This window comes from Ferrovibrio sp. (assembly GCF_017994015.1).
Taxonomy (GTDB): Bacteria; Pseudomonadota; Alphaproteobacteria; order Ferrovibrionales; family Ferrovibrionaceae; genus Ferrovibrio.
The window spans coordinates 111,903-168,975 of sequence record NZ_JAGOLP010000005.1; the positions used below are offsets into that span (position 1 = coordinate 111,903).

52 protein-coding genes and 1 pseudogene (2 of these 53 only partly in view) are annotated in these 57,073 nt (G+C 63.2%); 26 read left to right on the top strand and 27 right to left on the bottom strand.

Features of this window, described 5'->3' with window-relative positions:
- Both KBB36_RS05220 and miaA read right to left on the bottom strand, forming a co-directional pair.
- A protein-coding gene (locus tag KBB36_RS05220) for an acetolactate synthase 3 large subunit (protein WP_290977714.1) crosses the window boundary here: on the bottom strand, positions 1–1,254 show its 5' portion. It extends 528 nt beyond the left edge of the window; only the first 1,254 of its 1,782 coding nucleotides appear in the window; it begins with the start codon at positions 1,252–1,254; its stop codon lies beyond the left edge, outside the window.
- 75 nt (positions 1,255–1,329) lie between these two features.
- The gene (gene miaA / locus KBB36_RS05225; protein WP_290977716.1) at positions 1,330–2,310 is read right to left on the bottom strand and encodes a tRNA (adenosine(37)-N6)-dimethylallyltransferase MiaA; all 981 of its coding nucleotides are present in this window, start codon (positions 2,308–2,310) and stop codon (positions 1,330–1,332) included.
- Between the two features lie 27 nt (positions 2,311–2,337).
- On the opposite strand from miaA, the gene serB reads away from it, so the two are divergent.
- The 4 genes from serB to KBB36_RS05245 all read left to right on the top strand — a co-directional run bounded on the left by serB (position 2,338) and on the right by KBB36_RS05245 (position 4,444).
- The gene (gene serB / locus KBB36_RS05230; protein ID WP_290977718.1) at positions 2,338–3,237 is read left to right on the top strand and encodes a phosphoserine phosphatase SerB; all 900 of its coding nucleotides are present in this window, start codon (positions 2,338–2,340) and stop codon (positions 3,235–3,237) included.
- A 211-nt stretch (positions 3,238–3,448) separates the two neighbouring features.
- Positions 3,449–3,721 carry a hypothetical protein gene (locus tag KBB36_RS05235; RefSeq protein ID WP_290977720.1) on the top strand — a complete coding sequence of 91 codons (273 nt, stop codon included), beginning with the start codon at positions 3,449–3,451 and terminating at the stop codon, positions 3,719–3,721.
- Between the two features lie 68 nt (positions 3,722–3,789).
- Positions 3,790–4,041, top strand: coding sequence for a type II toxin-antitoxin system Phd/YefM family antitoxin (locus KBB36_RS05240; protein ID WP_290977722.1), 252 nt, complete (start codon positions 3,790–3,792; stop codon positions 4,039–4,041).
- 1 nt (position 4,042) lies between these two features.
- Positions 4,043–4,444 (top strand): putative toxin-antitoxin system toxin component, PIN family, encoded by a 402-nt coding sequence (locus KBB36_RS05245; RefSeq protein WP_290977724.1) that lies wholly within the window; start codon positions 4,043–4,045, stop codon positions 4,442–4,444.
- Here the strand turns inward: KBB36_RS05245 and KBB36_RS05250 are convergent.
- The 3 genes from KBB36_RS05250 to KBB36_RS05260 form a co-directional block, all read right to left on the bottom strand.
- Positions 4,441–5,265 (bottom strand): NAD(P)-dependent oxidoreductase, encoded by an 825-nt coding sequence (locus KBB36_RS05250; RefSeq protein ID WP_290977726.1) that lies wholly within the window; start codon positions 5,263–5,265, stop codon positions 4,441–4,443. The genes KBB36_RS05245 and KBB36_RS05250 overlap by 4 nt on opposite strands.
- A 37-nt stretch (positions 5,266–5,302) precedes the next feature.
- Positions 5,303–6,385 carry an MBL fold metallo-hydrolase gene (locus KBB36_RS05255; RefSeq protein ID WP_290977728.1) on the bottom strand — a complete coding sequence of 361 codons (1,083 nt, stop codon included), beginning with the start codon at positions 6,383–6,385 and terminating at the stop codon, positions 5,303–5,305.
- A gap of 147 nt (positions 6,386–6,532) precedes the next feature.
- A complete protein-coding gene (locus KBB36_RS05260; RefSeq protein ID WP_290977730.1) occupies positions 6,533–8,326 on the bottom strand; it encodes an acyl-CoA dehydrogenase in 1,794 nt (597 codons plus the stop codon).
- Positions 8,327–8,422: 96 nt separating this feature from the next.
- On the opposite strand from KBB36_RS05260, the gene KBB36_RS05265 reads away from it, so the two are divergent.
- From KBB36_RS05265 to KBB36_RS05275, 3 genes are read left to right on the top strand one after another with little or no spacing between them, the layout of a single operon-like run.
- Complete coding sequence (locus KBB36_RS05265) at positions 8,423–9,349, top strand: L-threonylcarbamoyladenylate synthase (RefSeq protein WP_290977732.1); 927 nt, start codon at positions 8,423–8,425, stop codon at positions 9,347–9,349.
- Between the two features lie 10 nt (positions 9,350–9,359).
- Positions 9,360–10,784: an FAD-binding oxidoreductase gene (locus KBB36_RS05270; RefSeq protein WP_290977734.1), complete on the top strand. Its 1,425-nt coding sequence runs from the start codon at positions 9,360–9,362 to the stop codon at positions 10,782–10,784.
- 1 nt (position 10,785) lies between these two features.
- Positions 10,786–11,298 carry a dihydrofolate reductase family protein gene (locus tag KBB36_RS05275; protein WP_290977736.1) on the top strand — a complete coding sequence of 171 codons (513 nt, stop codon included), beginning with the start codon at positions 10,786–10,788 and terminating at the stop codon, positions 11,296–11,298.
- 24 nt (positions 11,299–11,322) lie between these two features.
- On the opposite strand, the gene KBB36_RS05280 is transcribed toward KBB36_RS05275, so the two are convergent.
- The 3 genes from KBB36_RS05280 to KBB36_RS05290 form a co-directional block, all read right to left on the bottom strand.
- Positions 11,323–13,173 carry a TRAP transporter fused permease subunit gene (locus tag KBB36_RS05280; protein ID WP_290977738.1) on the bottom strand — a complete coding sequence of 617 codons (1,851 nt, stop codon included), beginning with the start codon at positions 13,171–13,173 and terminating at the stop codon, positions 11,323–11,325.
- Between the two features lie 114 nt (positions 13,174–13,287).
- Entirely contained in the window at positions 13,288–14,253 is a 966-nt protein-coding gene (locus KBB36_RS05285) for a TAXI family TRAP transporter solute-binding subunit (RefSeq protein ID WP_290977740.1), read from the bottom strand.
- 104 nt (positions 14,254–14,357) lie between these two features.
- Positions 14,358–14,861 (bottom strand): DUF488 family protein, encoded by a 504-nt coding sequence (locus KBB36_RS05290; RefSeq protein ID WP_290977742.1) that lies wholly within the window; start codon positions 14,859–14,861, stop codon positions 14,358–14,360.
- A 128-nt stretch (positions 14,862–14,989) separates the two neighbouring features.
- Between KBB36_RS05290 and KBB36_RS05295 the strand changes: the two genes are divergently transcribed.
- Complete coding sequence (locus tag KBB36_RS05295; RefSeq protein ID WP_290977744.1) at positions 14,990–16,111, top strand: efflux RND transporter periplasmic adaptor subunit; 1,122 nt, start codon at positions 14,990–14,992, stop codon at positions 16,109–16,111.
- 4 nt (positions 16,112–16,115) lie between these two features.
- Positions 16,116–19,256: an efflux RND transporter permease subunit gene (locus KBB36_RS05300; RefSeq protein ID WP_290977746.1), complete on the top strand. Its 3,141-nt coding sequence runs from the start codon at positions 16,116–16,118 to the stop codon at positions 19,254–19,256.
- A 38-nt stretch (positions 19,257–19,294) separates the two neighbouring features.
- Here the strand turns inward: KBB36_RS05300 and KBB36_RS05305 are convergent, their stop codons facing one another.
- Positions 19,295–20,317 carry a hypothetical protein gene (locus KBB36_RS05305; protein WP_290977748.1) on the bottom strand — a complete coding sequence of 341 codons (1,023 nt, stop codon included), beginning with the start codon at positions 20,315–20,317 and terminating at the stop codon, positions 19,295–19,297.
- A 141-nt stretch (positions 20,318–20,458) separates the two neighbouring features.
- Positions 20,459–21,580 carry a GTP cyclohydrolase II gene (ribA, locus tag KBB36_RS05310; RefSeq protein WP_290977750.1) on the bottom strand — a complete coding sequence of 374 codons (1,122 nt, stop codon included), beginning with the start codon at positions 21,578–21,580 and terminating at the stop codon, positions 20,459–20,461.
- A gap of 101 nt (positions 21,581–21,681) precedes the next feature.
- Here ribA and KBB36_RS05315 point away from each other — a divergent pair, with 101 nt between their 5' ends.
- The 5 genes from KBB36_RS05315 (at position 21,682) to KBB36_RS05335 (ending at position 27,831) form a co-directional block, all read left to right on the top strand.
- A complete protein-coding gene (locus tag KBB36_RS05315) occupies positions 21,682–22,608 on the top strand; it encodes an alpha/beta hydrolase (RefSeq protein ID WP_290977752.1) in 927 nt (308 codons plus the stop codon).
- A gap of 46 nt (positions 22,609–22,654) precedes the next feature.
- Positions 22,655–25,144, top strand: a complete 2,490-nt coding sequence (locus tag KBB36_RS05320) for a patatin-like protein (protein ID WP_290977754.1) — start codon at positions 22,655–22,657, stop codon at positions 25,142–25,144.
- A gap of 93 nt (positions 25,145–25,237) precedes the next feature.
- Entirely contained in the window at positions 25,238–26,101 is an 864-nt protein-coding gene (locus KBB36_RS05325) for a peptidylprolyl isomerase (RefSeq protein ID WP_290977756.1), read from the top strand.
- Between the two features lie 28 nt (positions 26,102–26,129).
- Positions 26,130–27,362: a bifunctional glutamate N-acetyltransferase/amino-acid acetyltransferase ArgJ gene (argJ, locus tag KBB36_RS05330; protein ID WP_290977758.1), complete on the top strand. Its 1,233-nt coding sequence runs from the start codon at positions 26,130–26,132 to the stop codon at positions 27,360–27,362.
- A gap of 25 nt (positions 27,363–27,387) precedes the next feature.
- Positions 27,388–27,831 carry a (deoxy)nucleoside triphosphate pyrophosphohydrolase gene (locus KBB36_RS05335; protein WP_290977817.1) on the top strand — a complete coding sequence of 148 codons (444 nt, stop codon included), beginning with the start codon at positions 27,388–27,390 and terminating at the stop codon, positions 27,829–27,831.
- Positions 27,832–27,839: 8 nt separating this feature from the next.
- Here KBB36_RS05335 and KBB36_RS05340 read toward each other — a convergent pair whose 3' ends face one another.
- The 3 genes from KBB36_RS05340 to KBB36_RS05350 all read right to left on the bottom strand — a co-directional run bounded on the left by KBB36_RS05340 (position 27,840) and on the right by KBB36_RS05350 (position 29,755).
- Entirely contained in the window at positions 27,840–28,340 is a 501-nt protein-coding gene (locus KBB36_RS05340) for an Hpt domain-containing protein (protein ID WP_290977760.1), read from the bottom strand.
- On the bottom strand, positions 28,337–28,825 hold the full coding sequence (locus KBB36_RS05345; RefSeq protein WP_290977762.1) for a response regulator: 489 nt from the start codon (positions 28,823–28,825) through the stop codon (positions 28,337–28,339). The genes KBB36_RS05340 and KBB36_RS05345 overlap by 4 nt, the downstream gene beginning before the upstream one ends.
- 66 nt (positions 28,826–28,891) lie before the next feature.
- Entirely contained in the window at positions 28,892–29,755 is an 864-nt protein-coding gene (locus tag KBB36_RS05350) for a LysR substrate-binding domain-containing protein (RefSeq protein ID WP_290977764.1), read from the bottom strand.
- Positions 29,756–29,854: 99 nt separating this feature from the next.
- On the opposite strand from KBB36_RS05350, the pseudogene KBB36_RS05355 reads away from it, so the two are divergent.
- Positions 29,855–30,676 (top strand): annotated as a pseudogene (locus KBB36_RS05355) (DMT family transporter); the annotation flags it as partial.
- On the opposite strand, the gene KBB36_RS05360 reads toward KBB36_RS05355, so the two are convergent.
- Complete coding sequence (locus tag KBB36_RS05360) at positions 30,627–31,556, bottom strand: sulfite oxidase heme-binding subunit YedZ (protein ID WP_290977766.1); 930 nt, start codon at positions 31,554–31,556, stop codon at positions 30,627–30,629. The pseudogene KBB36_RS05355 and the gene KBB36_RS05360 sit on opposite strands and share 50 nt — an antisense overlap.
- 65 nt (positions 31,557–31,621) lie before the next feature.
- On the bottom strand, positions 31,622–32,023 hold the full coding sequence (locus tag KBB36_RS05365) for a hypothetical protein (protein WP_290977768.1): 402 nt from the start codon (positions 32,021–32,023) through the stop codon (positions 31,622–31,624).
- Positions 32,024–32,161: 138 nt separating this feature from the next.
- On the opposite strand from KBB36_RS05365, the gene KBB36_RS05370 reads away from it, so the two are divergent.
- Both KBB36_RS05370 and KBB36_RS05375 read left to right on the top strand, forming a co-directional pair.
- On the top strand, positions 32,162–33,247 hold the full coding sequence (locus KBB36_RS05370) for a malate/lactate/ureidoglycolate dehydrogenase (RefSeq protein WP_290977770.1): 1,086 nt from the start codon (positions 32,162–32,164) through the stop codon (positions 33,245–33,247).
- 18 nt (positions 33,248–33,265) lie between these two features.
- Positions 33,266–34,060: a fumarylacetoacetate hydrolase family protein gene (locus KBB36_RS05375; protein ID WP_290977772.1), complete on the top strand. Its 795-nt coding sequence runs from the start codon at positions 33,266–33,268 to the stop codon at positions 34,058–34,060.
- 141 nt (positions 34,061–34,201) lie between these two features.
- On the opposite strand, the gene KBB36_RS05380 is transcribed toward KBB36_RS05375, so the two are convergent.
- A complete protein-coding gene (locus KBB36_RS05380) occupies positions 34,202–34,657 on the bottom strand; it encodes a (2Fe-2S)-binding protein (RefSeq protein ID WP_290977774.1) in 456 nt (151 codons plus the stop codon).
- A 53-nt stretch (positions 34,658–34,710) separates the two neighbouring features.
- Complete coding sequence (amt, locus tag KBB36_RS05385) at positions 34,711–36,831, bottom strand: ammonium transporter (RefSeq protein ID WP_290977776.1); 2,121 nt, start codon at positions 36,829–36,831, stop codon at positions 34,711–34,713.
- 286 nt (positions 36,832–37,117) lie between these two features.
- Between amt and KBB36_RS05390 the strand changes: the two genes are divergently transcribed.
- The 4 genes from KBB36_RS05390 (at position 37,118) to KBB36_RS05405 (ending at position 39,422) form a co-directional block, all read left to right on the top strand.
- A complete protein-coding gene (locus KBB36_RS05390) occupies positions 37,118–38,089 on the top strand; it encodes a co-chaperone YbbN (protein WP_290977778.1) in 972 nt (323 codons plus the stop codon).
- Complete coding sequence (locus KBB36_RS05395) at positions 38,086–38,757, top strand: LON peptidase substrate-binding domain-containing protein (protein WP_290977780.1); 672 nt, start codon at positions 38,086–38,088, stop codon at positions 38,755–38,757. Before KBB36_RS05390 ends, KBB36_RS05395 begins: the two co-directional genes overlap by 4 nt.
- Before the next feature lie 89 nt (positions 38,758–38,846).
- Positions 38,847–39,026, top strand: a complete 180-nt coding sequence (locus KBB36_RS05400; RefSeq protein ID WP_290977818.1) for a Trm112 family protein — start codon at positions 38,847–38,849, stop codon at positions 39,024–39,026.
- 3 nt (positions 39,027–39,029) lie between these two features.
- Positions 39,030–39,422, top strand: a complete 393-nt coding sequence (locus KBB36_RS05405) for a DUF971 domain-containing protein (protein WP_290977782.1) — start codon at positions 39,030–39,032, stop codon at positions 39,420–39,422.
- Positions 39,423–39,428: 6 nt separating this feature from the next.
- On the opposite strand, the gene KBB36_RS05410 is transcribed toward KBB36_RS05405, so the two are convergent.
- On the bottom strand, positions 39,429–40,685 hold the full coding sequence (locus tag KBB36_RS05410; RefSeq protein ID WP_290977784.1) for a UbiH/UbiF/VisC/COQ6 family ubiquinone biosynthesis hydroxylase: 1,257 nt from the start codon (positions 40,683–40,685) through the stop codon (positions 39,429–39,431).
- An 81-nt stretch (positions 40,686–40,766) separates the two neighbouring features.
- Here KBB36_RS05410 and KBB36_RS05415 point away from each other — a divergent pair, with 81 nt between their 5' ends.
- From KBB36_RS05415 to KBB36_RS05435, 5 genes are all read left to right on the top strand, one after another.
- Positions 40,767–41,642, top strand: coding sequence for a DUF1194 domain-containing protein (locus KBB36_RS05415; RefSeq protein ID WP_290977786.1), 876 nt, complete (start codon positions 40,767–40,769; stop codon positions 41,640–41,642).
- A gap of 100 nt (positions 41,643–41,742) precedes the next feature.
- On the top strand, positions 41,743–42,696 hold the full coding sequence (gene glpX, locus KBB36_RS05420; protein WP_290977788.1) for a class II fructose-bisphosphatase: 954 nt from the start codon (positions 41,743–41,745) through the stop codon (positions 42,694–42,696).
- 5 nt (positions 42,697–42,701) lie between these two features.
- Positions 42,702–44,324 (top strand): alpha-D-glucose phosphate-specific phosphoglucomutase, encoded by a 1,623-nt coding sequence (locus KBB36_RS05425; protein ID WP_290977790.1) that lies wholly within the window; start codon positions 42,702–42,704, stop codon positions 44,322–44,324.
- Between the two features lie 4 nt (positions 44,325–44,328).
- Positions 44,329–45,987, top strand: a complete 1,659-nt coding sequence (pgi, locus tag KBB36_RS05430; RefSeq protein WP_290977792.1) for a glucose-6-phosphate isomerase — start codon at positions 44,329–44,331, stop codon at positions 45,985–45,987.
- 48 nt (positions 45,988–46,035) lie between these two features.
- A complete protein-coding gene (locus KBB36_RS05435; RefSeq protein WP_290977794.1) occupies positions 46,036–47,172 on the top strand; it encodes a hypothetical protein in 1,137 nt (378 codons plus the stop codon).
- 7 nt (positions 47,173–47,179) lie between these two features.
- Here KBB36_RS05435 and KBB36_RS05440 read toward each other — a convergent pair whose 3' ends face one another.
- From KBB36_RS05440 to KBB36_RS05480, 9 genes are all read right to left on the bottom strand, one after another.
- On the bottom strand, positions 47,180–48,598 hold the full coding sequence (locus KBB36_RS05440) for a hypothetical protein (protein ID WP_290977796.1): 1,419 nt from the start codon (positions 48,596–48,598) through the stop codon (positions 47,180–47,182).
- A complete protein-coding gene (locus KBB36_RS05445) occupies positions 48,595–49,704 on the bottom strand; it encodes a hypothetical protein (RefSeq protein ID WP_290977798.1) in 1,110 nt (369 codons plus the stop codon). The genes KBB36_RS05440 and KBB36_RS05445 overlap by 4 nt, the downstream gene beginning before the upstream one ends.
- Before the next feature lie 87 nt (positions 49,705–49,791).
- Positions 49,792–50,229 (bottom strand): NUDIX hydrolase, encoded by a 438-nt coding sequence (locus KBB36_RS05450; RefSeq protein WP_290977800.1) that lies wholly within the window; start codon positions 50,227–50,229, stop codon positions 49,792–49,794.
- 6 nt (positions 50,230–50,235) lie between these two features.
- Entirely contained in the window at positions 50,236–52,563 is a 2,328-nt protein-coding gene (locus KBB36_RS05455) for a xanthine dehydrogenase family protein molybdopterin-binding subunit (RefSeq protein WP_290977802.1), read from the bottom strand.
- A gap of 82 nt (positions 52,564–52,645) precedes the next feature.
- Complete coding sequence (locus tag KBB36_RS05460; RefSeq protein ID WP_290977804.1) at positions 52,646–53,902, bottom strand: MFS transporter; 1,257 nt, start codon at positions 53,900–53,902, stop codon at positions 52,646–52,648.
- Positions 53,903–53,904: 2 nt separating this feature from the next.
- Positions 53,905–55,068, bottom strand: coding sequence for an acyl-CoA dehydrogenase family protein (locus KBB36_RS05465; RefSeq protein ID WP_290977806.1), 1,164 nt, complete (start codon positions 55,066–55,068; stop codon positions 53,905–53,907).
- Positions 55,069–55,160: 92 nt separating this feature from the next.
- The gene (locus KBB36_RS05470) at positions 55,161–55,928 is read right to left on the bottom strand and encodes a TIGR02186 family protein (protein ID WP_290977808.1); all 768 of its coding nucleotides are present in this window, start codon (positions 55,926–55,928) and stop codon (positions 55,161–55,163) included.
- On the bottom strand, positions 55,925–56,851 hold the full coding sequence (locus KBB36_RS05475) for a sulfite exporter TauE/SafE family protein (protein ID WP_290977809.1): 927 nt from the start codon (positions 56,849–56,851) through the stop codon (positions 55,925–55,927). The genes KBB36_RS05470 and KBB36_RS05475 overlap by 4 nt, the downstream gene beginning before the upstream one ends.
- A 27-nt stretch (positions 56,852–56,878) precedes the next feature.
- Positions 56,879–57,073, bottom strand: the 3' portion of a protein-coding gene (locus tag KBB36_RS05480; protein ID WP_290977811.1) for a DUF962 domain-containing protein. Its footprint extends 168 nt past the window's final position; only the last 195 of its 363 coding nucleotides appear in the window; the start codon falls outside the window, past its right edge; its stop codon occupies positions 56,879–56,881.

Sequence of the window (57,073 nt, forward strand, 5' to 3'; positions counted from 1 at the left end):
CTGCTCAAACTTGTAGAACTGCGCCGCCCACATCTGGTGCTGGCCCACTTCGGTGGTGATGAATGTGTCGCGCTGCTTGGTCTTTTCATACAGCCGCTGGATGGCGTATTGCGGCTTGATGATCTTGTCGTCCTGCTGGAAGGCAAGGCAATCGCGGGCGCGCCACTGGTCGATCTGGGTCCACCATTTGTCGAGCGCCGGCTGGTTCGGCTTGTAGCCGCCCTGCTTCCACACCGCAATCATCTGCTCCAGCACGCGGCAGGCATCGCCAACGATGCAGATATCGGCGCGCACCGTCTTGTTATGCGACGACGGATCGATATCAACATGGATTTTCTTCGAGCCCGGCGAAAAGGCATTGAGCCGGCCGGTGATGCGATCATCAAAGCGCGCACCGATATTGATCATCACATCGCAATCATGCATGGCATGATTGGCTTCCCAGGTGCCGTGCATGCCCAGCATGCCGAGGAATTGCCGGTCGGTGCCGGAATATGAACCCAGCCCCATCAGGGTGTTGGTGATCGGGAAGCCGGTCAGCTTGACCAGTTCGCGCAGCAATTCAGAAGCGCGCGGGCCGGCATTGACGATGCCGCCGCCGGTATAAAATACCGGCCGCTGCGCCTTGGCCATCAATTCCACTGCCGCACGGATTTTGCCGTCGTCACCTTCAACACGCGGGCGATAGGTCTTGTGCCGCACATTGGCCGGGCCGGTATAAGGCCCCTTCGCCACCTGGATATCCTTGGGCAGATCAATCACCACCGGGCCGGGCCGGCCGCTGGTGGCAACATAGAACGCCTCATGCACCACACGGGCCAGATCGTCGCTGCTCTTCACCAGATAATTATGCTTGGTGCAGGGCCGGGTGATGCCGGTGGTGTCGCATTCCTGGAACGCATCGGTGCCGATCAGATGGGTGGCGACCTGGCCGGTCAGGCAGACAATCGGGATCGAATCCATCAGCGCATCGGTCAGGCCGGTGACGGCATTGGTGGCGCCGGGGCCGGACGTGACCAACACCACACCCGGCTTGCCGGTGGAACGGGCATAACCTTCGGCGGCATGCACGGCGCCCTGCTCATGGCGCACCAGCACATGGCGAATGGCATTCTGCTTGAACAACGCATCGTAAATCGGCAATACCGCGCCACCCGGATAGCCAAAAATGACCTCGACGCCCTGATCAACAAGCGCCTTGATCACCAGCTCCGCGCCGGACATGGTCTGCTGTTCACGCTGCTCGGTATCCATAACTCCGTATCCTTGCCTGTAGGGCCTGAAGCGGCAGGCGAAACACTCGCCCACCCTGTAAAAAAGCGCGCCACCCTAAACAGAGGGGTAGCGGGTGGTCAACAGGTATCTCATAAGAAATGGAAAGATTTTTGCCTCTGGGTTGAAATTTTCTTTCTCTCCGAGGTCGCTTTCCTCAACTAGGTCCGGGCTGATCTGGTGCCGGAACCAGGTGGTCTGGCGCTTGGCGTAATGCCTTGTATTCGCTTGGGCAAGGCTTATCGCCGTTTCCAGATCAATTTCTCCGGCCAGATGGCGCAGCAATTCCGGCAGGCCATGCGCCTTGCGGATCGGCGCATCCGGCGGCACATCGGTTCGGGCAGTAAAAATCCGCGCTTCCTCAAGCGCCCCGGCGGCGATCATGGCGGCAAAACGCTGGTCGATCCGGGCATAAAGCGGGGCGCGCGGCGGCCGCAGCAGCAGCCAGCAAGCCGGATTGGGCAAACCCGGCGCCCCGGCCTCGCGGCGCCAGGCTGCCAGGCCACGCCCGCTGCCGGCCAGCACTTCCCAGGCCCGCGCCAGGCGCTGGCTGTCGCCCGGCTTGAGCTGGGCGGCGGTTTCCGGATCGAGGCGGCTCAATTCAGCATGCAGCCCGGCAGGCCCAAGCCGTGCCAGCAAAGCCTGCGCTTCGGCCTTGGCTTCAGGCGGCAGGGCCGGCACCTGCACCAGGCCATCGATCAGGCCCCGCAGATACATCCCGGTGCCGCCCACCAGCACCGGCAGGCGCCCGGCCTCGGCGGCCCCGGCAATCGCGGCCAGGGCCAGATCGCGCCAGCGCGCCGCCGTGCCATGCTCGGCGCCATCCAGCACACCATAAAGCCGGTGCGGCACCCGCGCCGTCTCCTCGGCGCTCGGTCGGGCGCTCAGGATATGCAGGTCGCGATAGACCTGCATGCTGTCGGCATTGATCACCACGCCGCCAAAACGCTCGGCAATCGCCAAGCCCAGCGCCGACTTGCCGCTGGCGGTGGGGCCGGCAACGATGACAAGCGGCCAACTGGCAGGTATATGGGTCATCCTGTCTTCTTATCCCGGTTCGTGGCCATGCAAAACCTTCTCACCCTGATCTCCGATCCACGCGGCGCCGTACTCAGCGAGCGTGTGGCCGGGGCGGTGCGCGATGCGCTGGCCATGGCCGGGGCGAAAGTCGGCCCGGCGGATTGGCTTGATCCCGGCGTGGCCTGCGACATTGCCTTCGACCGGCTGGCCGGCGAAGCGGCGGTGAAAGCCGCCAAGGTGGCCCTGCGCGGCGCCCCGGTGGACCTGCTGCTGCCGCCACTGGAAAACCGCCGCAAGCAGGTGCTGGTGGCCGATATGGAATCCACCATCATCCGCAACGAGATGCTGGATGAACTGGCCGAACTGGCACGCCTCGGCCCCGGCATCGCCGAGATCACCCGCCGCGCCATGAATGGCGAACTGGATTTTGAAGCCGCCTTGCGTGAGCGTGTTGCCCTGCTCAAGGGCCTGCCCGAAACCCTGCTGGCCCAGGCCGCCGGCCTGATTCAGCCGATGCCGGGCGCCAAGGCGTTGCTCGGCACCCTCAAGGCGCATGGTGTCTATTGCGCCCTGGTCTCTGGCGGTTTTGATTATTTCACCGGCATGATCAAAGACCAGTTCGGCTTCGACGAACACCAGGCCAACCATCTGGTGATAACCTTCGACAAGCTGGCCGGCAGTGTGCGCGAACCAATCCTGGGCCGCGAAGCCAAACTTGCCGCCCTCAAGCGCATCGCGATTGCGCAGAATGTGGAACTGGCTGATTGTCTCACTGTGGGCGATGGCGCCAACGATCTGGCCATGCTGCAAGCCGCCGGCATGGGCATCGCCTTCCGCGCCAAGCCGGTGGTGCGCGAACAGGCGCGTTTCTCGATCCAGCATGGCGACCTGACAGGGCTACTCTATGCCCAGGGCTACAGGCGGGATGAAATCCTCGGCCGTTGACAGGCCGCCGCGGCCGCACTAGCTTTAACGCCATGCACACCCGCGCCGTCTTTACGAACTGGTATTTTACGCTGCTCCCATAGCGGCGACGGTTCGTATGTGACAAACGACCCAATGCCGCCGCAGCCACCGGCGGCATTCGTGTTTTCAGACAATCCGATGCTTCCGGCCTCCGGCGGAAAACCCACCGCTGACCCTGAGGAGAAGTATCATGCCCACACTCACCGCCGATAACACCGCCCCGCTCGACCTGCCGCGCGAAGCCTTGCTGCATGGCATGGACCTAGTGGACCTGCTGGTTACTGCCCGGCTGGCCGATAACCGCAGCGATGCCCGCCGCCTGATCCGCACCGCCAAGGCGCGGCTCAATGGCCGCGTGGTGGCGCATGAAGGCGTTACCGCCGGGCTCGACGATCTGGACAAGAACGGCCTGCTGCGCCTGGCCACCGGCCAAAACCGCGAAAGACTGGTGCGGGCGGCCTAAAATATCTTTTTGCTCATTTTATACATATCGTATAAAATAGACAAAATGATCATTTACTGGAAGCAGTCATGCGCACCATCTCAGCCACCCAGGCCAAACAGGAATTTGCGGCATTGCTTGATGTCGCCCAGCACGAGCCGGTACTGATCCGGCGCCAGAAGCGTGATGTGGCGGTATTGCTCTCGATGCGAGATTTTGAGGCATTGCGCGCCTATCGCTTGGAGGAATTGCGCCAACATTCAGAGCGGGTCGGCGCCCGTGCCGTAGCCGCCGGCTTGACCGAAGATAAGCTGGCGGCACTGCTGGCGGACGAGCGCTGATGTGCGCTTTGTCCTTGATACCAATGTTCTGATCAGCAAATTCCTGCTTCCAGGCTCGGTGGCGGATCAGGCTTTCTGGAAAGCCAGCGGCCTTGGTACGTTGCTTATGAGCGAAGGAACTTTTGCCGAATTGAGTCAGGTGCTATTACGGCCGAAATTCGACCGTTATGTTTCGCAGCAAGACCGCGCCACATTGCTTACGCTGATCGAAGACATCGCAGATTTCATTTCAGAACCACCTGAAATCCAGGCCTGCCGTGACCCACAGGACGACAAGTTTCTCAGCCTCGCTGTCGCAGGTTCAGCCGCTTGCATCGTCAGCGGCGATGCCTATCTGCTGGCACTGCACCCGTTTCGCGGCATCCCAATCCTAAAGCCGGCGACTTTCCTTGCAGATTTCTAAACGAAGAAATCCGGGATCAGGTCTTTTTCCTCGACGCCGTCATGGCGGTAGATCGAGAAATCGCTGACGCCGGCTTCGGCCAGCACGGCATCGTCGATGAAGAAATTGCCGGTGCAGTCGCGGCTCGGACGGGTGAGGATGACATGGGCGGCATCGGCCAGGATTGCCGGCTTGCGGCAACGGCGGCGGAAATCCGGCCCGGTGATCACGTTCATCGCATCGGTATCCACAGCGGTGCGCGGCCACAGCGCATTCACCGCCACGCCCTTGGAACGGAATTCGCCAGACATGCCGAGCACACACAGGCTCATGCCGTATTTCGCCATCGTGTAGGCAACATGCGGCTCAAACCAGCGCTGCTCCATGTTAAGCGGCGGTGACATGTTGAGGATATGCGGGTTCGGCGCCTTGAGCAGATAGGGCAACGCCTTCTGCGAACAGAGATAGGTGCCGCGCGTATTGATCTGGTGCATCAGATCATAGCGTTTCATCGGCGTTTCCAGCGTGCCGGTCAGGCTGATCGCTGAGGCATTGTTGATCAGGATGTCGATGCCGCCAAATTTTTCCGCCGTCTGCGCCATGGCGGCTTCCACGGCGGCTTCCTCGCGCACATCCACCACCAGCGGCAAGGCCTGGCCGCCGGCACGCTCCACCGCTTCGGCGGCCGAATAGATGGTGCCGGGCAGCTTGGGGTGCGGCTCGGTGGTTTTGGCGGCAATGGCGATATTGGCGCCATCGGCGGCGGCACGGCAGGCAATCGCCAGGCCGATGCCACGGCTGGCGCCGGTGATGAACAGGGTCTTGCCCTTGAGCGTGGTCATGTTTTTCCTCCCCCGCCAGGCCCGTTCGGGCCTGGGCTTATTGTGCCGCTTCCGCCATAACGCTGCGGCTATATTCATACACGCCCTGGGCATTCAGGCTGCGCTGCACCTGGCCTTCCAGCATCAGATGATGCAGATGCGCCATCGCCTCGCCGGCCGCCAGGGTGATGTGATCCTTGATATCGCGCTTGAACAGCAGCGGCAGCGTATCCAGCACCGTCATCGGCCGGTCCATCGCCTGCATCAGGATATCCAGCCGCTCCTGATGGTGGCGCTTGAGATAGGCGATGCGCGCATGCAGTCCAACAAACACATCACCATGCGACGGCATCACCCACACATCGGCGGGCAGATCGGCGAAGCGGTCCAGCGAGCGCAGATACAGCGTCAGCGAGCAGGCTTCCGGCTCGCCGGGATAAACCCCGATATGCGGGCTGATACGCGGCAGCACCTGATCGCCGGAGATCAGCAGATTGAGTTCGGCGCAATACAGGCTGGCATGTTCCGGCGAATGGCCGCGCCCGATGATGACGCGCCAATCATGGCCGCCGATACGCACCAGATCGCCTTCCACGATACGGTGGTAGTAACGCGGAATTTCGGTCACCGCCTTGCGGAAATTGCCAAAGCCGCTCTGCTTGATCTTGTCGAGGCCGGCTTCGTCGAAACCGACCCGGCTGTAAAAATGCAGCACTTCCGGCGGCACCTCGGCCTGGGCATCCAGCGACAGCATGCGACCGAAGCTCCATTCGCCCAGGGTCATCCAGAGCGGCGCCTGCCAGCGTTCATGCAGCCAGCCGGCCAGGCCAAGATGATCCGGATGGAAATGTGTGCAGAGGATGCGAGTGATCGGCTTGCCATCCAGGTGGCGCTCAAAAACCTGCTGCCACAAAGCTTGCAGCTTGGACGAGCGCACGCCGGTATCCACCACGGTCCAGCCTTCGCCATCGCGCAGCAGCCATAGATTGATGTAGTCAAGGCCGGGAATCGGGATCGGCATGCGCAGCCAGAACACGCCGGGGCGCAGTTCAAAAACCTCGGCATCCCCGGGCCGCGGGCCGGCGGCATGGTCGGTGAAGGGGAAGCTTAAGCCGATATTGCGCTGATCAATCTCCGACACAGGGTATTCCTTCGTACTGGGGGCAGGTTGTTATTTTTTTCACGCCATGAATTGTAGGAGGTGGTTAACGTAAGCGTCAACAATGGATACGGGCCGCCCCAGGGAAGCCCTGGAACGGCCCGATAATATTTAGAATCAAATAGTTACTCAGGCTCGCAGCAAATCTGCCGTCACCTGGGCCAGATCATCGGCGCCTTCCATGGCGCCCAGGCAGCGGCCTTCCACGGCGGTCAGCACCTGTTCGGCGAAGAAGCGCGCCGACAGGATTTTGGCACTGAAATACGGATCGGTGCTGCCCGCCGCAATCTCCGCCTTGGCCGCCAGGGCCAGCCGGGCCAGCAGCCAGCCGCCGACGGTTTCCGAGAAAGCCCGGTGATATGGCGTGGCGCCAGCCAGGGCGGCATTGGCATCCTTGGGCAATGTGGCCGCCATCCATTGCGTGGCCTTCTTCAGTGCCGCCAGGGCACGGCCGAGTTCACGCTGCACCGAGGCGAAACCATCGCCGGCCCGGCCGAGCGCGGCCAAAGTGGCCTCGATCTCGCCGAACAGCCGCCGCACGGTGTCGCCGCCCTGCAAACCGAGCTTGCGGGTTACCAGATCAATGGCCTGGATGCCGTTGGTGCCTTCATAGATCGGCAGGATGCGGGCATCGCGATAATGCTGCGCCGCGCCGGTCTCCTCGATAAAGCCCATGCCGCCGTGAATCTGCACACCGATGGACGCCACTTCGCAGCCCACATCGGTGGCCCAGGCCTTGGACAGCGGGGTGAGCAATTCCACCAACGCCTTGGCGTCAGTAGCCACCGCCTTGTCCGGATCGTGATGGGCGCGGTCAATGCTGGCTGCATTGAGATAGACCAAAGCGCGCAGGGCCTCGGTCTGGGTTTTCATCAGCATCAGATTGCGGCGCACATCGGCATGCTCGATGATCGCCACATGCTGTTCGGCATTCATGCCGGGATGGCGGCCCTGCTTGCGGCCCTCGGCATAGCTCAAGGCCTGCTGGAAAGCCCGTTCGGCAATCGCGAGGCCCTGGCAGCCGACGCTGAGGCGGGCATTGTTCATCATGGTGAACATGCAGCGCATGCCCTGATTCTCGGCGCCGAGCAGCCAGCCAATGCATTCGTCATTGTCGCCATAGGACATGACGCAGGTGGGGCTGGCATGGATGCCTAGCTTGTGTTCCACCGAAACCACGCGCAGATCGTTGCGACGACCGAGCGAGCCATCCGCCTTGGGGATGAATTTCGGCACGATGAACAGCGAGATGCCCTTGGTGCCGGCCGGCGCGCCGGGCAGGCGGGCCAACACCAGATGCACAATATTCTCGGCCATCTGGTGTTCGCCATAGGTGATGAAAATCTTGGTGCCGGTGATGCGGTAGGTGCCATCGCCATTCGGCACCGCCCTGGATTTCAGCGCGCCGACATCCGAGCCGGCCTGCGGCTCGGTCAGGTTCATGGTGCCGGTCCATTCGCCCGATACCATCTTGGGCAGATACATCGCCTGCTGCTCCGGCGTGCCATGGGCAATGATGGCGTCGATGGCGCCCTGGGTCAGCAGCGGGCAGAGCGAGAACGACATGTTCGAGGCCTGCACCATTTCCTGCACCGCCATGGTGACGGCCCAGGGGATGGCGCCACCGCCGATTTCCTCGGCAAACGGCATGCCGTTCCAGCCGGCTTCGGCGAATTGCTTGTAGGCTTCGGCAAAACCATCGGCGGTGCGCACGGTGCCGTTTTCCACCCGGGAACCCTGCTGGTCGCCGATGCGGTTGATCGGCGACAACACACCGGCGGCAAACTTGGCAGCTTCCTCCAGCACGGCGGCGGCGGTTTCCGGCTCGGCATTACCCAGGCCCGGCAGGGTGCTGAGCTGGCTCAAGCCGGCCACCTGCTCCAGCACAAAACGCATATCCTTGATCGGTGCGGTATACTCCATCACATCCTCCTGAGACTGCCGGCTTTTGCTGGCCAGGGTGATAATATGGACCGGTCCCTCTAGCAAGCCCAGAACGAAGCCGCTACACATCGCGCCATGCCTGACGTAACGATAGCCGAAGCCGTGGACCTGCTGCGCCGGGGCGAGGTGGTGGCCCTGCCGACCGAGACGGTTTATGGCCTGGCCGCCGACGCCACCAACCCGGCGGCGGTGGCAAAAATCTATGCCGCCAAGGGGCGCCCGGATTTTAATCCGCTGATTTCCCATATTGCCGATTATGCGCAACTGGCCGGCCTGGCGCTGGCGGATAGCCGCGCCAAGGCGTTGGCCGACGCCTTCTGGCCCGGCGCCCTTACCCTGGTATTGCCCCGCGCAGCAGCCTGCCCGGTGGCGGAAGCGGTTTCGGCTGGCCTGCCCAGCCTGGCGATCCGGCTGCCCGCGCATCCGATTGCGCGTGAAATCCTGCGCCTTGTCGGCCGCCCGGTGGCCGCCCCCTCGGCCAACCGCTCCGGCCATGTCTCGCCCTCCACCGCCGCGCATGTGCGGCACAGCCTGGGGCCGGCCATCCCGGTGGTGGATGGCGGTCCCTGCCCGGTCGGCCTGGAATCCACCGTGATCGGCCTGACCGGCAGCCAGGCACTGCTGCTGCGCCCGGGCGGCATCCCGGCGGAAGCCATCGAGGCCGTGCTTGGCGCCCCGCTTGGCCGGCCACAATCCGCCAAACTGGAAAGCCCGGGCATGCTGTTGAAACATTACGCGCCCAGCCGGCCGGTGCGGCTGGATGCCACCACCGCGCATGGCAACGAGGGCCTGCTGAGTTTCGGCCCGGCCCTGCCCGGTTTCGCCGCCTATTTTTCGCTGAGCGACACAGGCGACCTGACGGAAGCGGCAGCCAAACTCTATGCCGGCCTGCATGCCCTGGATCGCGCCGACCTGGATGGTATTGCCGTGATGCCGATCCCGGAAGAAGGTATCGGCGCGGCCATCCTCGACCGTTTACGACGGGCGGCACGCGGGCGATAATCACACCACCATGACCGCACTCGCTCCTGAACTGCTGAACCGTTTCCGCGACATCGTCGGCCCCAAGGGCTGGGTCTCGGACCCCGACATTCTGGCACCGCATCTGGTGGAGCCACGCGACATCTATAGTGGCATCACGCCGCTGATGCTGCGCCCGGCCAATACCGAGGAAGTAGCCGCCATTGTCAAACTGGCGCGTGAAACCGGCACCAAGCTGGTGCCGCAGGGCGGCAATACCGGCTTGGTGGGCGGCAGCATCCCGTTCATGGGCAATGACGAAATCATTGTGTCGCTGCAACGTATGAACAAGATTCGCAGCCTTGATCCGTTGAACGACACCATCACGGTGGAAGCCGGCTGTGTGCTGGCCCAGGTGCAGCAGGCGGCGCGCGAAGCTGACCGGCTGTTTCCGCTCTCGATCGGCTCGGAAGGCAGTTGCACCATCGGCGGCAACCTTTCCACCAATGCCGGCGGCAATGCTGTGCTGCGCTATGGCAATACCCGCGATCTGGCGCTGGGCCTGGAAGTGGTGCTGGCCGATGGTCAGGTGTGGGACGGTCTGCGCGGCTTGCGCAAGGACAATACCGGCTATGACCTGAAAGACCTGTTCATCGGCGGTGAAGGTACGCTCGGCATCATCACCGCCGCTGTGCTGAAGCTGCATCCGTTGCCGCGCGCCCTGGCCACCGCCTTCGCCGCTGTGCCCGACCCGTCGAAAGCCATTGATTTGCTGGCTTTGGCCAAAAGCGCCAGCGGCGGCCAGGTTACCGGCTTTGAACTGATCTCGCGTCTGTCGCTGGATTTTGCCCTCAAGCATAATCCCGGCACCGTCGATCCTTTGGCCGAGCGTTCGCCCTGGTATGTGCTGATGGAATTCTCCTCCGGCCGCGACGACGGCGCCATTGGTGAAACCCTGGAAGCCGTGCTGGCCGATGGCTACGAGAAGGGCCTGGTGACAGACGCCGCCATCGCGCAATCGGATACCCAGCGCGCCGCTTTCTGGAAATTGCGCGAACTGCTATCCAATTCGCAGCGCCCCGAAGGCGGCTCGATCAAATGCGACATCTCGGTGCCGGTTTCGCGCATGGCCGAGTTCATCGACCTGGCAACCCGCGCCGTGGAAGCCCATATCCCCGGCGTGCGCGTTGTGACCTTCGGCCATATCGGCGATGGCAACGTGCATTTCAATTCGTCGCAGCCGCTGGGCTGGGAACGTGCCAAATTCATGGCTTTGTGGGACGACGTGCATCAGATCGTGCATGATATCGCGCATGGCATGAAAGGTTCGATCTCGGCCGAGCATGGTGTTGGCCGCATGAAGATCGACGAGATCGTGCATTACAAATCGCCGGTGGAAATCGAGATGATGCGCCGGATCAAACGCGCCTTCGATCCTGACAACATCCTCAATCCGGGCAAGGTCGTCCGGCCCTGACATGATCCGCTGTTACATCGCGATGAGCCTGGACGGCTATATCGCCGCCCCGGATGGCGGGGTTGACTGGCTGAAACCCTTTGAAGACCACGATTACGGCTACGAGGCTTTCATGGCCGAAATCGGTACCGTGGTGATGGGCCGCCATAGCTATGAGCAGGTGCTGGGTTTCGGTGACTGGCCCTACAAGGGCAAGTCCACCCTGGTGGTGACCAGCAGGCCCTTGGCCGATGCGCCCGAAGCTGTGGCGGCAAGACCGGCAGATTTCACTGCCCTGGCTGCGGAATTGCGCCAGTTGCCCGGCGATAGCTGGCTGGTGGGCGGGCAACAATGCCTGGAGGGTTTCCAGAGCATTGGCAGCGTAGGCCGGCTGGAATTATTCCTGGTACCGGTCACCCTGGGCAGTGGCATTCCACTATTCAAACCGGGCGCCAAGCCGCAGAACCGACTGCGGCTGGCACTCAGCACACCATATCCAAACGGCGTAGTGAAACTGGTTTACGACTATATCTGAGGCAAACCAGCCTGCACCGCAGCTTTACGCCCCTGCTGTCTCTAGCGGCCGCTGGCGCTGCACAAGATATACCAGCGCGATCAGCGCTAGGCCCACGACGTCAGTGTAGATGCCCGGTTTAATGAGCAGCAGGGCCCCCAGAACCAGGACGCCACGTTCCCAGAGCCGGGCATGCCGGATCAGATGGCCATTCAAACCGGCCGCCAGGGTGAGGCAGCCGATAGTGGCCGAAACCGTGGCATGCAGGATGGTCTGCCAGTCACCGATGAACAGCAGAGCCGGTTCATAAACAAACATGAACGGCACGATGAACCCAGCGGCGCCGATGCGCACCGCCGCCCAGCCGGCATCCCATATATTGGCTTTGGCCAGACTGGCCGCAGCATACACAGCCAAAGCCACCGGCGGTGTGATCGCTGACAGGATGGCGAAGTAGAAAGCAAACATATGCGCCGCCGGCTCGATCACGCCCAGCTTCATGATTGCCGGCACCATCAGCGACACCATGACGATATAAGCCGGCGTGGTGGGCATGCCCATGCCGAGGATGATGCCGGCCACGGCGGTAAGCACCAAGGCCAGGAGCAGGCTGTTCTGCGACAGACCGACGATCATGTTGGTGAAAGTAATGCCCAGCCCAGTGAGTGTGATCGAACCGATCACAATGCCGGCGCAGGCGCAAGCCAGCGCCACGGCGAGTGTGTTGCGGGCGCCATCATCCAGGGCTTCCAGAACCAGCCGCCAATTGAGGCCCTCGCGGGAATTGCTACGCAGCATCGCCACCGGGAAACAGGCCAGCATGCCGGCCAGCGCACAAAGCGGCGCCGAAAAGCCTGAGAACATGCCGCCCAGGATGATCGCCACGGGCAGGAAAAGATGTCCGCGTTCGATCAACACTCGCGCCAGCACCGGCACTTCCACATCGGGCAGACCGCGCAACCCCTGGCGCTTGGCTTCAAAATGCACCGCGCCGAAACAGGCAACGTAATACAGCACCGATGGAATCAGCGCCCACAGCGCCACGGTGGCATAGGGCACGGCCAGGAATTCGGCCATCACAAAGGCAGCGGCGCCCATGATCGGCGGCATAATCTGGCCGCCGGTGGAGGCAACCGATTCAACACCAGCGGCAAAAGCCTTGCTGAAACCGGTGCGTTTCATCAACGGAATGGTAATCGGGCCATCCACCATCACATTCGCCACCGCCGAGCCGGAAATGGTGCCGAACAGCGACGACGACACCACCGCCACCTTGCCCGGCCCGCCGGCCGAACGGCCGGTCAGCGCCAAAGCAAAATCCATGAACAGGCGGCCTGTGCCGGTGCGTTCCATGAACGAGCCGAACAGCACAAATACCATCACATAGGCCGCCGAAACGCCCAAGGTGGAGCCGAAGATGCCTTCGGTGGTCATGTAGAGCTGATCGAGCAGGGTGAGCGGATCAACGCGCGTGATGAACAAGGCCTCGCCCATGAACAGCAAAGCCGTAATTGGCAAAGCCCAGCCGATGACGCGCCGGGTGCAATCCAGCACCAGCACCACCAGGGCAATCGCAGCAAAAATGTCGAGCGGCTTGAGATCGTCGATATAGATGATGCGGTCGATAAAATAATCGTAGTTGATGAACAGGTGGCCCATCGCCAGCACGCCGCAACCCAGCAGCAGCAGGTCAACCCACATGAAGCGGCGGCGGCCATCTTCGCGCAACGCGAGGGGATACAGCAGCAAAACCAGCACAATGGCGAAAGACAGATGAATGCCGCGATAGATCAGCGCCTGGGGGGGCGCAATCGCAATGGCATACATATGATAAAGCGCCATCGCGATGCCGATCGGCGCCGCTATGCGGGCGATCAGGTTGCTGCCCTGGGACATGTCTCTCCCCCTCTACGATCTATAAGCACGAAAATCATCGGCACTGGAAAAGGAAGCCGCCGCGCGCGCCTCTGCGGGCGCTTGCGCGGCGGCCATAAGCAAAATCGCAGGCGCTTACTTGAGCGCGCCAACTTCCTTGTAATACTTGGCAGCGCCCGGATGGAACGGCACGCCGATATCCTCGGCCATATCCTTCACCGTCACCTTGGCCATCGCCTTGTTCACTGCCACGAGGTCGCCCAGGTTGGTCGCCATCGCCTTGGTGATGCTGTAGACCTGCGCTTCCGGCAGCTTGCACGACGCAATGAAATGCGCCGAATAGGCAATCACCGGCACGTCCTTGTCCTGCTTCGGATAGGTGTTGGCCGGGATCATGCCCTTCACATAGCCGGCATTGATCTTTTTCATCGCCGCCACGCTCTCATCGCTCACCGGCACCAGGGTGATGTCACGCGCCGTGGCAAGGTCCATGATCGACGCCGCCGGGATGGTGGTGCCCAGGGTGAAGATCTGGGCATGACCATCCTTCAACAACGCCGCAGCGTCGTTATAGCTGGCCATGTAATTCACCTTGCTCATCGCCGCATAGCTCAGGCCATGCGCCTTGAGGATATCAGACGAGATCGCCTCGGCCGTATTGCCACGGGTCTGCACCGCGATGGCCTTACCCTTCATATCCTCAACCTTGCCGATCTTGGCATCGGCCAGGGCGACAACCTGGAAATACTGCGGATAAAGATTGGCGATCTGGCAAACATTGGTCGCCTTCTTCTCGAAGGGCGGATTGCCGTTGATCGCATCCACGGTGGAAATCGAGTTGCCGAAGCCGAAATCGGCCTTGCTTTCCTCGACGCCTTTCACATTGGCAATGCCGGCGCCCGGCAGCGTCTGGATGGTGACGCCGGCCACAGCCTTTTCAAACATCGCCTTGAAGGTGCCGCCCATCGGCACCCATACGCCGCCTTGCGGCCCGGTCATCAGCTTGAGGGTCTGAGCATTAGCCTCGGCGCCGCCAAAAGCGGCAATGGCAAGGCCAAAAGCGGCGTAAGCGCCGGCACGGCTCAGGGTGCGGGTAATCATGGCGTTCCTCCTCATTATTTTGTTGTGCCGGGAGTGTGCGGCACGCAATACCGTGGCGTCAAGCATGGATCACGATCTGATATATGAGTTTTATGCCGCCCGGTTCAGCCAAACAAATCCGGCTGGCGCGGCGCGATCCGTTGACGCAGTGCAGCATCGCTTTCCACCTTGCCATCGGCCAGGATATGCCGCACGTCTGCACCCCGCGCGCATAAAGCCGGCGTTACCAGATGAGCGCGGTGGCAATGTGCCGGGTCACGCTCGGCACACATCATCGCCAGCGGCTGGTTTGCCGCCAAATTGAGCAGGGCGGTAATGCCGCCTTGGAAAGCGGCGGCGGCGGCAATCTTTTTATAGTCAACCCTGCCGGCGCTGTATAATGCGGCATCCTGCGGCTTGCCGCCCAGTTCACGGCCCAGCCAGTGATAACCGATTCCGGCCTCGCCCAGCCATTGCCGCAATTCGGCGCCACCATAAGCCGGCACATGCCGCGAAGCCGGCACCGAGCGCACATCCACCAGCAGGCGGATCCCGGCACCCCGCAGCAAGCCAAGGAAATCCGCCTTGCTGTGGTTGGAATGGCCGATGCTATGGATCAAAATCGACATGACGCCACGTAAGCGGTGATGGCCGTCACACGGAGGGTGCGACGCCGTACCGCGCTTGTCGCGGTAATTTGCGCATAATATACACCGTTTCCCGCGTAAAAAAGCGCTGAGCTGGAAAGTCCGCCAAGATGAAGAAGTCGATTCTGTTTGGCCTTGCGCTGGTTTTGGCGCTTGGCGCCGGTGGTTATGTCTGGAAACAACGCCAGGCCGCACCTTCCCCTGCCGCCGCCCCCACCATTGCGGCGCGGTTTGAGGGTATCGAATTCTCCCCGGCCGATCTGAGCCGGGCCGAGCGTATGGAACTGCGCCAGAGCGTGCGCCTTAGCGGCACGGTGCAGCCGCTGGAGCAGAGCAGCGTGCGCGCCGAAGTGGCGGCCCTGGTGCTGGAAGTGACCGTGCGCCGTGGCGAGACAGTGAAGAAAGGCCAATTGCTGGCCAAGCTGGATACCCGCGATCTCGGCTCGCGCCTGCGCGAGCGCGAAAGCAATCTGGCCTCGGCGCGTTCGGCCCTGGCACTGGCGGAGAGCAACCGCAGCAAGGCACAGCAGTTGAACCTGCGTGGCGTGAAATCACAGACTGCGCTGGATGATGCCGAGAATGCCTACAATACCGCCCGCGCTAACGTGGCCGCCATCGAGCAGCAGGTGGCGATGGCGCGTAAGGCGCTCAGCGACGCTGCAATTTATGCGCCGATAGACGGCCAGGTGGCTGACCGCACCACCAATCCGGGCGAACGTGTGCCGGTGGATGGCAAATTGTTTGTGCTTGCCGATCTGGCCACCATGGAACTGGAAGCCCTGGTGCCGGCGCGCGATGTGCCGAAATTGAAAATCGGTCAGCGCGTCGCGTTGAAGGTGGAAGGTTTCGAGGGCAGGGAATTCGCCGCCCGTATCGACCGCATCAACCCGACGGCGCAGGCCGGCTCGCGCTCGATCCTGGTTTACATCCGGCTTGCCAATCCGGAATTGACCCTGCGCGGCGGCATGTTTGCCAGCGGCGAGGCAATCCTGGCCGAAGCCCGCGAGGCGATAGCCGTGCCACGCGAGGCGATCCGGCGCGAGGCCGGCGCGGCACATGTCTATGTGCTGGAAAAAGATCATGTCGTGCGCCGCAGCGTGGAACTGGGGCTGACCGAAACCGTGCAGGGCATGGTGGAAATCCGCAGCGGCGTGGCGGCAGGCGACACCATTATCTCGGCACCGGGCCTTAAACTGAATGATGGCTTGGCCGCCCGCATCGCCGGGAGATAATGTCATGTGGCTCACCCGCGTCAGCATCAAAAATCCGGTCTTTGCCAGCATGATGATGCTGTCGCTGCTGGTGGTGGGCCTGTTTGCCTATGCCAAGCTTGGCGTGGACCAGTTTCCCGATGTGGAATTCCCCATCGTGCTGGTGAATACCAGCTATCCCGGCGCCACGCCGGAATCGGTGGAAAGTGAAGTGACACGCCCCATTGAAGAGGCCGTCAATACGATCAATGGGCTGCGGGCGCTGACGTCGCGCTCATTAGAAGGCCGCTCCAGCGTGGTGATCGAGTTCGAGCTGACCGTGGACCCGGTGCGCGCAGTGCAGGATGTGCGCGAGAAGGTGGCGCTGGTAACTCCGCAATTCCGCCGTGAGATCAACGATCCGGAAATCAGCCGCTTCAGCCCGGATAACCAGCCGATTGCCTCCATCGCGGTGCGCTCCGACCGCCGCAGCTTGCGCGAGTTGACTACGCTTGCCGACCAAGTGGTGCTGAAACGCTTGCAGATCGCGCGCGGTGTTGGCCAAGCCTATATCGTCGGCGGCGTGAAGCGGCGCATCAATGTGCTGCCCGATCCCGAGAAGATGCTGGCCCAGGGCATCGGCATGGATCAGTTGATCAATGTGCTGAAAGCCGAGAACCAGCAATTGCCGGTTGGCACACTGACCCGGGCGCAGCAGGAATTTGTGGTGCAGATCGAAGGCCGCGTGCAGGACCCGGCAAAATTCGCTGATCTGATCATCGCCCGGCGCGGCGGTGCCCCGGTAACGCTGGGTGACATCGCCACCATCGAGGATGGCGAGGAAGACGATACATCGGTGGCCCTGCTGAATGGCGAGCGCATTCTGGCGGTTGATTTCCTGAAAGTGCAAGGCGCCAACACCATTGAGGTGATCGACAATCTGCGCGTGCTGGTGAAGGATCTGGAAGCCAACCTGCCGCCGGATGTGAAGCTGGAATTTGTCAAGGACACTTCACGCGGCATTCGCGTCTCCGTGGATGGTGTGCGCCGCACCTTGATCGAGGGCGGCATCCTCACCGTGGTGATCGTGTTCCTGTTCCTCAATTCCTGGCGCAGCACCATTATCACCGGCCTGACCCTGCCGATTGCCGTGATCGGCACACTGGCAGCGGTTTATGCCGCCGGCTTCACGCTGAACAAACTGACATTGATGGCGCTGTCGCTCGCCGTTGGCATCCTGATCGACGACGCCATTGTGGTGCGCGAGAATATCACGCGCCATGTGGCGATGGGCAAATCGCATCGCCGCGCCGCACTGGAAGGCACCGAGGAGATTGGCCTTGCGGTGCTGGCCACCACCCTTTCCATCGTGGCGGTGTTTCTGCCCGTGGCCTTCATGGGCGGGATTATCGGGCGTTTCTTTTTGCAATTCGGCATCACCGTTGTGGTAGCAGTTCTGATCTCGCTGTTTGTCAGCTTCACGCTTGATCCGATGCTGTCCAGCGTGTGGCACGATCCGGATTCGATGCCCAATGCCAAACGCGGCCCATTAGGCCGGCTGATCGGCCTGGTGGATAAGGGTATGGAAAAACTCGGCCGGGTGTATCGCCGGCTGCTCGGCTGGGGCCTGCGCTGGCGCTGGCTGGTGTTGCTAGTGGCTTTGGCCAGCTTTATTGGCTCGTTCAGCTTGGCCAAGCGCATTGGCACCGAATTTGTACCGGATGCCGACTTGTCGGAAATCCTGGTGGAAGTGACCGTGCTGCCCGGTGCCTCACTGGATTACACCGAAGCCAAGCTGCGCCAGGCCCAGGATGCGCTGAAGGAATTCCCCGAAGTGCGCTACACCTATGCCACCATGAATGCCGGCCTGCTGGCGCGCAAAAATGTTGGCACCATCTATGTGCGCTTTGCTGATTTGAAGGACCGCACCCGCACGCCGAACGAACTGGCGCAGCCGATGCGTGAACGGCTGTGGCGCATTGCCGGCATCGACAATATCAATATCGGCCTGCCCAATATCGGCGGCGGCCTGAACAAGACCATTGTGATCAGCTTGCAGGGCCGCGATATCGGCGAGCTTGATCGCCTGTCACGCGAAGCCATAGCGCTGATCAAGGATGTGCCCGGCGTAGTCGATCTGGAATCGAGCCTGAAAGCCAACAAGCCAACCGTGGCCTTGACGCTGGATCGCCAACTTGCCTCTGATCTGGGCGTGGGCGTGAATCAGATTGCCGCCACCTTGCGGCCGTTGCTGGCCGGCGATGAGGCTGGCACCTGGAAGGCGCCGGATGATGAGGATTACGACGTCTTTGTGCGCCTGCCGCGCGCTGACCGTTCCGGCCTGCCCGATCTGGACCGGCTTTACGTTGCCTCCAGCCAGAACAACGCTGATGGCAGCCCAAAAATGGTGTCGCTGGCCCAGGTGGCGGAAATTGCCGCTGCTGCCGGCTCAACCCAGATCAACCGGCGCGACCTCAATCGCGAAGTGCAGCTTTCGGCCTCGTCCTTCGGCCGGCCAGTGGGCGAAGTGAGCCGCGAAATCCAGGCCAAGCTGAACAGCCTGAAGCTGCCGCCGGGCTATCGCTTCTGGTTTGGCGGCCAATCCAAGGATATGGTCGAAAGCGCCGGCTATGCCGCCGCCGCCTTGGCCCTGGCGGTGATCTTCATCTACCTGATCCTGGCCTCGCAATTCGCCAGTTTCCTGCAACCCTTTGCCATCATGAGTTCGCTGCCGCTATCGCTGATCGGCGTGGTGCTTGGGCTTTATGCCTGGGGTTCCACTTTCAACATCTTCTCGATCATCGGCTTTATCATGCTGATGGGTCTGGTGACCAAAAACGCCATTCTGCTGATCGACTTTGCCAATCAGATGCGGCGCGAAGGCATGAGCCGCCACAACGCCTTGCTGGAAGCCGGCGAAATCCGCCTACGCCCCATCGTGATGACCACCTTGGCGATGATTTTCGGCATGATTCCGCTGGCGCTGGCGCTGGGCGAAGGCGCCAAACAAAGCTCGGCCATGGCCCATGCCGTGATCGGCGGCCTGATCAGCTCCACGCTGCTCACGCTGTTGGTGGTGCCGGTGATCTACACCTATCTGGATGATTTCGGCAGCTTTGTGAAACGCCTGCTGCCCAAGGCGCCGGATATTGAAGGTCATGCTGCAGAGAAACAGCCGGCCGAATAAGCCTTAGGGTGCGGACCCATTATTAGCGGGTCCGCACCCTAGTAGCTGCGGTCGACGCCGCTGCGCGCCTGCTGCGCCTTCATGTCCATGTATTTCTGGTAGGCCGCATTGGCGCGTTCGGCAAAATCGGCCGGCACCTGCGGGATGCTCGGCATCTGCGCCGGCAAGGCGGCATTGGGGTTTGCCGCCGCATTGGCTGCGGTGCCGGCATAGGCGGTGCCACGGGTGACACCAAATTTCTGCGACACGCTGTTGGCCGTTACCGGCTGAGCGCCGACACTGCGCTGCACCACGCCGCCCTGCTGGGTATTGGCGGGAAACCATTTACGCTCATCCAGGGCTGCATTCTGGGCCGCATTCTGCGCCGTGCTTTGCGCCACATTCTGAATCGACGCCGGCTGCTGCGCCGGCACTTGCTGTGCTGCTGCCTGTTTCGCCGGCATCGATTGAGTGGGCGCCCAGGCGCGATCTGTCAGGGCGGACAATGCCCCCAGCGGGGTGGTTTGCGGCATCTCACTATCGGCCAATTCTATGGCCTTCACCGCGACCGGCATTTTCTGTGCCGGGTTTTCTACCAGCGCATTCTGCGCATCAGCGGCAGGCGGTGCATTCTGCGCCAGGCCTACCGAAGCATCTCGCCCCATGCCGTCGTCAATGCCGACGGCAGCCAGGGCATGGCTGCCAATATCCTTGCCGGTCTCTTCATCCACGATGCCGTTGATGATCGAGGCCACCAGGCCAATCGGGCCGCCAAACAAAGCGCCACCGATGATACGCGATCCATTCTCGATCGTGTCGCCGGTAACTGCCCGGTAGATGCTGTTGACCACCGGGATATGCTGTAGCGGATTAACGATGTCGAGAAAGGCGGAAAAACTGAAGCCTTCCGGGCCGAACAGGCCACGATGCGGTTTCTCCGCACCCGACGCATTCTGCGTCGCGCTGATTTCAGACTGGGCCGCTTCCGACTTGGAGGAACCTGCCGCACGCTTCGCTGCATTCTGCAGCGGCGATACGCCGAGCGTCATGTTCTCCGAACTGTCAATGAAGGCGGCAACCATGGTTTTTCCCTCTCTCGCCGCTTATTAAAGCAAGCCCGATGCCAAGTCGGCATAGCCTTATAAATCAGTGAGTTAAGGGGGGTTTTCGTGCGTACGCGGCAATTTCTGCCGGGTGGAGGGGCCGGTCTTGCCGAGCCCGCCTCAGAGATAATGCCCTGAGCGCTTCTTCTTGGTGGCCAGATAGGCTTCGTTATGGCTGTTGGCGGGGAATTTGTGCGGCACCCGCTCGGCCACGATAACACCGGCATCGGTCAGGCCGCTGACCTTTTCCGGGTTGTTGGTGAGCAGCCGCACGGCGGAAAAGCCGAGCAATTCCAGCATCCGCGCCGCCGGGCGGAACCAGCGTTCATCGGCGGCATAGCCGATGCGCAGATTGGCTTCCACGGTATCGAAGCCCTGATCCTGCAACTGATAGGCGCGCAGCTTGTTCACCAGGCCGATGCCACGGCCTTCCTGCGCCATATAAAGCAGCACACCACCGCCGGCCTCGCGGATGGTGCGCACCGCGCCGCGTAGCTGTTCGCCGCAATCGCAGCGCAGGCTGCCCAGCAGGTCGCCGGTGAAACATTCCGAATGCAGCCGCGCCAGCACCGGCTGCGCCGGATCGGGCTGGCCGATCACCAGGGCAAAATGCTCCGGCCCGCCATCGGCGGCGCGGAAGGCGTAAAGCCGTGCATCCTCGGCATCGGCCACCGGCAGGCGGGCCTGACTCACCTGCACCAGGCTTTCGGCGGCGGCCTCGTCATAGGCCGCGATGGCTGCAGCCGGCACAGCCGTCAGCAAGGGCGGCAGAACCGCGCCGGCAGGCAGCGGGATATAGAGTGCCGCCGGCAGCAGATAGGCAATCTTGGCCAGCTTGATCGCCAGGGCCGCACCAGCCGGCGCAGCGCCCAGGCGGCGCTGATAAGGCCCGCGCAACGGCGCTGCCAGATCGCGGCTGGCATCGGCCAGATCGCGGATCAGCGCGGCGCGCTCGGGCGGCGCCACCGGCAGTTCGGCCAGGGGCAGCAGGATCGTGTCATAGCCGGTCGGCATGATATGCAGCACGGCGGCGCGCTGGGCGGTCAGCGCCAGGGCGGCTTCCGGCTTGTCACCAGCCAGCCCCAAGGCCAGGGCCAATGCCGTTTCGCTGAGTGTCTCTGCCGCGCAGATCAGGGCGCTGCCGCCAGCCTCAAGTTGCAACAGCACGGCTCGGCCGCGGCGCATCTCATGCGCGGCGCGGTCTACCTGCAAGGCAACGGTTTCAGCATCCAATGGCGACATCGCCCAACCCTTTACGCCCGCCGGCCCGCTGCCGCAAGTCATACCGCCTCGGGCTGATTTGTCGCATGGCTGTAGCAGGATCAAGGCATAATAATCTCAATATGATGACCAGCACGCGCCCCAGCCTGCAAGCCCGCCTGATTGCCCGCGCCCTGCGCCGCCTGATCAAGCCACGCCAGTTTGGTCCCGATGATGTGCCGCTGCTGCGCGGCCTGATGCAGATGCTGGCGCGCACCGGCCTGCCGGGCGGCATGCGGGCGGAAAAACCACGCGATACCGCCTGGCAGGCGGCCGGTTTGCATGGCGAATGGCTGGTGCCGCAATATGCCCGGCGCGGCCGCGCCCTGCTCTATCTGCATGGCGGCGGCTTCATCTGCGGCGCCGCCCGCACCCATCGCCCGATCACCACCCGGCTGGCGCAGAAACTGGCCGTGCCGGTGCTGGCGCTGGATTACCGGCTGGCGCCGGAGCATCCCTATCCGGCCGCGCTGGAAGATGCCCTGGCCGCCTGGCATTGGCTGACCGGGCCGGCCGGCTACCGGCCAGACCGGCTGTGGCTGGCCGGCGATTCCGCCGGTGGCGGCTTGGCCCTCAGCCTGATGCTGGCCTTGCGCGACAAGGGCTTGGCCCAACCAGCCGGCGCGGCGCTGTTTTCCCCCTGGACCGACCTGAGCATGAACGGCGCCAGCCATACCGAAAATGCCGAACATTGCGCCTGGTTCAATCCGGGCCATCTGGCTTTCGCGGCGCAGCTTTATGCCGGGGCCGCCGACCGGCATGATGCGCTGGTATCGCCGCGCTTTGCCAAGCTGGCCGGCCTGGCTCCGCTTTTCCTGCATGCCAGCGACAGCGAGATGATGCGCGATGACAGCACAGCCCTGGCCAGCACAGCGGATTTCCCGCCCGGCGGCGCCCTCACCCTTTGGCATGGCCTGCCGCATGCCTGGCCGAATTTCGCCGGCCTGATGCCGGAAGCGGATCACTGCCTGGAACTTGCCGCCGAGCAATTGAGCCTCTTGCGGCCTTGAGAAGCGGCGCCGCCCGGCGCACACTTGGCCGCAGGGGGGATTCGTCTTGCAGGAAAAAGAACTCCGGCTGGCCTTGGTGTGTTTCGGCGGCGTGTCGCTCGCCATCTACATGCATGGCGTGTCGAAGGAAATTCTCAAACTGGTGCGCGCCTCGAAGGCGTTTCACACTCTGCCCAAAGGCAGCCGTGAAAGCCTGACCTATGCCGATACCGAAGCCGGCCAGGCCCATCCGCATGATACCGAGGCGATCTATTTTGAATTGCTGCGCGATCTCAGCCGGCATGTGGAATTGCGCGTTATTGTTGACGTGATTGCCGGCGCTTCGGCCGGCGGCATCAACGGCATCATGCTGGCCCGCGCCCTGGCACATGATCTGCGGCTCAATCATTTCCGCGACCTGTGGCTCAAGCAGGCTGATGTGTCGAAGCTGCTCGATGCGTCAAAACGCGCTGCACCCTGGAGCAAATGGTTCATGCGGCCGGTGCTCTGGCTCGCCGCACGATCGCGCCTGGGCCGCCTGCTGGCCGATCCGGAAATCCTTGCCAAAGTGTCGCTATTCACTCGCTCGCGCTGGTTCGAGCCGCCCTTTGACGGCCTGCATCTGGCGCGCAAACTGTTCAAGGGCCTGGAAGCGATGGGCGAGCCGGCCGAGCCGGGCGCTTCGCTGATGCCGGCCGGCTTGCAGCTTGATCTGTTTGTCACCGTCACCGATTTCTATGGCTACCTGCGCCATATCCCGATCCACGATCCACCCTTTGTGCGCGACCGCGAGCATCGCCATGTGCTGAAATTCCACTATCGGCGCTGGCAGAATGGTGAGGAAAGTTCCGACCTGACCCGTGCCGATGCCGCCGCCCTGGCCTTTGCCGGCCGCGCCACCTCGGCCTTTCCCGGCGCCTTCCCGCCGGCCCAGCTTTCCGACATCGATCAGATCCTGGCCGAGCGCGGCCGCCAATGGGAGGGCAAGGCGGCTTTCCTGAAGCGCAATTTCGGCGAATATATCGCCGCCGGGCTGGACCCGGCGCTGACCTCCTTTGTTGATGGCGGCGTGCTCAACAACAAGCCCTTCGCCTCGGCGATGAAGGCGATCCGAGGCCGCCCGGCCTATCGCCAGGTGGATCGCCGCCTGGTCTATATCGATCCGGCGCCGTTGCGCCCGCCACCGCCGCCCACCGGCCGCGTGCCGGGTTTTTTCCGCACCCTGAAAGGCGCGCTGTCGGATTTGCCGCGCAACGAACCGATCTCGGATGAACTGATCTGGGTGAACCGCTTCAACGAGCGCGTGCGCCATCTGCGCGGCATCATCGATGCCACCCAGCCGCAGATTGCCCGCCTGGTGGCCGAACATGCGCCGCCCGGGCGCGACGAGCCGTTGAGCGAGGAGCAGCTCCGCGCCTGGCGCCTGGCTGCCAGCGCACGCGCCGCGCATGATGCCGGCTTTGCCTATGAGGGCTATATCCGCCTCAAGCTGGGCGCGGTGCAGGCTTTTGTAGCCAAGCAACTGGCCCATATCTGCGAGCATCGCGACGGCTCGATCGAGGCAAGCTGGATCGCGCTGGCCTTCGACCGCTGGGCCAAAATCCGCCAGGTCTGCTCCACCGCTGCCGGCTATGCCCCCACCAGCCTGGCCAGCAGCCGCGATGCCTTGCCGCCCTGGGTGCGTTTCCTGCTGGGCTTTGATGTGGCTTTCCGCCAGCGCCGGCTGCGTTTCCTGCTGCAACGCCTGAACCTGCTCTATGGCAAGGTGGGCGAGCCGGATCAGGCCGGGCTTGATCCGGTGCAGCTCAACCAGCTCAAGCGCCTGCTGTATGAGGAACTGGAAAGCCTGCGGCGCTATGATACCGGCGCCTTTGTTGCCGCTGACAGCGCGGCGCTTATCCGCCAGCTTTTCCAGCGCCGCATCGAACCGCAGGAGCCGGAAAAACTGGCGCGCGATGCGGCCGAATTTGCCGATGCGCATCTGCATGAGATCGATGCCATCGTTGAACATCTCAACCGCGACATCGCGCTCAATGCCGCCACCAACCGGCTGGACGCCCTGCTGGCCACGCTGCATCCGGCGGATTGGAGCCAGGCCGCACGGCGCGACATCCTGGAAAGTTATATCGGCTTCGCCTTCTGGGATGTGCTGACCTTCACCATCACCAATTGGCGCGACCTTGGCGAGTTCAACGAAATCCGCATCGATCGCATCAGCCCCGAGGATGCCAATGCAATCCGGGCCAACAACACCCTGAAAGGCATCAATTTTGGCCGTTTCGGCGCTTTCTTCAGCCGGCCACACCGGGAAAACGACTATCTCTGGGGCCGCCTGCATGCCGTGGAGCGGCTGATTGATATCGTGTGCGATTCCGGCCTGGGCGAGGCACCGTCAAAAGCCGCCAAAGTTGACCGCCGGGCCATGAAATACCGCGCATTCCTGATCGTGCTGGATGCCGAGGCGCCGCATCTGCGCCATAGCGCCGCGCTGATTGAGGAGCTGCGCGCCGAAATCGCCGCCCTACAGGCCGCCGCCGGCCTACGGAAAGGTGAATGAATCGGCACAATCGCGGCCTTGCCGCCGGTAGGGAAATAGCTATGCTGGCGCCGCTTTTGCCGCTTTCCTCACCCTCCAGACGCGAGTTGACCCGTGTTCCATTTCTCTGCCTCCCGTGTTGCCCTGATCGCATTGCCCGTTATTGCCCTGGCTGGCATTGCCCTGGCGCAGCCTGCCAGCGATCCGGTGGTGGCGCGTGTCAACGGCCAGCCGATCACCCGCTCGCAAGTGATGGCCGTGTTTGAATCGCTGCCGCCGCAGATGCGCCAGGCGCCGCTGGAAGCGGTGATGCCGGCACTGATCAATGAAATGGTGGCGCGCAAGCTGATCAACGAGGCCGCTGAAAAGGCCAAGCTGGATGGCGATGCCAAGGTGAAGGAACAGCTCAAATCGGCGCGCGAGACCGTGTTGCAGCAGGCTTTCCTGGAACGCACCGTGAGCAAGGAGCTGACCGACGAACGGCTCAAGAAGCGCTACGACGATCTGATCAAGGCGCAGCCGCCGCGCGACGAAGTGCATGCCCGCCACATCCTGGTGGCCAATGAGGTGGATGCCCTGGCGGCGCTGGAAGATGTGAAGAAGGGCCAGGATTTCGGCGAAGTATCGAAGAAGCGCTCAACCGGGCCGACCGCTGCCACCGGCGGCGATCTTGGTTTCTTCACCAAGGACCAGATGGTACCGGAATTTGCCGAGGCGGCCTTTGCCTTGCAGCCCGGCCAGGTGACGCAGAAGCCGGTGAAGAGCCAGTTCGGCTGGCATGTCATCAAGGTGGAAGCGCGCCGCACCGCGCCGCCGCCGGCCTTCGCCGATGTGTCGGAAGAAGTGCGTGAAATTCTTGTGCGCGAGATCATCGAGCAGACCGTCAACGACCTGAAGAAGGGCGCCAAGATCGATATCGTGGAGCAGCCCAAGCCGGCCGGCCAGTTGCCCACCATCGCCCCGGCCCCGAAGAAGTAAAAGCCGAAGAAGTAAAGGACACCCCGTCATGGCCGCGCATCCGGTTTCGCCCCTGGCCCCGCAAGACTATCCCAGCCTGCCCGCCATTGCCGGCGCGCGGCTGGCCACCGGCCTGTCCGGCATGCGCTACAAGGGCCGCGACGACCTGTTGCTGATCGAACTGGCGCCCGGCAGCAAGGCGGCCGGGCTGTTCACCCGTTCGTCGATGCCCGGCGCGCCAGTGGAATGGTGCCGCAAGATCCTGGGCAATGCAGCGCGTGGCCTGGTGGTGAATGCCGGCATCGCCAATGTGTTCACCGGCAAGGCTGGTGCCGCCGCCGCCAAGGCCACCGCCGAGGGTGCCGCCCAGGCGCTGGGCGCCAAGGCGAACCAGATTTATCTGGCTTCCACGGGTGTGATCGGCCAGTTGCTGCCGGCCGAGAAGATCGTGGCGCAATTGCCAAAATTGACCAAGGCGCTGAACGGCGATGCCTGGGCCAAGGCCGCACGCGCCATCATGACCACCGACACTTTCCCCAAGCTGGCCACTGCCACCTGCCAGATCGACGGCAAGACCGTCACCATCAACGGCATCGCCAAGGGTTCGGGCATGATCGCGCCCGATATGGCGACCATGCTGGCCTTCCTGGTGACCGATGCCAAGTTGCCGACCGAAACCCTGCAAGCCTTGCTCAAGGGCGCCAACAACCAGAGCTTCAACTGCCTGACCGTGGATGGTGATACCTCCACCTCGGATACCGTGCTGCTGTTTGCCACCGGTGCCGCCGGCAACAAGGCTTATGACAAGGCTTCCGACCGCGCCCTGGCCGATTTCCGCCGCGCACTCACCGCCGTGATGGCCGAACTGGCGCAGCTTATCGCCCGCGATGGCGAAGGCGCGCAGAAGCTGGTGACGGTGAGCGTGACCGGGGCGCAGAATGATGCCGCCGCGCGGGTGATTGCACGCGCCATCGCCAATTCGCCGCTGGTGAAAACCGCCATTGCCGGCGCCGATGCCAATTGGGGCCGCATCGTGATGGCGGTGGGCAAGAGCGGCGAGAAGGCCGACCGCGACAAACTGGTGGTGACGCTTGGCGACCGCGCCGTAACCGCCAAAGGCATGGTGCGGCCGGATCATGACGAGGCCGCCGCCACGGCGCATTTCAAGAGCCAGGATGTGCGCATCGGCGTGGATGTGGGCATCGGCAAGGGCAAGGCCGTGGTATGGACCTGCGACCTGACGCATGGCTATATCGATATCAACGCCGATTACCGTAGCTGAGCATGAGTGGTGCTGTCCCATGAGCATGGACCCGCTTTGCCCGGGCGATGCTGAAAGCGTGCTGCGGCCCAAGCCGGTGGTGCTGGTGGTGGCGGTGGCACTGGTGGATAATGACGGCCGCGTGCTGCTGGCACAGCGCCCCGAAGGCAAGAAGCTGGCCGGGATGTGGGAATTTCCCGGCGGCAAGGTGGAGCCGAATGAAACGCCGGAAGCCGCGTTGCTGCGCGAGCTGCGTGAGGAGCTTGGCCTGGATATCAGCGCCGCCTGCCTGGCGCCGTTTGCCTTTGCCAGCCACAGCTACGACGATTTCCATCTGCTGATGCCGCTCTATGTCTGCCGCCGCTGGGTGGGCCAGCCGCAGGGCCGCGAAGGCCAGGCGCTGAAATGGCTGCGGCCGGTGCAGATGAAGGATGTGCCGATGCCGCCCGCCGACCTGCCACTGGTGGCGATGCTGCGCGACCTGCTCTGAAATTCCAGTTACAGCGGATCGGCGCCAGTTTCCTCGGCAACCTTGTGCCGGATGACGCGCAATGATTCAGTCAGTTCGCGCCCCACGGCGCCGCCATCGCCCTTGATATCGGCGCCCACCACGGCGCGCAGGGCATCCACATGGGTGCGCACCAGCGGCAGCCGGCTTTCATCCACCTCATGGATCATATCCAGCAGCTTGCAATAGGAATCGCATACCGCCGTGACCAGCGGGTAGCCGAAAGTGCCGCCCTGGCCGCGCAATTCATGCGCCACGCGGCGCAAATCCAGCAGATGGCGATTACGCCCGGCCAGATCGGTTTCCGCCTGGCGCAGCAGGTCCACGATCAGCTGGGTGTCACGACGCAGGATGTCGCCGAATTCCTGCTTCAGCACGCCAACCCGCTGGTCGGCCTCCTTGAGCATATCCTCCGCCGACTTGCCACCAATCGGGCGGGCCTTGCGCGCAATCGGATTAGGATTGCCGATGAATTCCACATCGTCGCTCATTGGTCTTCCTTGCGGCGTTTCGGGCCACGGTAGCCATCGGCGCGGCGGCGGCGGCGGTCGGGGCCAAAAAATTGTCTGGTCTTGACGAATTGCCGGGGCCGCTCGATCACCTCGACCACACGGCCATACAGCGCCTGGGCCGAGATCGGCTTGGCGAGGAATTCGGTTACCCCAGCATCACGCGCAGCAAAAATGTTACTGCGGGTGGTGTTGGCGGTCAGCATGATGATCGGCAGCAGCCGCAGGGTGCGGTTGGCGCGCACGCGGCGGATCAGTTCGATGCCGGATTTCTCACCCATATCCCAGTCACTGATCACCATATCCACGGCCGCATCGGCCAATTGCTGCAACGCCTGATCCACGCTATCGGCCTGCAACACATTGCGCACACCGATGCCGTTCAGCGTATTGGTGACAACGGTGCGCATGAAGCGGTTGTCATCCACCACCAGCACACTTACCGAACCGAGATCATAAAGCTGCACTGATTGCGCCCACAGAATTATAGTCGCCGGATATTATCCGCCTTGCCCGGCCGCCACAATCGCGGATTACCCGTTACCCGGCTCGCTCAGTGCTTCCCGTATGTGCTGCTGCAATGCTGCAGCGGCCGGCGCCAGGCGTCGCGCCGGCCGGTGCAGGCAAATCGCGGCCAGCGGCAGTGGTGGCATGGCTTCCGCAACCCCCAGGCTGTGCAGGTCGCGCGCCATGGTGCCGGCCTTGAACACCGACACCGCCAGGCCGGCGCGCACAGCGGCTTCGAGTGCGGCATAATTGGCGCTCATATAGGCCACCCGCCAGCCAATGCCGGCCCGGTTGAGCGCCTCGATGGCCCAGGCGCGGAACAGGCAACCGCTGGGCGACAATGCCAATGGCAGCGGCCGCCGCTGATACACCATATGGCTGCGCGCCGCGCCCCAGACCGGGGTTTCATGACGCAGCAATTCGCCCACCGGCGCTTCTGCCGGATGCATCACAATGGCCAGATCGAGATCACGCCCCAGCCGCTTCGGCATCTCGGCGGTGAGGCCGGTATGCACCTCCACTTCGATCCCGGGATGGCTGGCGGCAAAGCGACTCAGGATCGGCGGCACCAGGGTGGCCGAATAATCCGCCATCACGCCGAGCCGCACCCGCCCACGCAGGTCTGGCCGCGCCACGCTGCGCAGCGCCTCCTCGCTCAAAGCCAGGATGCGGCGCGCATAGCCCAGCATTGCCTCGCCCTCCGGGGTGGGCGCGAGATGGTGGCGGCCACGTTCCAGCAACCGCACGCCGGCCACCGTCTCCAGCCTTTGCACCTGCATGCTGACCGCCGATTGGGTGCGGTTCAGCGCCCGGCCCGCCGCCGTGAAGCCACCGCTATCCAGCACCGCCACAAAAGCCTGCAACAGATCGGGGTCGAGCCGGGATTCCATATATCAAATTCCTTGATTCAAACTATCTTATACATTCGTTTCCATGATGATGCGATGACAACCAAACTGTCGCAAGTTTAAACCTTCCGAATGAACCGCATGACATCCCCATACGCCGCCCGCCGTCCATTGCTCGGTCTTGCCGCCGCCTGCCTGTCCAGCCTGCTGGGCGGCAGCGCAGTGGTGGCCACCCGCTTCGCCGTGGCCGAGATCGGCCCGGTGGCCCTGGCGGCTCTGCGCTATGGCCTTGGCGCCCTGCTGCTGGGTGGCCTGGTGCTGCTATGGCAGCGCCAGCGGCTGACCCGGCGCGATTGGATGCCGGTGCTGCTGCTCGGCGCCCTGTTCTTTGCCGCCTTCCCGGCCCTGTTCAGCGCCAGCCTGGCTCATACCACGGCGGCACGCGGCGCCCTGGCCCTGGCCAGCCTGCCCTTTCTCACCCTGCTGGTGGCCGCCCTGCTGGGCCGCGAAAAGCTGAGCGCGCTTAAGCTGGCCGGTGTGCTGCTGGCGCTGGCCGGTGTGACCCTGGCCCTGATTGCCGGCCGCGACCTGGCGGCGCCGCCCGGTGCCTGGCGCGGCGACCTGCTGATGCTGCTGACCGCGCTGCTAGGCGCCATCTTCAATGCCCTGGCGCGGCCCTATATGGCGCGGCTGGGCGCACTCGGCTTCACCGCCTGGGCCATGCTGGCCGGTGCAGTGATGCTGAACCTGGTGGCCTGGGACGGCAGCGCGCGTGAGGCTGTGATGACACTGAGCGGCGCGGCCTGGGCTGCCATCGCCTATCTTGGTGTCATCGGCGCCGCATTGATTTTTTATCTGTGGAGCCTGGGCTTGGCGCATGCCTCGCCTACCCAGGTGGCGGTGACGGTGGCGCTCAACCCGGTGAGCGCGATGACCCTGGGTGCCCTGCTGCTGCATGAGCCGGTGGGCGGGACGCTGCCGCTGGGCCTGGGCGCGGTGTTGCTGGGGATCGCCGCCGTGAACTGGCCACAATCCAGCCCCGCGCCTGTGCCACCAGCGCCACCAGCAGAGCCACAGCGAGAGTGAGCCAGCTGGGCGCGATGCGGAAATCGAACATCAGGTTGGCGGCCCATAGCCGCTGCCAGGGCAATTGGGTGCAGCAGGCGGCCCAGGCGACTTCGGCCAATGCCGCCGCCAGCGCCGCCAGCGGCGCCAGGGCCCAGGCATCACCTGCCCGCCGCAGCCGGCCCAGCGCATAACCAAGGCGATACAGCATCAGCCAGGCGAAAAAGCCGACCTGCAGCAAGGGCGGATCAATCTCACGCTTGGCTTGCAGCAGATAATGCACCAGCGCCAGCACGGCGATGACATAGACTAGCTTGTGCAGCCGGCCCCAGGCCTTGCCGCCCATGCGGCGGATCGCGGCATCGAAGGAAGTCAGACCCAGCGCGCTCAGGCCAAGCAGCGCAATGAAGCCGATGGTGAGATAGAAGCGCAGCACGATCTCGCTGGCCACCTTGACCAGGTCGCCCTTCTGATCGAGCACATAGAGCACCAGATGCGCCAGCACATAGGCCAGTGCCGCTACGCCGATCTGGCGCCGCAGCTTGATCAGCGCCGGCCAATCCAGCAGCCTGCGTAGCGGCGTGACGGCGAGCGAGCCAAGCAGCAACCACACTGCCCAGCGCCCGGTTTCATGGATCAGTTCATCCAGCGGGCGTGGCCCCAGATCATCGGCCAGAATGCGCCAGGCCAGCCATAGGCCAGGCAGCCAGAGCAGCAGGAAACACGCCGCCTTGAGCGGCGACAGGCGGCCATCACGTTCATGCCAGGGCATCGTCATGGCGCCAGGATGCCGCGCCGCCCGGGCAGCGGCAAGCGGGCGCCCGGTAACGATACGGCGAGGTGTTACTTATTGTGCAGGCAGCGGGCGACGATCTGGCCGCAGGCGACCAGGGTTTCGCGCCCGGTGGCGGTGCGGCCCTTCATCGCCACCTCGACAACCCGGCCCTGGCGCAACGCGAAGGTGGTTTCGCAATACCGGAAATATTCGTAAGGCCCGGGGCTGCGGCTGAGCGGCGATTTATCCTGTTCCACACTCATCTGCGCCGAGGCCGAGCTTTCGCGGAAATAGCTCAGAAGATCAGTACCGTTCTCTCGGTTGCGCGCTGTGGGCTCGCCGGCACAGGTCAGCAATTGCGCTTCCGGCAAACCGACCAGCTCTTTCTGGCCGCGCAGGGCAAGGTCTTCCTGAGTGGAGGAACAACCGGCCAGCAGGCCGGCAAGGAGCAACAGGGGCAGGGCTTTCATGGCGCGGAGCATGCCGGAAGCTTTTGCCGCAGTCAAACCGGATAGCGCCCGGGATTGCAGCCCCCGGATTGCAGCAGGATGGGCTTTGCGATACATCGGATGCCAAGCGGCGGGCCAAGCCGCATGCCAGGAGGAAACATGGCCGAGTATGTGACGATCCAAGCCGAAGCCCTGCGCGCCACGGTGCGCGCCATCTGCCGCACCGGCGGCAGCAATGAGCGCGAAGCCAGTCTGGTGGCCGAAAATCTGGTGCTGGCCAATCTCAGCGGCCATGACAGCCACGGGGTCGGCATGCTGCCGCAATACTGGCTGGCGGTGCATGAGAAGCGCCTGGTGGTGAATCAAAGCGCCCATATCGCGCTGGATGCCGGTGCGCTGGTAACGGTGGATGGCGGCTTTGGCTATGGCCAGGTGATCGGCCATGAGGCGATGGAAATCGCCATCCAGCGCGCCCGCCAGCATGGCGTTTGCGTGCTTTCCCTGCGCAACAGCCACCATATCGGCCGCATCGGCCATTGGGGCGAGCAATGCGCCGCCGCCGGCATGATCTCGACACATTATGTCAACGTGGTGAACCGCCAGCCGCTGGTGGCGCCGTTTGGCGGCTCGGATGCGCGCTTTGCCACCAATCCCTATTGCTGCGCCATTCCCGGCCCGCATGGCGGCGAGCCGATTGTGCTTGATATGGCCACCAGCACCATCGCCATGGGCAAGGTGCGGGTGGCGATGAACAAGGGCGAAACCCTGGCGCCCGGCATCCTGATCGATGCCGAGGGTAATCCCAGCATTGACCCCAAAGTGATGTTCAATAAGCCGACCGGCGCCATCCGCGCCTTCGGCGAGCATAAGGGCTTCGGCCTGGCGCTGATCGCCGAGCTGCTTTCCGGCCCGCTCAGCGGCGGCGGCACCGGGCGCAACAATTGGGACGTCGGCACCATCACCAACAACATGCTCAGCATCGTGTTTGACCCTGCTAAGCTCGGCGGCGCCACCACCTGGCAGGATGAGGCGCAAGCCTATATCGACTGGGTGAAGGCTTCGCCGCCAGCCCCCGACAACAAGACCGGCGGTGTGCTGGTGGCCGGCGAACCGGAGCGCCGCACCCGTGCCGAACGCAACAGCCAGGGCATCCCGGTGGATGCCACCACCTGGGGCGAGATTGTTGCCGCCGGCGCCCTGCTGGGCCATGCCGCAGCCGATACCAACCGCCTCGCCGGCCTGTAATTCTCGGAGATACCTTTCATGACCGACCAAGATAGCCGCATCCAGCAAGCCGCCGAACGCCTGCGTAATGCCGAAGCCACCGCAACCGCCTGCGATCCGGTGCGCGACCTGCTCGGCACCGCCGACGATCTGCGCGTTGCCTATGCTGTGCAGCGCGCCAACCGCGCGCATTTTATCAACAGCGGCCGGCGCCTTATCGGGCGCAAGATCGGCACCTCCAGCCCGGGCGCGCTCAAGATGTTCGGCATCACCGCGCCAACCTATGCCATGCTATATCACGACATGGTGCTGAATGACGGCGACACGATTCCGGCCGGCCGGCTGATCCAGCCGCGCCTGGAAGCCGAGGTGGCGGTGGTGCTGGAACGTGGTCTCGACATGCCGAACCCGACCCTGGTGGATGCGATCCGCGCCGTGGGTTATGTGGTGCCGGCCATCGAGGTGGTGGATAGCCGCATCCGCAACAACGATTTCAAGATTGTTGATCTGGTGGCCGATAATGTCAGTGGCGCGTTCTTTGTGCTCGGCTCGGTCGCCCGCAAGCTGGAAGGGCTCGACCTGCGCCGCGCCACCGGCACGCTCACCAGCAATGGCAACGTGATCGGCCAGGGGCCGGGCGCGGCAGTGTGGGGCAACCCGATCAATGCGCTGGCCTGGCTGGCCGCCAAGCAGGTGAAGATTGGCCTGCCGCTGCGTGAAGGTGATGTGGTGATGACCGGCACCTATTGTCCGATGCAGCCGGCCAATCCCGGCGATGCCGTCAGCGTGGACATCGACGGCCTCGGTCGCTGCGAGGTCAATTTCGCGGCTTGAAAAGCCCCCCGTTCGGTACTCCGTCATGGTCGGCGCGGGCCGACCATCCACGAGTAGCTTGTTTTCAGCCGGTTAAACAAAGCAACACGTGGATGGTACGCCTTCGCGTACCATGACGGCTTTTGTTGTGCAGGCAACCCGCTACTTCGCCGCCAGTTCGGCGGCGCGGTGCACCGCGCGACGGATGCGCGGATAGGTGCCGCAACGGCAGATATTGGTGATCGCCTCGTCGATCTCGGCATCGCTGGGATCGGGTTTCTGCGCCAGCAGTGCGGCAGCGGCTAATATCTGGCCGGATTGGCAATAGCCGCATTGCGGCACGTCAATCTCCGCCCAGGCGCGCTGCACCGGGTGCGCGGCTGCTGCATGTAACCCTTCTATCGTGACAATTTTCGCCTCGCCCACGGCGCCGGCCGGCAATGAACAGGACCGCACCGCTTCACCATCCAGCAAAACCGTGCAGGCGCCGCATTGCGCAATGCCGCAGCCATATTTGGTGCCGGTCAGATTAAGCAGGTCTCGCAGCAGCCAGAGCAGCGGCATCGCCTCATCGGCTTCCACCTCATATTGCCGCCCATTCACGTTCAACCGCAGCATATCCGCCTCCCTGCGCAAGGCGGAAAGTTAACATGAACGGCTATTGACGTCACTTATTCTGCAATAGCCAGGGCGGAAACGCGCTGGCGCGGGAAGCGCAATGTCACCACGGTGCCAACCCCTTCGCGGCTATCAATTGTGACCGAGCCCTGATGCAGCCGCATCAGCGCCTGCACCAGCGGCAGGCCGAGGCCGGCGCCGCCATAGCTTTTGGATAGATGGTGGTGCAATTGCACAAATGGCTCCAGCGCACGCGGCACATCCTCGCGCTTCATGCCGATACCGGTATCCCGCACACAGATCGCGAAGCGGCCATCCGCTTCCAGCTCGGCGGCAATCGTCACCTTGCCACCCTTGGGGGTGAATTTGATTGCATTGCCGAGCAGATTCAGCAGCATCTGGCGCATGGCGCGCTCGTCGGCGCGCAGCTCTGGCAGATCTTCCGGTATGTCCGCTTCCAGGATAACGCCGCCGGACACCGCCTTGTCTTGCAGCATACGCAGCACGGCGCGGCAAAGATCGTGCAGATCAATCTCCTCTTCGGTCAGTTCCACGCGACCGGATTCGATGCGGGTATGATCGAGCAGGTCATTGACCAGGCTGAGCAGATGCTTGCCGCTATTGAGGATATCGGCGGCATATTCCTTGTAGCGGTCGTCGCCGAGGCGACCGAACAATTCGCCGCTGAGAATTTCCGAAAAGCCGATGATGGCATTCAGCGGTGTACGCAATTCATGGCTCATATTGCCGAGGAAGGCGGTCTTGGCCTGATTCGCCGCTTCGGCCTCGGCCTTGGCGCGCTTGAGCGCCTCGATCACCCGCCGCAACCGCTCGGAATCACGATTCACGCGCTGGATGACACGGTTGTATTGCAGCGCAATCGGCTCCACCTCGGAACCGGCAATCACCGCAACAGGGCCGTCAAAGCGGCCTTCGACACGATGCCGTTCCATGTCGTTGACCAGATCGAGCATCGCCGAGGAAGCGCCATGCTCGGCCTGGTTCAGGCCGACATGCTCGGCTTCGGGCGAAACCCGCAGCGGCAGGAGGCGGTTGACGATCTTGAGCACCACATAGGTGAAGCCGAAGCAGTAAACGCCGGCCACCACACAGCCAAGCAACTGGATGCCGAACTGGGTGACACGATCATGCGGCACCGGCCAGGCCGATGGATCGCCGAACAAGGCCACCGCCAGGGTGCCCCAGATACCGGCGCCGAGATGCGCCGGCACCGCGCCAACCGCATCGTCGATCCGCAGCCGCTCCAGCCATTGGCCGAAGAGCAAGGCGATCACCCCGCCAATAGCGCCGATCAGCACCGCGGATAATGCCGAAGTGTTGTTGCAATTGGCCGTGATTGCCACCAGGCCGGCCAGCGTGCCATTGAGGAAATCCTCCACGCGCGGCAACGGGAATATCAGGCGCGAGGCGACTAGGCCGGCAATGCCGCCGGCACAGCCGCCCAGGGTGGTATTGATCAACACGCTGGGTACATCCGCCGACATCGCCAGCGTGCTGCCGCCATTAAAACCAAACCAGCCGAACCACAGCAGCATGACGCCGAGGGTGGACATGGTGAGATCATGGCCACGGATCATCGCCACGCCCTTCTTGAACCGCCCCATGCGCGGCCCGATCACCACCACGGCAGCCAGAGACACCCAGCCGCCGACCGAATGCACCACGGTGGAACCGGCAAAATCGATAAAACCAAGTGCCGCCAGCCAGCCCGACTCGCCGCCAAGCTGGCCGCTATTCCAGGCCCAATGGCCAAAAACCGGATAGATCAGGCCCGAAATGATGATGGTGATGACAACATAGGAACTGAACGCCACCCGCTCGGCCACCGCGCCGGAAACGATGGTGGCGGCGGTGCCGCAGAACATGAGCTGAAACAGCAGGAAAGCGCCAATCGAGGTTTCGCCGCGGGCATCGAACATCCAGGCGCTGGCGCCGATCCAGCCATTCTGGCTGATGCCAAACATCAGCGCGAAGCCAAACAGCCAGAACAACAGGCTGGCAATGCAGAAATCGACCAGATTCTTCAACGCCACGTTGATACTGTTCTTGGCGCGCACAAAACCGCTTTCCAGACAACAGAAACCTGCCTGCATCACGAAGATCATGCAGGTGGCAACCAGGAGCCAGACCAGATCGATACGCTCTATTGCCATTCGCCTACAAAAGCGGGGCGCCCTGGGGATCGGCGCCAAAAGGAGGGGGGACCGCTGGTAGCAATCCGATACACGTTTGCTGAAGCAAAAGGCATACCAGCGTTAAACCCCTGATATAGCGATGCCAGAAACAGCACTTGGCTTTTACGGCGGCAAAATGATTAAAAATTAGCCGAAACCCGGGTGTTGGCATTTGCACTGCCGGGCATTATTTGATGAGCAGAGCGTTCACGCCGAGATATAACCGTCCGGTCGCAAACCGGCCCCAAAACTGGATCATATCATTATGGAACCGACCAGCCTGAATTTCGGCATCTCCGCCGGCCAGCCAGGCGCCGCGCAGCCCGGCACCAATCCGGGCATGGCCCCGGCGGCTGCCGATCTGGTGAAAGAGATTGATATCACCACCTTCATGCAGGATGTGGTGCAGGCTTCGATGCAACAGCCGGTGCTGGTGGATTTCTGGGCCCCCTGGTGTGGCCCCTGCAAGCAACTTGGGCCGGCATTGGAAAAAGCCACGCTTGCCGCCAAGGGCAAGTTCAAGCTGGTGAAGGTGAATATCGACGATCCGCGCAACCAGCCGCTGGCGCAGCAATTGCGCATCCAGTCGATCCCGGCGGTATATGCCTTTTCCAAGGGCCAGCCGGTGGATGGTTTTGTCGGCGCCCTGCCTGACAGCCAGTTGAAGAAATTCATCGAACAGGTGGTGGGCGGCGCGGTTGGCGACAGCGAAGCGGTGCAGCTGATTGAAGCCGGCAAGGCGGCGCTGGCGGCCCAGGATTGGGCCGCAGCCGGCGAAGCCTTCTCGGGCGCGCTGGGCAGCGAGCCGGAAAATCCCGCCGCACTCGGTGGCCTGGCCCGCGCCCTGGTGGGCCTGGGCGAACTGGAAAGTGTTGAAGAGATCCTCGCCCAGGTGCCGCCGGCGCATGAGAATCATGCCGATGTCGCCTCGGCGCGTTCGGCGCTGCAACTGGCGCAGGAAAGTGCCGGCGCGGCGGGTGAATTGGCGGCCCTGGAAGCCAAGGTGGCGGCCGATCCAAAAGACTATCAGGCACGCTACGATTATGCCCTGGCGCTGGTTGGCGCCAACCGCCAGGGCGATGCGCTCGACCAGTTGCTCGACATCGTGAAGCTGGACCGCAAATGGAATGACGAGGCAGCGCGCAAGCAGCTGGTGAAGATTTTCGAAGCGCTGGGGCCGATGGACCCGCTGGTGGTGGATGCCCGGCGCCGGCTGTCGTCGATCCTGTTCGCATGAGCCAGCCAGAGGCGGAAAGCCTGGATTTCGACGCGCTGGACGCCACAATCCCGATCTTTCCGCTGACCGGCGTGCTGCTGCTGCCGCGTGGCATGCTGCCGCTGAACATCTTTGAGCCGCGCTATCTGGCGATGACCCGCGATGCCCTGGCCGGCTCGCGCCTGATTGGCATGATCCAGCCGCAGGAAGCCTTCAGCCGCAGCGAGCGCCCGGCGGTGTATCGCACCGGCTGCCTGGGGCGCATCGATGCCTCGGTGGATACCGAGGATGGCCGCATGCTGATCACATTGCGCGGCATCTGCCGATTCAATGTGAGCCAGGAATTGCCGATGACCCTGCCCTATCGCCAGGTGACGGCGGATTACACCGGCTTTGCCGCCGACATGGCCCCGGCAGCAAACGGCCAGATCAACCGGCCGCGCCTGATCGCCGCCTTGCGCAACTATCTCGACCGCCAGAATCTGCCGGCCGACTGGCCCTCGATTGACGCGGCGCAGGATGAAGTGCTGGTGCATTCGCTGGCAATGATTTGCCCCTTTGCCCCAAGCGAGAAACAGGCCCTGCTGGAAGCCGAAACCCTGGCAGCGCGCGGCAGCCTGCTCACCAGCCTGCTGGAAATGGCCTTGCTGGAACGGCCAAGCGCCAGCAGCGCCGGGCGCTTTAACTGATTTTGCCGGAGATCAAAACCATGTCTGATGACAGCCAAGCCACCACGTCCTCGTCCAATGCCACTGCACCGGCTGCCGCAGCGCCGGCAATGGTTGATCCGAAATTGCTGGAATTGCTGGTCTGTCCGCTGACCAAGACCATTCTGCGCTATGACCGCGAAGCCAATGAACTGGTGAGCGAAAAGGCCCGCCTGGCCTTTCCGATCCGCGACGGCATTCCGATCATGCTGGTGGACGAAGCGCGCCAGCTTGATGAAACCTCGGCCTGAGCCATGCTCGACCAGGCTTCGCCCTATAATCGTGCCGGCCGCCCGGCCTGTGTGGAACTGCGCCTGAAATCGCAGGACAAGGCGCTGGAAGTGGATTTCGCCGATGGCAAATCCTTCCGCTTCAGCACCGAATTCCTGCGCGTGGAAAGCCCCTCGGCCGAAGTGCAGGGCCATGGCCCGCAGCAGCGCAGCTATATCGGCGGCCGCCGGCATGTCAACATCATCGCCATCGAGCCGGTGGGCAGCTATGCCGTGCGGCTGAAATTCGACGACCTGCACGATACCGGCATCTATAGCTGGGAATATTTCTATGATCGCGGCCACGATCAGGATGAACTCTGGGCGAAATACCTCGCCGCCCTGGCCGAGCGCGGCCTCAAGCGCGAGCCGCGCTGAGATTCGTTACACCCGCTCGCCGCGCAGCAATTTTGGCAGCTTGCCGACATCCCCCATGGCATGGCGCATGAAAAAGGTCTTGGCCGGGGGAATCTGCTGTACCAGGCCAAGCCCCAGGTCGCGGGCCAGCCTGAGCGGCGCGATATCGTTGGAAAACAGCCGCGTCAGCACATCCGTGACTGCCGAGAGCACCACGGTATCGACCCGGCGCCAATCCTCGTAGCCTTCCAGCACATCGGCCTGGCCCGGATCAAGCCCAAGCCGGCGCGCCAGCACCACCGCCTCGGTGAGCGCCGCCACATCGCGCAGGCCGAGATTGAGGCCCTGGCCGGCGATCGGATGGATGCCATGCGCAGCATCGCCGACCAAAGCCAGACGGTGATCAACATAACGCTCTGCATGCAGGAAGCTGAGCGGGTAGGACCAGCGTGGCCCCACCAAGCCGAGGGCGCCGAAATGATCACCGAAACGCTGCCGCATCTCGGCGACAAAACCGGCTTCATCCAGTGCCAGGATCGCCTCAGCGCGTTCCGGCGGCTCGGTCCACACCAGGGACGAACGGTGCCGGCCGGCAGCACCATCCTGAGCAGCCTCATCGGTCATCGGCAGGATGGCAAAAGGCCCGGCCGGCAGGAAACGCTCCTGCGCCACGCCATGATGCGGCCGTTCATGCCACACGGTGCAGACAATGCCGGTCTGCCGGTAGGCCCATGCCATGGTTTTGATCCCGGCCGCCTGGCGGATCGCCGAGCCACGACCATCGGCGCCCACCACCAGCCGGGCAGATACTTTGCGGCCATCATCCAGGGTCAGCTGCGCCGGGGCGCCGGAACCGGGCTGGCCGCGCTCAACGCTGGCAACACCCAGCGGCGCCAGCAGGCGCAGGCCCGGATGATCGGCCAGCGCCGCCTGCTGGGCTTGGCGCATCACCCGGTTTTCCACCAGCCAGCCAAACGGGTCTTCACCCAGCACGGCATGGTCGTAATGCACAAAGAGCGGGGAATCTCCATCCGATACACGGATATCCCACATCGGCTGCGCTTCAGACACATGCCGCCACAGGCCGATGGAGGCCAGCATACGCTGCGAGGCCAAGGCAATGGCGGAAACCCGGCCATCAAAGCCGGCGGCCAGTGCCTTGGCGGGGTCTTCGCGGTCCACAATCACGGTGTCAACGCCGTGGCTGGCCAGGGCGATGCCCAGGGTCAGCCCGGCCAGGCCGCCGCCGACAATCGCCACCTCGGTATGCAGGATGTCGCTCATGCCCGGAGCATCCTTCGGCCGGGCCGGCTTGTCCATAGATTGGCGATGGACGGCTTGCCGCAGGCGGTCTAAGCTTGGCCCATGCAGTGGCGATGGCTTGCGGTTTTGACCCTGGCTTTGCTTGTGCCGGGTCTGCTTCCCGCCCCCTCGGTTGCCCAGGCAACCAGGGAGAAGCGTCCTGTTGACCTGGAATTGCTGTTGGCCATCGATATCTCCGGCAGTGTCGATCCGGATGAAGCCAAATTGCAGCGCGAGGGCTATGCCAAGGCGCTGGTTGATCCCCAGGTGGTGAAGGCAATCCGGGGCGGCATCCATGGCCGCATCGCCATCGCCTATTTTGAATGGGCGGATAATTTCACCAATAATTCCGTGCTGGACTGGACCGAGATCAGCGACCTGGCCAGCGCCCGGGCGGTTTCCGCCAAGCTGCTGGATGTGCCGATCCGCATCGGCCGGCGCACCAGCATCAGCGGCGCCATCCTGGCCGCCCTGCCGCGTTTTGCCGAATCGCCCTATCAGGGCCTGCGCCGGGTGCTGGATATTTCCGGCGACGGTCCGAACAATGCCGGCGACCCGGTCGACCTGGCCCGCGACCGCGCCCTGGCTGCCGGCATCGTGATCAACGGCCTGCCGATCATCAACGACCGGCCCAATCCCTGGGGCATGCCGGTGCTGGAAGACCTGGATCGCTATTACGAAGGCTGTGTCATCGGCGGCCCGGGTTCCTTTGTGGTGGTGGCGGAGAGTTTTGACACTTTCCATGAAGCGGTGCGGCGCAAGCTGGTGCTTGAAATCGCCTCAGCCCCCATCGTGCCCCGGCAATGGCACCAGGCCGGCCCGCCGGTGCGGCTGAACCAGCCCTTCCGGCTGGCCCAGGGCGAGCAGCGTTATCCCAAGGGCTGCGATGTCGGCGAACGCCAGAGCCAGGAATTCTGGCGCCGCCGCTTCGACCAATAACCCGACACTCCCCGGCAATTTCCCTCATACCGCCTTGGCGCGGGCGGATTTTTGCCGTATTTCCAGGCGACAACCGGCCCGTTGCTTGAGGAGCGCCCGAATGACCAGTCCCTTCGCCCGTGCGGATTTTCCCTTCGCCCTGCGCCTTGTTACCGAGGCGGCGGCGCTGGCCGCCCATGACTGGGTTGGCCGCAGCGAAAAGGAAGCCGGTGATGGCGCCGCCGTGGAAGCCATGCGCAAGGCGCTGGGTGCGATCAACATCAATGCCGTGGTGATGATCGGCGAGGGCGAGAAGGATAATGCACCGCTGCTTTATCGCGGCGAGCGCATCGGCACCGGTGAGCCGGAAATCGAAATCGCAGTGGACCCGATCGAAGGCACCACCAACATGGCCAACGGCGTGGATAATTCCATGGCCGTGATGGCATTGGCGCCGCGCGGCGCGATGTTTGATCTCGGCCCCAGCTTCTACATGGACAAGCTGGTGCTGCCTGCAGCGGCCAAGGGTAAGGTCGACCCAAGCTGGAGCGTGGCGCAGAAGCTGGAAGCCCTGGCAGCCGCACTGAACAAGCCGGTGCGCGAATTATGCATCTTTGTGCTGAACCGCAAGCGCCACCACGGCATCATCAAGGAAATCCACGCCGCCGGCGCGCGCACCATGTTGCAGGAGAATGGTGATGTGGCCGGCGCCTTCATGGCGGTGGAGCCCAACAGCCAGGTGGATGCGCTGTTCGGCACCGGCGGCTCGCCGGAAGGCATCATCACGGCAATCTTCACCCGCGCCATGGGTGGCGAATTCTTCGGCCGCGTTGATCCGCAAAGCGACGACGAAGCCGCCAAGGTGAAGGCTTTTGGCCTGGACAGCAGCCGCTGGCTTTCCGGCCAGGAACTGGTGAAAAGCGACGATGCAATCTTTGTTGCCAGCGGCATCAATAGCGGGCCGCTCTGCCGCGGCGTCCGCCTCAAGCATGGCGTGGCTAGCCTGCATACCGTGATCCTGATGGCCGCCACCCAGGCGCGCTACGACATGGTCAGCCGCCTGAAACAGAATTGAGCCCAATGACCCCGCACAGCATTGCCATCACCCCCTTCCAGGGCCAGAAGCCCGGCACTTCCGGCCTGCGCAAGAAGGTGGCCGAGTTCCAGCGCCCAGGCTATCTGGAAGCCTTTGTGCAATCGCTGTTTGATACCCAGCCCGCCTTGCGCGGCGGCATTATGGCCCTGGGCGGGGATGGCCGCTATTTCAACCGCGAAGCCGTGCAGATCATCCTGCGCATGGCGGCGGCCAATGGTGTCGGCCGCGTGATCCTGGGCGCCGGCGGGCTGCTTTCCACCCCGGCCGCCTCGGCAGTGATCCGCAAATACCAGGCCCAGGGCGGCATCGTGCTTTCTGCCAGCCATAATCCTGGCGGCCCGGATGGCGATTTCGGCATCAAGTTCAACACCAGCAATGGCGGCCCGGCACCCGAGGCGGTGACCGAGGCAATCTACCAGCGCAGCCAGAGCATCGAGCGCTACCTGACCCTGGATGCCGCCCCCATCGCCCTCGACAAGCCCGGCGAAACCAGCCTGGGCGACATGGCGATCAGCATCATCGATCCGGTGGCCGACCATGCCGCGCTGCTGCAAACCCTGTTTGATTTTGACGCCATCCGCAGCCTGTTGCGCGGCGGTTTCCGCATGCGCTTTGACGGCATGCATGCCGTGACCGGCCCCTATGCCCGCCGTGTGCTGGTGGACATGCTGGGCGCGCCCGAGGATGTGCTGATGAATGCCCAGCCCCTGCCCGATTTCGGCGGCGGCCATCCAGACCCCAACCCGGCCCATGCCGAGGAATTGGTGGCGCTGATGCCGGGGCTGGATTTCGGCGCAGCCTCGGATGGTGATGGCGACCGCAACATGATCCTGGGCCCCGGCATTGCCGTCAGCCCGTCTGACAGCCTGGCGGTGCTGGCCGCCAATGCCAGGCTGGCGCCGGGTTATGCCAATGGCATCACCGGCATTGCACGCTCGATGCCGACCAGCCGCGCCGCCGATGCGGTGGCCGCCGCGCTGGGCATTCCCTGCTTTGAAACCCCGACCGGCTGGAAATTCTTCGGCAACCTGCTGGATGCCGGACAGATCACCATCTGCGGCGAGGAAAGTTACGGCACCTCGTCGAATCATGTGCGCGAGAAGGATGGCCTGTGGGCGGTGTTGTTCTGGCTCAACATCCTGGCCAAGCGGCGCGAACCGGTGGGTGCCATCCTGGCGCAGCATTGGCGGCAATATGGCCGGCATTATTATTCGCGCCATGATTACGAGGCGGTGGATAGCGCCACGGCGCAGGCCGCCATGGCGCAGCTTGCGCAAGCCCTGCCCGGCCTGGTCGGCCACGACATCGGCGGCCTGACCATCACCCAGGCCGATGATTTTGCCTATACCGATCCAGTGGATGGCAGCGTTGCCAAGGGCCAGGGCCTGCGCGTGATCTGCGGCGATGCGGCGCGTGTGGTGGCCCGGCTTTCCGGCACCGGCACCGAAGGTGCCACGGTGCGGCTGTATTTTGAGCGGTTTGAAGCCGACCCGGCGCGGCAGCAGGATGATGTGCAAACCACGCTGGCGCCCTTGATCGACTTTGCCGAAAACCAGCTTGGCCTGCGCCAGCGCACAGGCCGCCCCGGTCCCGACGTGATAACGTGATGCCATGAACGAAGCACCGCCACGGATCGATACCACCAGCGCCTGGCAGGCCCTGCAAGGCCATGCCGCGCACTTGGCTGGCTATAGCCTGACCGATCTGTTCACTGCCGATGCGCGGCGCTTTGAGCATTTCTCCTGGAGCTGCGGCGATCTGATGCTGGATCTGTCGCGCCAGCGCATCGCCCGTGAAACCCTGGATTTGCTGCTTGCCCTGGCGCGCACCGCCAAGCTTGAAGCCTGGCGCGACAAGCTGTTCAGCGGTGCCGCGATCAACAGCTCGGAAAACCGCGCCGTGCTGCATACCGCCTTGCGGCTGCCGCCCGATGCCAGCCTGATGCTGGATGGTGTCGATCTGGTGCCGCAGGTGCAGGCCGAGCTTGCCCGCATGGAAAGCATTGTCGAGGCGGTGCGCCAGGGTATCTGGCGCGGGGCCAGCGGCAAGCATTTCCGCCATGTGGTGGCTATCGGCATCGGCGGCTCTGATCTTGGCCCGCGCATGGTGGTGGATGCGCTGGCAGCCGACCGCCTGCCCGGCCTGGATATCGCCTTTGTCAGCAATGTGGATGGCGCCGACCTGCTGCGCACACTGGCACCGCTGGATGCGGAAGCCACGCTGTTCATTATCGCTTCCAAAACCTTCACCACCCAGGAAACCATGGCCAATGCGCTGAGTGCGCGGCACTGGCTTGAAGCGGCACTCGGGCCGGATGCGGATTGGCCGGCGCATTTTGTGGCGGTTTCCGCAGCGCCCAAGGCAGTCGCTGCCTTTGGTATCGCCGAAGCGCGCCGGCTTGGTTTCTGGGATTGGGTGGGTGGTCGCTATTCGCTCTGGTCCAGCATCGGCCTGCCGATTGCGCTTGGCATCGGTATGGCGAATTTCCGCGCCCTGCTGGCCGGCGCCCATGCCATGGACGAGCATTTCCGCACCGCGCCGCTGGAAACCAATCTACCGGTGCTGATGGCCCTGGCCGGCATCTGGAATATCAACTTCCTCGGCCATACGGCTTTGGCGGTGCTGCCTTACGATCAGGGCTTGGCGCGCTTGCCGGCCTATCTGCAACAAGCCGATATGGAGAGCAACGGCAAAAGCACCGACCGCTGGGGCCGCAAGGTTGCCTATGCCACCGGGCCGCTGCTGTTTGGCGAACCCGGCACCAACGGCCAGCATGCCTTCTATCAATTGCTGCATCAGGGCACACAGGTTGTGCCGGCGGATTTTATCCTGCCGCTCGCCAGCCGTTATCCGTTGCGGCAGCATCATACCATGCTGGTGGCGAATGCGCTGGCCCAGGCCGAAGCGCTGATGCTGGGCCGCAACTTGCAGCAGGTGCAGGCCGACCTGCTGCAAGCCGGCTTGAATGAGAGCGCCATTGCCGCATTGGCGCCGCACAAGGTGTTTGCCGGCAACCGGCCAAGCAGCATGATCACCCTGCCAAAACTTGATCCGTTTCATCTCGGAAAATTGATCGCGCTCTACGAACACAAGATTTTCGCGCAAGGGATAGTGTGGGGCATCAACTCCTTCGACCAGTGGGGGGTAGAACTCGGCAAACGCCTAGCAACACCGATTCTTGAGGAGTTGACGGATACAACCCGGCAGCCGCATCATGACAGCGCGACCAATGCATTGATCGCGCGCGCCCGGCAGGCGGCACATAGCTAAGGCCACAGCGCGCATAAAAAATCTGGTCAAGGGAGTTGGGGACGCGGCATGAGCGACATGGACGCCGTCCGACAAGGCATGCGGGAGATCGATTTTGTCCTGTATTCCTCCTGGCGCCTGGGCAAGCATATTCTTGCCGGCTGGAGCCATGACAGCAACCAGATCTCCTTTGCCTTCTCCGAACCCTATAACGTGCTCGGCCGTGCCGAGGAATATCCGCGCCTGATCCGCGGCCGCCGCCTGATGGGCCAGCGCACCTTTGCCGAAACCTGCAAAGTGCTGGGTATCCGGCCGCTGACCATGGATGTGCCCTTCACGCTGGGCAATGCGCGCGCCGATGTGAATCCGGCGATGATCGAGAATCTGGTCAAACGCTACGCCATCGTCGAAACCGGCAACCGTGCCGTGATGCTGTTTGATATCGTCGGCTTTTCCAAACACACGCCGCTGGAACAGGTGGCCCAGCTCAGCTCGCTTGAATACTCGATCAACAGCGCCAGCAAGCGCCTCAACGAATGCGGCCTGCGGATCGAATTGGCGCGCTCCACTGTGGGCGATGGCTTTTATGTCTGGAATCGCGGCAAGGGCGTGGAGGCCGATCTGCGCACCTATCTGGCGCTGGCCCTGATCCTGGCCGACAATGCGCTGGCACAGCGCAAGGGCAATCCGCGCCTGGTGCCAACCTTACGCGCCGCCTTCACCGTGGGGCCGCATTTTTCCTATCATCAGGTGGAAGGCAACAATCCGCGCGGCTTTGAGTATATTGTCGGCGATGTCACCATCACGCTGGCGCGCATCATCGGCAAGGCACTGCCGCACCAGATACTGATCGGGCAGTTCAACCGCTCGGCTGACCAGTTGGTGAACCAGAGCGATATCGACACAATCCTGTTTCTGGCGCGGGCGGAAAAGATCATGCAGCCGCTGCTCGGCCGCGAGGTGGGCGGCTACCGTATCGGTAATATCCGCAGCAGCATCACCAGCGCCAATGAAGTGCGCGGCGGCGTCACCGTGTATCGCATCATGGACAAACACGGCTACGCGCATCAGGCTTTCAATGCGCGGGTGCTGCTCGACCGCGAAGGCGGCGAGCCGATCACGCTTGGCCTATCACTGCCGGAACTGGCAGACTTCAACGCCGAGCCGATACTGCATGATGTGAAGCAGCTCGGCACATCGCGTTGAGAAACTGCTATTGCGGCATCCGCGCGATGGCCGCCATGCCATCTTTCATCAGCTTGTTGGCATATTGGCTGCCGGCCACCAATTCCAGCATACGCACGGCGGCAAACAGCTTGGCGCGGGTGGCTTCCTGACCCTCGGCATTGAATTTGCCGGCCTTGATATCGTTGATCAGCGTGACACCGGTATTGTCGATCTGGGTGGTGAGCTGCTTGATGGCGCCGTTCACATCCTTGTCGGCGCCGATTTCGGTGGCGATGCGGGCGACGCGTTGGAGGGCATAAACCCGGTTCTCGGCCTCAACCTTGGCATCGAAGCTGGCCTGCTTGGCAAGTTCCGGATCGTCAGCCGGCGGCGGCGCCAGCACGGCCTCGATGCCGCCCAGCACCTTCTCGTCGATGCCGCCGAGCACGCCAACGCGCACCATTTCCTTAAGCTGGCGGCTGGCCGCCTCCATCTCGGGCTGCGGCCCGTCGGCCATGCCATCCTTTTTCAGGCGGCCGATCAGCGCAACAAAATCGCCCACCATGTCGGCCACCTTGGCATCATCCACCTGGGCCGGATCGGTGCGCGTGACAGCCCCGAAGAAACGCTTCGAATCACCCGACAGCATCGCGCGCACAAATTGCCCCGGCGTCAGTCCGTTGACCCCGGTGGGCAGATCTTCCAGCGCATCGAACAGCGCCAGCGCCTGGAAACCATCGCTGAGCCGCGCCACCGCCACGGCAATAAGAAAGCCCGGCACACCCTGGCCGCTGCCGGCCACATCGGTATAAAGCTGCTTGATCTCCTCAACCTGCTCTTCGAGCAGGCGGCCAACCGGCTTGGGCGACAGGATGTCGCGCAGTTTCTCCACCGGCGCGGCCAGTTCAAGCAGGGCGATGATATCGCTCAGATCGGCCAATACCGGCTCGCCGCCGAGGCGCGCAATCAAATCGGCCCGATGCGCCGCATCGGTTTCCGCGCGCGCCAGTTCCTGACGCAGGCGGCTGGCCGCAATCGACCAGAGGGTGACACCAAGGCGCGGGATGCGCGGATCATGGCTGGCACCGATTTCCGGCGCCGGCGCGGCCCGCATGCTGGCCTCAAGCTGCTTCACCGCAGCGGCATCCAGGCAGCCCAGTACAAATTCCCAGATCGGCGCCAGCGACTGGCGCGCGATGCGGCCAAACGGCTTGCCGCCATCGCCAGGCAATACCAGCAAATCTTCGAATGGATGGCAAAACACCCGTTGCAGGGTCAGGTAACGCGGCGGCCGGGTTTTCACCAGGCGCGGGCGCAGCGTGCCAAGCGCGGCATTGGCGATTGAGGCCGACAGCACCACAGCGCGCGACCGCTCAATGAGCAAGGTGAGCTGCGCCACCTTCTCATCGGGAATCTCGAACAGCTTGCGTTCGATATCGCGCAGTTCCGAGGCTAGATCGGTCATACCTGCCTCCGCTTGGTCGATTCCACCCGTCGCAACATTTCCATATCCAAGGCGCCTGTATTCCAGCCTTCAAACGCCCGCACCATCAGCTTGGTGCTCTCCTGCATCGCCTGGGCGTTCGGGCGGTTGGCCGCCTCCTTTTCCGGAATGATGGGCAGAATTCGATAAATTTCCGTTATCGCCGCCCGCTGGCTGTCACGATCCCGCTCCTGCGCATCAGCCCAGAGCAGGATCACAAATTCCCAGCCATCGATGGTCCACCACAGCCGCTCGATATCCTTTTCGATGGCGGTGGATACCTTGTCCCAATTCATCAGCACACGCTCGGGATGCTCGGCCGGGCGCATCGCCGAGGTCACCAAGTCCTTGGCATAATCGGCGGTAAATCCAGAAATTCTGCCAATCGGCCGGGCCAGTTCGGCAGCTTCCGATTTATCATCGGCGGCCCATTTGCCCATATTATCCTCAAGCTCGGCGATAGCATTGACCAAGCGGCGCAGGCGGCAATCCTTGCTCATCCCGGTCACGCCCAGCGGCGCGATCAGATTGCCCCAGGCTTCCAACCTATCATAGAGCAAATTCGTGCTGGCATGCAACTTCTGGGCTACGTCGCCCATGGCATATTTGACCCGGTCGCGGCCCTTGTCGGAGACAAAATCCGATACGCTCAGATTCATCTTGCCGCCAGACATCTTCTCCAGCGCGCCCTTGAACAGGAAAAAGCGCGTCAGCAGCACTTCATTCTCGTCTTCGGCCAAAGCAGTTTCAGCGGCCTTCTGCGCTTCCGGCCCGGCCAGGCCGGATTTGGCCGCCAAAAGCGTGGCATGGCGCACATGCGGCGGCAGGCAGGAATTGGCCTTGAAAATCTCTTCATGCAGCGCGCGGTCATGCATGGTCAGCGAGAAGATTTCCGGCACATCCTTCCAGCGGATGACATAATTGCCCTTCACGCCGGAAAAGGCGGAAACCGTCAGCTCAAGCTGCTCGCGGCTATCCAGGCGCACACGGGCCTGGCACAAAGCCGGCGTGGTGAAGCTCACCGCCGTGCCGCGTTCCTCGAATCTCGTCGGCTGAAACTGTGAACTGCCGCCTTTAGGAAAGTTCATCCCTGCCCCTGAGGGTAGAATATTGCTGATTGCCTAGGACCACTTAAGCATACTTAGCGCCCGCAGCAAATGATTGTAACTGGCAAGTTATCCCTTGCCGTTGAGGAAACGGCGCGATTGTTCGATCACACGCAGGGTCTCTTCCCATAAATGCAGCCCGGCCAGCTCTTCCAGGCTGAACCAGGCCGCATCGGCGGCATCATCGCCCGCCACTACCTCGCCCGAGGCCCAGCGGGCGGCATAATCCACAATCGTATAATGGTAAAGCACACGGCCCTCGGCATCGCGCTGCACCGAGTCGATCACCGCCACCAGGCCGAGCAACTCCACCTCGACCCCGGTTTCCTCGCGTAATTCGCGGCGGATGCCCTGCTCCACCGTTTCGCCCAAATCCTGCCCGCCACCGGGCAGACTCCATATCCCGGCACGCGGCGGCCGGCCGCGCTTGATCATCAGCACCTTGTCGTCGCGCCACACCACGGCGCCAAGGCCAACTACCGGCGCCGTGGGATATTCACGCGGCATGGGCGGCTATTCCGCCGCCCGGGCCTGCTGCTGCGCCTGCAACACTTCCCAGATACGTTCCGGGGTGGCCGGCATGTCGATATGGCGCACGCCGAGCGCATCGGCCAAAGCATTCATCACGGCCGGCGGTGCGCCCACCGCGCCGGCCTCGCCGGCACCCTTGACGCCCAGCGGATTGGTTTTGCACGGCACTTCGCACAGGATCACCTGGATATCCGGCATGTCGTCGGCGCGCGGCATGCAGTAATCCGTGAAGCTGCCGGTCAGCAACTGGCCCTCGGCATCATAAACCACGCGCTCATACAACGCTTGGCCGATACCCTGTGCCACACCGCCCTGAATCTGGCCTTCCACGATCATCGGGTTGATCACCTTGCCCATGTCGTCGGCCACCACATAGCGCGTAACCGTGGTGATGCCGGTGGCTTCATCCACTTCCACCTCGGCAACATGGCAGCCATTCGGGAAGGTGATGGCCTGAACCTGGAAATCCGCTGCGGTATCCAGGCCGGCCGGCTGGTCAACGGCAACGCCGGAACGCAGCCGCGCCGTGGCGGCCACTTCCATGATATCGGCGCCGCGATCCGTGCCGGCGATGCTGAACTTGCCGGCATTGAATTCGATATCCGCCACGGCTGCTTCCAGCATGTCGGCGGCCACTTCCTTGCCCTTGTCGATGATCTTGTCGCTCACCGCCAGGATGGCGCCGCCCTCGGAATAGAGCGAACGGGCACCGCCGGTGCCGCCGCCGGTCGGGATACGATCAGAATCGCCCTGCACCACGCGGATTTGGTCAAACGGCACGCCCAGCTTGTCGGTGACCAGATGCATATAGGCGGTTTCATGGCCCTGGCCGGTGGATTGTGTGCCCACCAGCACCTCCACCTCGCCATTGTCGCGAAACAGGATTTCCGCCCGCTCGGTGGGCGCGCCGCCAGTGGCTTCCAGGTAATAGGCCATGCCGATGCCCAGCCTTTTGCCGCGCTTGGCGGCATCGGCGCGGCGCGCGGCGGCGCCATCCCAATCGAAGGCCTTGAGCGCGGTGGCGGAGGTATTGGCGAAATCGCCCGAATCGTAGGTCAGGCCCATGGCGCTGGTCCACGGGAAGGCGGAAACCGGAATGTAATTCTGCCGCCGCAAAGCCGCCGGGTCGACCCCCAGTTCCTTGGCCGCCACGTCAATCAGGCGTTCCATGATGTAGTTCGATTCCGGCCGGCCGGCGCCGCGATAGGCATCCACTGGCACGGTATTGGTGAACACACCTTCCACCCGGGCATGCACGGCCTGGAACCGATAGACCGAGGACAGCACTTTGGTACCGGCCATGGTCGGGATCATCGGCGCATAAGTGGAGAGATAGGCACCCATATCGGCGATGTTATGCACGCGCAAGGCCAGGAAATTGTTGTCCTTGTCGAGCGCCAGTTCGGCTTCGGTCAGGTTGGCGCGGCCATGCGTGTCGGTGAGGAAGGCTTCGGCGCGGTCGGAGGTCCATTTCACCGGGCGCTTGAGCAGCCGGGCCGCGAACAGGGTCATCACCTGCTCCGGGTAGATAAAAATCTTCATGCCGAAGCCGCCGCCGACATCGGTGGTATGCACCGAGAATTGCGCCGGTTCGACGCCAAAAATCTTCGACAGCAGGTTCTTCTGCACCCAGACGCCCTGGGTCGGGGTGTAAAGCGTGAAGCGGTTGCTTTCGGCATCATGCGCCGCCAGCGCGGCGCGCGCCTCCATCGAGGCCACCACGATGCGGTTGTTGACCAGCTTGAGTTTGACGGTACGGGCAGCAGCGGCAAACAATTCCTCGGCCTTGGCCTTGTTGCCCACTTCCCAGTCAAACACCCGGTTATTCGGCGCTTCCGGCCAGATTTGCGGTTGGCCCGGCTGCATCGCCGTGGCCATATCGGCAGCGGCCGGCAGGGTTTCGTAGTCGACCCCGATCAGCTCGGCGCCATCACGCGCCTGGGCCAGGGTTTCAGCCACCACAAAAGCCACCGGATCACCAACATGGCGCACCATGCCTTCGGCCAGGGCCGGACGCGGCGGATCGGCACGCTTGCTGCCATCGCGGTTCTTGAGCGGAATGGTGCAGGGTAGATCGCCGATATTGGCGGCGCGCAGATCGCCCACGGTGTAAACAGCCAGCACGCCGGGCGCGTTGCGGGCCGCTGCCGTGTCGATGCCCAGGATGCGGGCATGGGCATGCGGCGAACGCAGGAAATAGCCATAGGCCTGATCCGGCAGGCTGATATCGTCGGTATAGCGGCCTTCACCGGTAATGAAGCGCTTATCCTCCACCCGGCGCACCGGCTGGCTGAGACCGAACTTGCTCATACGGGGATTCCTTCGTCGCTCAATGGGGCGTCGCTCAATGGGGCTTGGCTTGCTGGTGATGATAGGGATTCCGGTTGGCGTTTCAAGCCGCCTCCCGCAGGGCGCGATAGGTCCAGAAAGGCATCGCCCCCAGCACCACGCAGATACCGGAATAAATGAACACAGCGGTATAACCGCCGGTAAGATCGTGCAGCAGGGCGCCGAAATAGCTGCCCAGCGCAATGCCCAGGCCGCTGCCCAGCATCACCATGCCAAAGATATTGCCCAGCCGGCGGCCCTGGAAAATCCGCGCTGCCGTGGCGCTGACCATCGGGCCGCGCGCGCCGAAGGACAGGCCGACACCCAGCACAAAAATCCCCAGCAGCACCGGATGCAGCTCAAAACGCAACAGATACAGCGCCAACAGGCCGCTGAGGCTGAAAACATAGGAAGCCAGGGCCGAGGCATGGCGGCCGATACGGCCATCGGCCCATGAAAACGCGATGATGCCCACCGGGGTCAGGATACCCACAAGGCCATAGAGCGAGGCGGCCTTGAGCGGCGGATAGCCAAGCTCAACAAGATAGGCCACGCCCTGCACCATCACCGCGAACATGCCCGAACCGGTGAAGAAAAACACCGAGGCCAGGCCCCAGAAGGCCGGTTCGCGCAAAGCTGCACCGAGAGTCCATTCCTGGCGTGCTTCGGCGCCTTCACGCACCACCAGCCGCGCCGCCGCCCATTTTTCCGAGCCGGCCTGGGCGCGTTTCCAATCCACCAGGCGGAAGGCGATCAGGCCCAGAACCGGCAAGGTTGCCAGGCCGATATAGGCCCAGCGCCAGCCGAAACTTTCGATCAGCAACTGGCTCAGCGGCACGATCAGCAGGGTGCCGATGCCAAGGCCGGCGTAAATCCAGCTCACCGCACCGGAAAGCCGGCCGCCCTCGAACCAGCGCGCCAGCAAAGCCGAATGTGCGGCATTGCCCAAAGCCGCCGAGGCCGCGCCGATACACAGTCCAAGCGCGATATAGAGCTGCCACAGGGCCTGGGCAAAGGAAGCCAGCAACAGGCCAAGGCTGAACAGGCCCAGACCGAGCAGGTAGGTGCGGCGGGCGCCGAAACGATCAAAGCAATAGCCGGCCAGCGGCGCACCGCAGCCACTCATCAGCATCATCAGCGAATAGGTGGTGGCCACGCTGGCGCGGTCGGCACCGAATTCCTGCGTCAGCGGCAGCAGAAAGGCCGTGAAACTTTCGCACAGGCCCCGATTGAGCAGGCTGAAACCGAAGCAGACGCAGACCAGCAATTGCGGCAGGCGTTCGGGCGCCAGCAGGCCACGTCTTGATCCATCCTCCGGCATGCTCAGCGCCCCGCCCTGCCGCCTGCGGCTTCACGCAGCATGTTGCGGGCGATCACCAATTGCTGAATCTGGCTGGTGCCTTCATACAGCCGGAACAGCCGCACATCGCGGTAGAAACGCTCCACGGCATAATCCTGCATATAGCCCGAGCCACCATGGATCTGCACCGCACGATCGGCCACACGGCCAACCATCTCGGAAGCAAACAGCTTGCAGCAGGAAGCCTCGGTTGAAACAATTTCGCCGGCGGCATAACGCCGGGCCGCATCCTGCACCATGCAGCGCGCCGCATAGGCCTCCACGCGGCTATCGGCCAGCATCGCCTGCACCAGCTGGAATTCTGCAATCGGCTGGCCGAACTGCTTGCGCTCGGCAGCATAGCTTAGGCTTTCATGGATCAGCCGCTCGGCCACGCCAACACACAAAGCCGCGATATGCAGCCGGCCACGATCCAGCACCTTCATCGCGGTTTTGAAACCCTGGCCCGGCTTGAGGCCGATCACATTGGCCGCCGGCACTTTCACATCCTCGAATACCACATCGGCTGTATGGGCGCCGCGCTGGCCCATTTTCTTGTCTGGCGCGCCGATCCGGATGCCCGGCGATTTGGCATCAACGATAAAGGCCGTCACCCCGCCGGCGCCCTTGTTGCCGGCATCGGTGCGCGCCATCAGGGTGAAAATCGCGGCATGCGGCGCATTGGTGATGAAGCGTTTGGTGCCATTCACCACATAATGGTCGCCGTGCAATTCGGCGCGGGTGCGCAGCGCGGCGGCATCCGAACCGGCTTCGGGCTCGGTCAGCGCGAAACTGGCCACCATCTCGCCGGAAGCCAGCCGGGGCAGATAGTGGCGTTTCTGCGCCTCGGTGCCATCAATCAGGATACCCTGGCTGCCGATGCCGACATTGGTGCCAAACATGCTGCGGAAGGCCGGCGAGGTCCAGCCCAGCTCAAAGACCAGTTCCACTTCCTCGGCCAGATTCAGCCCCAGGCCGCCATATTCCTCTGGGATCGACAGGCCGAACAGGCCCATTTCAGCAAAAGCGGCGCGAATATCTTCAGGGATGCGGTCTTCATCGGCTACCTGGCGCTCCAGCGGCACCAGCCGTTCGCGCACGAAGCGCCGCAGGGTGTCGCGGAATTGATCTAGGACATCTCTATCCATGGCAGGGGACTCGCGGTGAACGCAGAGGAATGGCGTGTTTTATTATCGGGTTGTGAATGACAATATCGCATAGCACAACCATCAGGGGAAGCCTATCGGCGGAACAGCAGAGCCGCGATCCAGCCTGCCGCCACCGCCAGCAGCACCGCCATGAAGCCGTAAACCGCCGGTTCGCGGCGCGAGAAATCATAAACTTCCTGCTCGATGCCCTGCTTGTCGACAAAGAGCGGCGTCGATTGCGCGGCAATCACCCGGTCGTCGCGGATCAGGTAAACTTCAGTGGTATAAGTGCCCACCGGCACGGTGGAGGGAAAACTGATCTCGGTGCGGAACAGCTTGGGGCCAAGAAACACCACACTCGGTTCCTCGCGGTAGAGGCCATCCTGCTTCTTGTGGCGCAGGATTGCATCGCGGTGCGGCCTTGTATCCGGTTCCGGGCCGGTATTGGCAAAACGGAAACGTAGGTTGTTGGCGCCGATTTGCAGCCGCGCCAGCAGGTTGGGCGCACCAATTTCGCCGAGCGGCCGGGTTGAGGCCACGGCATAATAGGCCGGCACACCCTCAAAGCGGATCGGCGAGCGGTTGAGCCAGATGCCGGCTTCGCGCTTTTTCTGCCGCACCACTGCCGGGCCGCTCGGGCCGCGCACCACCACCACAATATCGCCCGGCTCGTCGATCGAGCCGAATAGCAGCAATTCGGTGCCGGTGAAGCTGGAAGTGATGGCGATCAGATGCGCTGAAAGATCGGTCACCAGCGGTGCATCGGCCGGCACCACGGCCGAGGACAGGCCGCGCTGCGCCAACGCTTCGCCAGTCGGGCCAAGCAGCAGCAATAGCAGCAGGATGGCGCGCCGCATCATCGCAACTGACCCGGTTCGAGCGAATAGATATCGGCCGGCGGCAGCACCAGTTCGATGGCGAGATAGATCGCCACTGCCAGCACCATCAGCGCCAGCAGGCCGCGCAGATGTTCGCCGCGCAGCTTTGCGCCCGCCCGGGCGCCAAATTGCGCCCCCACCACCGAGCCAACCAGCAGCACCAGCGCCAGGGTGACATCCACGGTCTGCGTGTTGATGGCATGCAGCATGGTGACATTGGCGGTGACAAAAATGATCTGGAACAGCGAAGTGCCAACCACCGCCGCCGCCGGCATACCGAGCAGGTAGATCATCGCCGGCACCAGCAGGAAGCCGGCGCCCACGCCCATGATCGCCGCCAGCACACCCACCACGGCGCCCAGCAGCAAAGGCAGTAACGCGCTGATATAAAGCTGCGAACGCCGGAAACGCATCTTGAAGGGCAGCGCCTTGAGCAGCGGGTGATCGTGGAAGCGCTTGAACTTGCGCGGCGGCCCCGGCTGCGGCGAACGCAGCAGGCTGCGCAGGCTTTCCACCCCCATCAGGCCGCCGACCACGGCCAGGATCAGCACATAGGACAGGCCGATCACCAGATCGAGCTGGCCCAGCGCATGCAGCAGGGTGAACAGCCAGGCGCCCAGGCTGGAGCCGACCAGACCGCCGATCAGCAGCATGGCGCCCATGCGGAAATCCACATTGGCCTTGCGCCAATGGGCATAGAAGCCGGAAACGCTGGCCGCCACCACCTGATTCGCCGAGGTAGCCACCGCCACCGCCGGCGGGATGCCAATGAAGATCAGCAGCGGCGTGAGCAGAAAGCCGCCGCCAACGCCAAACAGGCCGGATAGATATCCCACCGCGCCGCCCAGCCCGAGCAGCAGCCATATATTGACCGACAACTCAGCAATGGGCAGGTAAATCTGCATTGGCCTGGCGATACTCGAAAGAAGCTGTTAGGCGGCGGCGCGCTCTGCGGCGGGATGACTGGAAACGCCTGCAAGCTGCAATTCACGGCCCATGCGGCCAGTGAGGAAGCAGTAATACATGCGGAAATCCGAAATCAGCGACCAATGCGGATATTTGAACGTGGCCGGGCGATTCTTCTCGACAAAGAAATGCCCGATCCAGGCCGGGCCATAGCCGCAGAG

Coding starts and splice junctions, on each gene's coding strand:
- glpX (WP_290977788.1), top strand. CDS start 41,743: ATGACCAGTCCCTTCGCCCGTGCGGATTTTCCCTTCGCCCTGCGCCTT.
- KBB36_RS05470 (WP_290977808.1), bottom strand. CDS start 55,928: ATGATGCGGCGCGCCATCCTGCTGCTATTGCTGCTGCTTGGCCCGACT.
- ribA (WP_290977750.1), bottom strand. CDS start 21,580: ATGTCGCCATTGGATGCTGAAACCGTTGCCTTGCAGGTAGACCGCGCC.
- KBB36_RS05340 (WP_290977760.1), bottom strand. CDS start 28,340: ATGAGCGACGATGTGGAATTCATCGGCAATCCTAATCCGATTGCGCGC.
- KBB36_RS05390 (WP_290977778.1), top strand. CDS start 37,118: ATGGAACCGACCAGCCTGAATTTCGGCATCTCCGCCGGCCAGCCAGGC.
- KBB36_RS05260 (WP_290977730.1), bottom strand. CDS start 8,326: ATGGAGTATACCGCACCGATCAAGGATATGCGTTTTGTGCTGGAGCAG.
- KBB36_RS05395 (WP_290977780.1), top strand. CDS start 38,086: ATGAGCCAGCCAGAGGCGGAAAGCCTGGATTTCGACGCGCTGGACGCC.
- KBB36_RS05380 (WP_290977774.1), bottom strand. CDS start 34,657: ATGCTGCGGTTGAACGTGAATGGGCGGCAATATGAGGTGGAAGCCGAT.
- KBB36_RS05435 (WP_290977794.1), top strand. CDS start 46,036: ATGAGCGACATGGACGCCGTCCGACAAGGCATGCGGGAGATCGATTTT.
- KBB36_RS05350 (WP_290977764.1), bottom strand. CDS start 29,755: ATGGAATCCCGGCTCGACCCCGATCTGTTGCAGGCTTTTGTGGCGGTG.
- pgi (WP_290977792.1), top strand. CDS start 44,329: ATGAACGAAGCACCGCCACGGATCGATACCACCAGCGCCTGGCAGGCC.
- KBB36_RS05295 (WP_290977744.1), top strand. CDS start 14,990: ATGAAGAAGTCGATTCTGTTTGGCCTTGCGCTGGTTTTGGCGCTTGGC.
- KBB36_RS05290 (WP_290977742.1), bottom strand. CDS start 14,861: ATGTCGATTTTGATCCATAGCATCGGCCATTCCAACCACAGCAAGGCG.
- KBB36_RS05240 (WP_290977722.1), top strand. CDS start 3,790: ATGCGCACCATCTCAGCCACCCAGGCCAAACAGGAATTTGCGGCATTG.
- KBB36_RS05360 (WP_290977766.1), bottom strand. CDS start 31,556: ATGACGATGCCCTGGCATGAACGTGATGGCCGCCTGTCGCCGCTCAAG.
- KBB36_RS05405 (WP_290977782.1), top strand. CDS start 39,030: ATGCTCGACCAGGCTTCGCCCTATAATCGTGCCGGCCGCCCGGCCTGT.
- KBB36_RS05440 (WP_290977796.1), bottom strand. CDS start 48,598: ATGACCGATCTAGCCTCGGAACTGCGCGATATCGAACGCAAGCTGTTC.
- argJ (WP_290977758.1), top strand. CDS start 26,130: ATGGCCGCGCATCCGGTTTCGCCCCTGGCCCCGCAAGACTATCCCAGC.
- KBB36_RS05370 (WP_290977770.1), top strand. CDS start 32,162: ATGGCCGAGTATGTGACGATCCAAGCCGAAGCCCTGCGCGCCACGGTG.
- serB (WP_290977718.1), top strand. CDS start 2,338: ATGCAAAACCTTCTCACCCTGATCTCCGATCCACGCGGCGCCGTACTC.
- KBB36_RS05315 (WP_290977752.1), top strand. CDS start 21,682: ATGATGACCAGCACGCGCCCCAGCCTGCAAGCCCGCCTGATTGCCCGC.
- KBB36_RS05445 (WP_290977798.1), bottom strand. CDS start 49,704: ATGAACTTTCCTAAAGGCGGCAGTTCACAGTTTCAGCCGACGAGATTC.
- KBB36_RS05460 (WP_290977804.1), bottom strand. CDS start 53,902: ATGCCGGAGGATGGATCAAGACGTGGCCTGCTGGCGCCCGAACGCCTG.
- KBB36_RS05400 (WP_290977818.1), top strand. CDS start 38,847: ATGGTTGATCCGAAATTGCTGGAATTGCTGGTCTGTCCGCTGACCAAG.
- KBB36_RS05465 (WP_290977806.1), bottom strand. CDS start 55,068: ATGGATAGAGATGTCCTAGATCAATTCCGCGACACCCTGCGGCGCTTC.
- miaA (WP_290977716.1), bottom strand. CDS start 2,310: ATGACCCATATACCTGCCAGTTGGCCGCTTGTCATCGTTGCCGGCCCC.
- KBB36_RS05425 (WP_290977790.1), top strand. CDS start 42,702: ATGACCCCGCACAGCATTGCCATCACCCCCTTCCAGGGCCAGAAGCCC.
- KBB36_RS05250 (WP_290977726.1), bottom strand. CDS start 5,265: ATGACCACGCTCAAGGGCAAGACCCTGTTCATCACCGGCGCCAGCCGT.
- KBB36_RS05375 (WP_290977772.1), top strand. CDS start 33,266: ATGACCGACCAAGATAGCCGCATCCAGCAAGCCGCCGAACGCCTGCGT.
- amt (WP_290977776.1), bottom strand. CDS start 36,831: ATGGCAATAGAGCGTATCGATCTGGTCTGGCTCCTGGTTGCCACCTGC.
- KBB36_RS05450 (WP_290977800.1), bottom strand. CDS start 50,229: ATGCCGCGTGAATATCCCACGGCGCCGGTAGTTGGCCTTGGCGCCGTG.
- KBB36_RS05365 (WP_290977768.1), bottom strand. CDS start 32,023: ATGAAAGCCCTGCCCCTGTTGCTCCTTGCCGGCCTGCTGGCCGGTTGT.
- KBB36_RS05455 (WP_290977802.1), bottom strand. CDS start 52,563: ATGAGCAAGTTCGGTCTCAGCCAGCCGGTGCGCCGGGTGGAGGATAAG.
- KBB36_RS05335 (WP_290977817.1), top strand. CDS start 27,388: ATGGACCCGCTTTGCCCGGGCGATGCTGAAAGCGTGCTGCGGCCCAAG.
- KBB36_RS05415 (WP_290977786.1), top strand. CDS start 40,767: ATGCAGTGGCGATGGCTTGCGGTTTTGACCCTGGCTTTGCTTGTGCCG.
- KBB36_RS05305 (WP_290977748.1), bottom strand. CDS start 20,317: ATGGTTGCCGCCTTCATTGACAGTTCGGAGAACATGACGCTCGGCGTA.
- KBB36_RS05235 (WP_290977720.1), top strand. CDS start 3,449: ATGCCCACACTCACCGCCGATAACACCGCCCCGCTCGACCTGCCGCGC.
- KBB36_RS05265 (WP_290977732.1), top strand. CDS start 8,423: ATGCCTGACGTAACGATAGCCGAAGCCGTGGACCTGCTGCGCCGGGGC.
- KBB36_RS05275 (WP_290977736.1), top strand. CDS start 10,786: ATGATCCGCTGTTACATCGCGATGAGCCTGGACGGCTATATCGCCGCC.
- KBB36_RS05475 (WP_290977809.1), bottom strand. CDS start 56,851: ATGCAGATTTACCTGCCCATTGCTGAGTTGTCGGTCAATATATGGCTG.
- KBB36_RS05270 (WP_290977734.1), top strand. CDS start 9,360: ATGACCGCACTCGCTCCTGAACTGCTGAACCGTTTCCGCGACATCGTC.
- KBB36_RS05285 (WP_290977740.1), bottom strand. CDS start 14,253: ATGATTACCCGCACCCTGAGCCGTGCCGGCGCTTACGCCGCTTTTGGC.
- KBB36_RS05300 (WP_290977746.1), top strand. CDS start 16,116: ATGTGGCTCACCCGCGTCAGCATCAAAAATCCGGTCTTTGCCAGCATG.
- KBB36_RS05280 (WP_290977738.1), bottom strand. CDS start 13,173: ATGTCCCAGGGCAGCAACCTGATCGCCCGCATAGCGGCGCCGATCGGC.
- KBB36_RS05410 (WP_290977784.1), bottom strand. CDS start 40,685: ATGAGCGACATCCTGCATACCGAGGTGGCGATTGTCGGCGGCGGCCTG.